We start from the raw sequence: 46,455 nt of genomic DNA on the forward strand, positions 1-46,455 counted from the left end.
AGACATTTGGTTATCGTTTAAAATTATCACCATTTTAGTTTTTCTAAAACCAACATCATTTAAAGCTTCTAATGCCATTCCACCTGTTAAAGCTCCATCTCCGATTACAGAAACTACAGTGTACTTTTCTTTCTTTAAATCCCTAGCTCTTGCCATTCCAAGTCCAGCTGATATTGAAGTACTACTATGACCTGTGTCAAAATAATCATACTTGCTTTCATTTCTCTTTGGAAATCCACTTAGACCATCAAACTGTCTAAGATTTTTAAACTCACCTTTTCTACCAGTTAAAATCTTATACACATAACTTTGGTGTCCTACATCCCATACTATTTTATCTTTTTCAAAATCAAAAGATTTCATAAGACTTAAAGTAAGCTCTACAACACCTAAGTTAGATGATAAATGTCCCCCTGTTTTGGAAACACTTTCTATTAAAAATCGCCTTATTTCTTTGCTTAATCTCTCTGTATCACTATCACTCAAATTATTTAAATCTTTTGGAAAATTTAAACTATCTAATAATGATTTCATAATAACCATTCCCTTTTTTAATTTAGTCTATTTAAAAGATTATAAGTTAATTCTTTTAATAAACTAGCGTCTACACTTAAGTTATCTAAAATTTTTATACATTCATCAGTTAACATTTTACAAAGCTCTTCACATTTTTCTAATCCATAAACAGTTATAAAATTAGTTTTGTTTAATTCTTTATCTCTATTAGTTGCTTTGCCTAATGTTTCTTCTGTTCCTACTATATCTAATATATCATCTTTTATTTGAAAAGCTAAGCCTAATTTTTTACCATATTCATTTAAAGCTTCTATATCACCACTTGGAACTTTTGCTAAAATACCACCAGCTACTATTGATACTCTTATAAGTTCCCCTGTCTTTTTTTCGTGCATATATTCTAATTCTTCTTTTGATATTTCGCTTCCTTCACTTAATACATCAACAACTTGACCGCCTATCATTCCTTCTGCGCCTGCTGCTTTTGAAATTTCATAAGAAGCTTTTAAAGCACTTTCTCCTAATTCTAATGAACTTTTCATAAGTAAAGTCATAGCTTCATTTAATAATGCATCACCTGCTAAAACTGCAATATTTTCACCGAAAATCTTATGATTTGTTGGTTTACCTCTTCTTAAATCATCATCATCCATGCATGGAAGATCATCATGTATTAAAGAATAAGTATGTATCATTTCAATTGCAGCTGCCATTGGCATTATTTTTTCTATATTATCTTTATATAAAGAATAAGTTAATATAAGTAATGTTGGACGTATTCTTTTTCCACCTATATTTACACTATATCCTGCTGATTCATAAACAGCTTTATTATAAGAACTTCTATTTGTAAAATAATTTTTTAAATAATTATCTATTGCATTTTTTAAATTATCTATCTCCATCTTGACTTTCAAACTCCACTTCTTTCTCTTCCTTAATTACAGATATTTTTCCTTCATATGAATTTAAAGTTTTATAAAGTTTATTTACTAATTTTACTCCATCTTCATAAGATTTCATACCCTCTTCAAGGTTTAAATTATCATCTTCTAAAGTACTCAAAATATCTTGAAGTTTACCAAGCATATCTTCATAGCTTTCTTTCTTTGCCATATAATACTCTCCTTACTTAATAGGTATAAAATTCCCTTTAATTTTTCCATCACTTAAAGAAATACTTATTTCTTTTTTTTCATCTAATTGTGATATTTCTTTAATGATCTTATTATTTTCATCCTCTATTATAGCATATCCTTTATTAAGTACCTTTATAGGATTATTAGCGCTTAATAAATTATTTAATGATTCTATCTTTTGCTTTTCTCTTTTTATTTTTATATCTATTGCAAAATATAATCTATCTTTTAATTTATCAATTTCTAAATATGAGTTTACTATTTTTGACATTGGAGAATGTAATTTTAAAATTCTCTCATTTGACTCTAATCTACTTTTGCAATCTTTTAATTTCTTTTGTATTTCATAATCTAATGATTTTGATATTTCATAAATTCTTGTGTTTATATCACTTAATAGCGGAACTGCTATTTCAGCTGCTTGTGACGGTGTTGCTGCTCTTACATCAGAAACAAAATCTGAAATTGTAAAATCGACTTCATGACCTACTGCTGAAATAATAGGAAGCTTAGAATTAAATATAACTTTTGCAAGTTCTTCTTCATTAAAGTTCCATAATTCTTCTATAGAACCTCCACCTCTTCCAACTATTATTAGATCTATATTTTTCTTCTTATTAAAATATTCAATTCCTGCAATTATTTCTTTATATGCACCGTCACCTTGAACCTTAGCTGGATATAATATTATGTCTACTAATGAGTTTCTTCTTTTAGTTACATTTATTATATCTCTTATTACTGCACCTGTTGATGAGGTTATAACACCTATTCTTTTAGCGTACATAGGGATATTTTTTTTATACTTTTCATCAAAATATCCAGACTTTGATAATTTTTCTTTAAGAGCTTCGAATTTTATAAATAACTCTCCTTGCCCTTCTTTTTTTATCTCATCACAATAAAGTTGAAAACTCCCTGTAGCTGTATAAATAGATGCTCTTCCCTTTACCATAACTTCCATACCATCTTCTAAGGCAATATTTAAAAGACTTGCTTTACTTTTAAACATAACACAATTTACTTTACGATTGTTATCTTTTAAAGAAAAATAAATATGCCCACTGCTATGGAACTTTAAATTAGAAATCTCCCCTTTTACAGAGAGATTATTTAAAATAAAGTCATTATCAATTACTTTTTTTATATAGTTTGTTAGATCTGAAACAGTTAAAGTTTTAATCTTCATATTCCTTTAAAGCCTCACATGAATTTTTTATTAAAAGAGTAGTAGTTAAAGCTCCAACTCCACCTGGTACTGGTGTTACGAAAGAAGCTTTATCTATTACCTTGTCAAAATTAACATCGCCTGTTATTTTACCTTCAAAAGATGAAGTACCTACGTCAATAACTATTGCATTTTCTTTTATGTATTCTTCATCTATAAACTTAGGTTTACCAATTGCTACAACTAATATGTCTGCTTTACTACATACTTCTTTTAAATTTTTTGTTTTAGAATGACATATAGTAACTGTTGCATTTTCATTTAATAAAAGTTGTGCTACTGGCTTTCCTACTATATTACTTCTTCCAAGAACAACTACTTCCTTACCAGTTATATCAATATTAAGACTCTTAATTAAAGTTACAACTGAATTAGGTGTACATGGTAAAAATCCTTTTTCCCCCATATACAATTTACCTTGACTTTCAAATGTAAGACAATCTATATCCTTTTTAACAGATATCTCTTTTATTATCTTTTTTTCGTTTAAATGCTTAGGTAATGGTAATTGAAGCATTATGCCTTGAATATTAACATCTTCATTTAATTTATGAATCTCATTTATAACATATTCATCAGTAACATCTTCTTCTAATATAATCTTTAAAAAATCTATACCTAAAGAATTAGCCACCTTTTCTTGACTTGACATATAATAAATTGATCCCCCATCATTTCCAACTAATATAGATGCAATCTTTGGAATCCTAAGTTTATTATTTTTTCTTTCTTCAACAAAAGTTTTTATTTCTTCTTTTATCTTTAATGCTACTTCTTTTCCGTTTATAATTTGCCCCATTTTTATTTTCGCCCCTTATATTTTATTTTTTTAAGATATTATCTAAAACTCCATTTATAAATGAAACGCTTTTTTCATCTGAATATTTCTTTGTTATTTCTAATGCTTCATTTATTGCAACTCTGTTTGGAATTTCTTCATCATGTAATAATTCATATACAGCTAATCTTAATATACATAAATTAACCTTTGATATTCTATCTATTTTCCAATTACATAAATTCTTTGATATAGCCTCATCTATGTTATGTTTATTATTTTCTACCCCTATTAATATTCTCTTTATGTATGTTATATCTAATTCTTTTATATCACTTTCATAATTGTCTATAAAGTTTTCTAATGTTTCCTCATAATTATCAGTGTTTAATGTCATCCCAAATAATAATTCCATTGCTTTTTCTCTTGATAGTTTTCTATTCATCTGATCCTCCACGTACTTTAAATTCTTCTTAATTCTTGTCATTTTTGTTGAAATTTATTCTCTAAATAATATCTAGCATGGAAACACCCTCTGAAATTCAGAGGGTGAAATTTAGATACTACTTAGATTCAACTTCTTCTTTTTTCGGCATATAAATGTTTTGAACATACACATTTACTGCTTCTACTACTAATCCAGTCATAGCTTCAACCGTTCTTTTTACATTATCTTGAACTTGTGAAACTACCTCCATTATTTTTACACCATACTCGACGCTTAAATTTATATCTATAGTTGCTTTATCATCAAGCAAAGTAACCTTTGTTGACTTCCCTAATGACTTTTTACCCTTTAAAATGCTTGATAAGTTATTTGAGCCCCCTATTTGGTAATCACTAACGCCGTCAATTTCTTGTGCGGCAATGCCTGCAATAACGCTTACTACTTCGTCTGATATTTTTACGATACCAACGTTATCTTCTTTATTCAAACTTTCCATGCTTTTCACCCTCCTAGGTTTTGTAATAACAAAACATGTTAATCTTACGTTTATTATAACAAATATGATTTAACATTACAATTAAACTTATATTATTTTTCAAAGCTATAATTATGTTATTTTTGAACTTGTATTACTACATCTTTTATCTTTGATACATTTTGTACTATTTCTTGAATGGCAATGCTATCTTTCTCTTCAAGAGTGTTTGCTGACTTTACTATTACTGTTGCTTTCTTGTCATCAATCATACATAATGCATCTTCATATCCTTTATTTTTTATGTTTAATTCAACTCTTCCTTCATTATCTTTTCTTAAAATTCTTTCTGTCAATTCCTTATTTGCATCTTCCTTCTTTTCCTTAGATGTATTTTCATCTGCTACTAACGCTTTTAAGCTTTGAATTGTTGCACTTTCTTGTTGTTCTCTTTCACTTCTAGATTGAAAGAAGTATTCATTTTGACTTAATGTAGCTTTATCATCATCTGCTTTAGCTACTTCTCCTTTTTCCTCACTTACCCCTACATTTTCTGTTGATAATACTGCACTTAAATCAGTCGGATCGTTTAGTCCTCCCTTATTTAACTTTGCTGCTAACACCCCTACACATAATATTAATGCTAACAAAGTAAAGATTATACCTAATTGTTTCCTTTTCATAATATTTTCCTCCCATCCTTTTTATCTTTTAAATTATATGCTACTTCTTCATCGGATATACATTAACCTTATCCAAAGTTAAGTTATATAATTTTGAAATTGCTTGCTCAATGTTATATTTTGTTTTACTATTTTCTGCACCTTCTGCAACAACAACAGCACCTGTTATTTTTGGTTTATATGTTCTTAAAATAAATGGTTCATTTCCACCGTCTTTACTTGTCATAACAACTGTTGCACCATCATTTTTTTGATTATTAGTTCTCTTTCCTCCTTCAGTATCCGTTTCTTCCGTAGTTGATACTTGAGCATTAGTATCATATGCTGGAATTTTTTCTTCTCCACTTTCAAATGAAATCATTACGTCAACTTCTCCTACCCCCTCCATCTTTTTTAATATATTTTTTAATTCCACCTTTTGATTTTCTTCATATGTTTTTTGATCACCTGAAATAGTCGTTGAAGTGCTTACTTCATTTTCTTTTGGACTTTCTTTTTTGTCTTCTTTATAAATAATGTCATTACTCTTATTTATATATTTATTCTTTGGTAATAATACATTCATGGTCACAAATATAAATGCTAATACTAAGCAAATAGAAATAAGATTGCTTAATTTTTTTTCGCCTAGTATTTTCTTTAGATTATTAGAAAATTTTTTTTTATCCATAAACTCATCTCCTATTCCTCTATTTTATATACTTCTATTTTCTCTTTAGGAATATCTAGCTGTTCACTTATAAATGTCACTATTTCTTTATACTGGCTATTTTGATTCTCTTCATAATATTTATCACTTTTATTAATTATCACCTTTTTAATTTTACTTACTGACTTTTCGCTTATACCTATTTTTATTTTTTTTATATCAAAAATCATGTTATTAAAATTAACTATACATTCAACATCACTTTTAAAGTTTTTATTTGGATATTCAGATTTAAGTAAACTTTCACAATTCTTATTAAAATTTTCTTCAAAAGCTTGTTTTCTTAAATCTCCATCCTTTAACTTATCCTCATCACTACTTTTAATTTCATTTTTATAATTAGAGAATACGTCTTCATAATTACTTATAGACTCATATATACTGTCTTCTCCATTTGAAATAATTTTCACTATTGGATTTAATATTATGGTTATTAAAACTAACCCTAATATAAACTTTAGATATTTTTTCATACCATTATTAGGGCTTATAAGTTCTATTGCCGTTATAAATATAAGTGCAGTAACTAAGGTTGTTACGAGTTCCTTTAACAAATGCATGTCTTATCCTCCCACTATAAACAGCCCTGAGGATGCAACAAGAGCTATTAAAATAAAAAACATTAAACTTACGCTTAAAACACATGATATAATTAACGTCATTGAATTTCCTGCTGCCGCCACTGAATTAGTTATTCTAGAATCACTTATTGGTTCTATTAACGCTGCAGCTAATTTATATATCACTGTCATAAGTACTAATTTTATTATTGGGTATAAAAGCATTAATACTATAATTAATAGTCCTACTGAACTTATTGCATTTTTAATTATTAATGAATATCCTGCAATAGAAGCAATAGCATCAGAAAATGTCTTTCCTACTATAGGTATGAAATTATCAACCGCAAATTTAGTAGTTTTTAACGTAACTGCATCTATTGTTTTTGATGTAATTCCTCTTACTGTTAAAACACCAATAAAAACAGTTATTATTATTCCTTGCATCCATAAAGTACACTGTTTTAAAAGTTTACAAAGATTCGTAATCTTATGATCATTAGATAAATTATTTGCAAACTCTAATACAAACCCCATTAATATAAGTGGAATTATAATATTAGAATAAATTCTCGGTATAAACACTACAGCTGCTAAAATAATAGGGTCTAATGTTGCTGCCTGAGTTAATCCTCCTACCATAGCTATCATTGTTATAAGCACCGGTAATAATGCAGCCATAAAATCAGAGATATTTAATATAACTTCTTTTGCAACACCTATAGATATAATAAAACTCTTTGAAAGAATCATTATTATCAACGCATAACATGCATAAAAAGCTATTTCCGATACATTGTCATTTGAAAATGCATCTTGTAAATTTTTAATTAGTGAACAGATTATAACTATTGTAACTATTGATATTATAAGTTTTAATACACTTCTAACTTCCTTAAATAATATACTCGTTAATGCCTTGCTCAAGGATTTTATATTAAAATCACCTTCACCATTTTTAATGTATTCCTTGATATATTGAATGGGATCTAGATCATTCATGAGCTCTACATTATTTTTCATTTTATTTATATACTCATATAAATTATTTATTTGTTTTTGTGTACTATCATCTAAACTATCTATTGTGATTTCATCCATTATAGATTCACTTTTATTATCATGAGAATTACTGCTTGTACTTAAGTTATTTTGTTCAAAAGCATATACTGATTTTTCTGGTATAAAGATACAATTTAATACAGAAATAACAATAATACTTATCAAAAAAAATATTGTACATCTTTTTATTATCTTCATATCTATTTCACCTACATTATCTGTAGTATAGAATTTAATACAGCCATAAGAATTGGAATTGCTAATACTAAAATCATTATTTTTCCTGAAAACTCTACTTTAGTTGCTATACTTGAAGCTCCAGCATCTTTACATAATTCACTTGTAAATGAAGCTAAATAAGCAATTGCTAAAATTTTTAGGATAACTCCAATATAAAATGTATCTATATTAGCTCTATCTGCTACAGTTTTTAAAAATGTAATTATTTCTTGTACTTGACCTATCATAAAAAATAATATTAAAGTACCAACTGTTAAAGAAATAAATGTAGTCATTTCAGATTTGCTATTTTTAAAAATTAAAGTTAGAAACAAACCAACAAAGGCTAAGGCTATAACTTTTACTATTAACATAAAATCACCTACATTACGAACATAGTTTTTACTGTGTTAAACAAGTCTCCAATAAGAGAAACTATCATTAATAAGAGTATTACAGTACCTGCAATATTAGTTATAGCTGCAACATCACCTTTTCCACTACTTGTTAATACCTTATCGAGTATCACAAGTAATATTCCTGCCCCTCCAATTTTAAAAAGAATGCTTATATCGTGCATAATAAATTCACCACCTAAATTAAAAATATTGTAATCATAGCACCAATGCATATCCCTAAATATCTATATACTTTTATATTTTTTTTAGATTCCTCTTCTGCCTCTTTTAAATTGCTCCTTATATTTTCTATTACTAAATTAAAAATTTTTTCTTGGCCATAAAGTCCAGATTCTCCTAAAGACTTTATGAAATCTATTAAAAAATTTTTATCACTATCTGATAAATAAAACTCTTCTTCTAAAAAAATATATTCACTACTAAAAGCACTATATACACTTTCTGCTTCACCTTCACATAACTTTTCATTTACATTACCTATTAGAGTATTTAATGGTTTAATTGTCTTTTTCTGAATATTACTTAATGCTTCTGGCAAAGGTGTACTTCCATATAAAATTTCATTTTGCAATATTATTAAATTTTTTAAAATTTCCTTAAGTTGAATGTATCTTTTTCTAAAAGTTTCACCATATAAAAAGCCAATATAAGAAATAGTTAAAAATAGCATAAAGATAAGTACTAATTTAAGCATATTTTTTCTTCTCCTCTTAATTTATAAACTTTTTCTATAGTGCCTACCCCTTGTCTTGAACTTAAAATAATAGCTCTTTCAAGTATTTGATTATCAATAAGTTCCTTAAATACTTTACGTTTATAAATATCCTCAATTGTAAATCCATGAATACTTGTAATTATATTTACTCCAGAATTAAATGCCATAATTAATGCTTCAATATCTCCTTTAGTGCCAATTTCATCACAAATTAATACCTCTGGTGATAAACTTCTTATTGACATAATCATTCCTTCTTTTTTCAAACAATTATCTAAAATATCTGTTCTAATTCCTAAATCACTTTGAGGAACTCCAAAGTAACAAGCTCCAATTTCACTTCTTTCATCAATTACAGAAACCTTTTTACCATTTAAACCTAATAATTTCATTCCATTTGATATGTTTCTAGATATATCTCTTAAAATTGTTGTCTTTCCACATTTAGGTGGAGAAATAATTATTGTATTATAAATCCTATCTCCACTAACTATATATTTCATAATTTTATTTGAACATCCTATAACTTCTCTGCAAAATCTAACATTTATAGATGATATATTTCTAATAGTTTTTACTTCACCATTGCACATAACACATTCGCCAGCAATACCTATTCTATGTCCACCTTTAATTGTTATAAAACCTTGTTTTATATCTTCTTCATAAGCATATAGTGAATAATTAGATATTTTTTGTATTATTGATTTCATCTCTTCCTTTGATGGATTATATGCTACAATTGATTCTCCTTTATTAGAATAAACTATAATGGGTTTATCTATTTTTATCCTTATTTCATAAAGTTGTTCTAGTTTACATTTATCTTTAAGTACATTAAATATATTACTTGGAAATATATTTAAGAAATCACTATCATCTTTCATCTCACTTCCTCCTCTAATGTTTTTCTTAGTTATTAATATTTATATAAAAATTAAAATATTACTGTTAAATAAAAAAAGATATGTAAAATTAAATTACATACCTTTAAAATCATATGAAAAATTGTGTTTAAAATACTATATGCATCGTATTATATATACATAAACTTTAAATTTAGATATATATTTCTTTATAAAAAAATTGCCAAGGCGACTTTTGTAACGCAGATTCTTTTAGCCATGTACCCTTTCCAAACACAATGATGTAATAATGGTGTGGCATAAGATTTTTATAATTTCCTAAAAAATAAAAAAAGCCATAGTAAAACTATGGACATTAAATATTTAGCCTTTAATATTCTTATTGCAATATGGACATGGAATTTCATTATTATTTTTTAAAGTTGATTGTTCTGCAAAAACTGTATTGCCACAATGGCAACAAGTAGCTTCTACATATTCATCTTCTAATTCATTTAGTTCATCTATTGATACTTCTTCAAAAAGTTCCTCTTGAAGACCACTTAAGTCATCATCCATAAATCTAATGTTTTCTTCTATAGTTTCTTGATTTACAGTTAATTCTTCAATTTTACTATCCATAGTTTCTAAAATTGATACTATTGATGAAAAATAGTTTTTATATTCTTCACTTTCAATATTAGATAAATTTAACTTTAACTCATTAATTTGATTCCTTAGTTTTTCCATGTTTCCCACTTCCTTTTATAAATAAAGTTGCTAAGAAATAACTTAGCAACTTTATTTAGTATTAAAACCTTAAATACATACAGAGCTTAAACTCTTTCCATGTATTCTCCTGTTCTAGTATCTATTCTTATAACATCGCCATCGTTAACAAACATTGGAACATTAACTATTGCTCCTGTTTCAACTGTAGCTGGCTTTAATGAGTTTGTAGCTGTATTACCTTTAACACCTGGTTCAGTATATGTTATTTGTAATTCAACAAAATTTGGTGCTTCTACTGAGAAAGCACTTCCTTTAAAGAATTTTATAACTGCAAACATATTTTCTTTTAAGAATTTTATTGCATCTTCAACCTTTTCAGCATTTAAAGGAATTTGTTCAAAAGTTTCTTGATCCATGAAGTAATATAATTCTCCATCTGAATAAAGATATTGCATTTCTTTTCTTTCTATTACAGCTTCTTGTAATTTTTCAGTTGGATTAAATGTTCTATCTACAACTCCTCCTGAAATTACGTTTCTAAGCTTAGTTCTTACGAAGGCAGCTCCTTTACCTGGTTTTACATGTAAAAAATCTGTAACTGTAAACACTTGTCCATCGAACTCAAAAGTTACACCTTTTCTTAAGTCTCCTGCTGATATCATTAAATATCCCTCCAAAATTTATAAAATAATTACAATCTAAATTAATATTTATATACTAAAGTTCAATTGTTGTAAACTTCGACATAACAATGATATTTTATCAAAAGAAAGAAATAATTGCAATTATTTCTCTCTACTTTAAATAAAAAAAGTCTACAAAATAATCATAAATAGCATAAAAATATTTTAAATCACATCTTTATATTGTTTTTACTTAATTCTATTATCAATGAACCACTGTCTTTATTATGCTCAATTTTATAATTCTTTATAGCATAATTTCTTAACTTAGATAAGCTTTCTAAAATCTCCTCTTTTTCACCTTCTATTTTTAAAGATACAATCCAATTGCCATCTTGTTGCTTTGCTCCTTCTAAAAGTTCAATATTATCAAAATCTTTAAACTCAGAGCTTATATTAGATATATTTTTATAGTCGTTTATAGTTACACTTTCTTTATATGACTCTTCTTTTTTTATAGTTAAATTAAATTTGTTTGTAGTATATAAAATCATACTTTGAAAACAAGACATAATAATTAGAATTATAGCTAATACTTTATTTCCTTTCATTGTTCAATTCTACTCCTAATATATAATTAGTATTGTCATTATTTATATTTTTTATATTAATATCACTATCTATTTTTTCTATTGCATCCATTGCATTTATTTTAAATTGTCCACCATCTTTATCTACGCATGCGCTTTCAATCTCATCTAAAAATATATTATTAATCCAACTTACTATATCATCACAATCAACACTACTTTCTTCAACTTCAATTTTATTATTATCAGCATTATTTATTAAATTTGATTTATTTTCTCTAAAAATATATATATTTTTAAATGTCATTGGTAACAGAATAAGGTTTACTATTATAAATAAAAATTTTATTCTTTTTATGCTTTCTACTTCTTTTTGAATTTTCAAATCATAAAATTTTTTTGGAATGAAGTTCTCGTTTCTTATATATTTTTTCATATAATACATCCTCGCAATTAACATTCATTATTTTTATTTCTTTATTGGCATTATCAAAGGTAATTATATCTTTATTTTTTATGTTTTTATCTATATAAAAAATACTTTCTTTATTTTCGCATAAACTCTCAAAATTATTTATTCTATTAATTAAATTATCAAGTTCATTTTCAACAAAGGCACGATTAAACTTTCCATTTACCAATTCAATGTAATAGTAAAATCCATAAAAATAAACTATACAATTAGAATTTAATGCATTTTTCCCTAATAAATTTACAATTATATCTTTAATAATAAATTGAACTGGAATAACCTTTATGTTGCTGGACCCTTTAGATAATATTTCTAATCTCTTTCCACCTTTTATAGAATAAATTGATACTAATCCATTTTTCTTATCATAATCATAATGGTATAATATATCCTCATTCTTGTGGAATTCTTTATTTAACTTAAATTCAACATATTCATATATGTGTGATTTTTTTATATTTTCAGTAAAGTGTCTTGAATATAATTCTTCTTCAATTATTATGAATTCTCTATTTTTACTCATTAATTTTTCAATTTCTTCAAACTGTTCAAATAAGTATTCTTTATCCTTATATATAAAGGCATGTTTTTTCATAATTAAAACTGATTTTTTCATAATCCACTTCCTTAATACTTTAAATCTTTTTTAAATTATTAACTTTTTTTATTTTTCACTATTCATATCTATATTTCTATATATTGGAATTAAAAATATTTTATTTCCATCAAATATATATTTTAATTCTCTACATATGTTCTTTTCTGTTAATAAATAAAATTTATCTTTTTCTATTTTGTACTTTAGTTCATTAGTATCATTTTTTATATTAAAATTTTCAATAAAGATTTCTTCATTCTTCATTTTGTTTAATTCTTTATTAAAGTTTAGTAATGCTTTCTCTTCATTTTGTAATAAGCTATATCTGTCTCCATCATTATTGTATAGATATGACATCTCATTATTATTTTTCATAACTATAAAACTACAGCTACTTATAAGCATAACTATTGAAAATGCTAAAAGTGTACTTATAATAATATTTCCTTTACTTTTTATATACATCTAATAAATTCCCTTCCACTTTTATCAATTATCTTTAAATAGATTAATTTATCTTTTTGTATCACCTTAAAATCTTTAACTTCTTTAAGTAATATATTAGGGGATATTCTTCCTGGGTACTTTGCACCTAATGATTCTTTATCACTTCTAATATTCTTACTTATCAAAACATTATCTTTGTCCCTATAAAGGATTAAATATGTTTCACCAAATTCTATATCTCTTATTATGTCTTTTTGCAATATTGAATCTAGATTTATATAAAAGTTTTGCATTTTATTATATACTCTACTGATTTCTTGATTTTGTATATATACTTTATAACTATCAAAAATTAAGTTAGTTGATATAAGAAATATTATTGTTGTAAAAAAAATATACACCATTGATTCTATAATGGTAAATCCATTTGAATTTTTACTTATCATTCTTTTATTTCTAAACATACTCCATCCACCACATTTTTATAAAACTTTCTTCTATATCAACTTGAATATTGTCTTTATTAATAAGTCCTTTAATTAAAATTTCAAGTTTATAATCATCTTCTTTAAGTTTAGAGATTTTAATATCATTTCCTTTTGTTAAATCCAAAATTTCTGTATTAGTTAACTCTTCAAAAAAGTTTTCATCAAAACTTAATGTTAACGGTTCTTTATTTAGTGTGTCTTTTAGTTTATTCATTTTAGTATTATATTTTAATTCATTGGTAATATTATATATTGCTCTATTTAGCTCTTCTCTTAACATTCTTTCTTTTAATATACGATTATTATGAATATAAGTACTTATTGAGAAGATTATAATTAAACTCAACATAAATAATGCTGCAATAGCTTCTATTAAAATACTTCCTTTACTTTTCAATCTTATTTCCTTTCTAAAAATTTATATACTTTTAAAAGCCACTAATATTAATAGGATCAATCCCTGTTGCTATAGTAACCTTATATATATTATTTTTATTATCTTGAAACACTATAGTTTTTCCTTGCTTTATGTGACCATTGGATCTTACTTGTATACAATCATTTTTACTAATGATTCTTATCTTTCTTGGTAAAACAACTTGTTTTACTGTTGTTAGGCCATCTTTTCCAAATAAAATTCTATTTCGTATATTATCTATTTGAATTTCACCACTTTTCTTATTCTTCTTACAATAAGCTTTACTATAAGATAATAAATTTTCTACATCATAAAGAGCTGATTTGCTTTCTATATCATTTGAAATGGTAGAATGTATATCTTTTACTGATAAAGTTAAAGAAAATATTATTAAAATTATTGATAAACTTGCTACGACTTCTATTAAGGTAAATCCCTTTTTCTTCATTTAATCGCTCCTATTTTTAAGCTATCAAATAAAGGAAGAATAAAAATCATAAAAAATACTGTAATAACTATTGATATAAATATTATAAGAAATGGTTGTAATAAACTTAAGTATTTATTAATTGTTCTAATTAAAGATTCTTCTAACGTTAAACTTAGTTCTTTTAAAGCTTCTCCTATAGATCCACTTTCTTCCCTTACCTTTATTACAGCAATTGTATATTTAGAAAATATATTTGTGTCAGTTATTGCTTCACTTAATGTACTTCCTTTTAATATATCTTCATTAATTTTATTAAGTTTGTCACTTATATAATTAAAATTCATACTATCTGAACAATACCTGAGTCCATACGAAATATTCATTCCACTATTAACAATAATAGATAATATAAATACAATTACATACTCTAAAAACTTGTTAAAAATCTTGAAATTACTTAATAAACTTACATATCTTTTGTCTATTAATCTCCTTATACTTATGAATGGTATAAAAACTCCCCAGCATAGAAAAGATATAAAATTTAAAAGTGGATTTTCTTTTATATAATTACTTAATTCATATATTTTTTCACAACTAAAAGGTGGTTTTATTCCTATTGATAAATAAATACTATGAAAATTAGGTATAACTACTAAAGTTAAAAATACCATTAGTGCTAATATGCTTATCATTAATATCATTGGATATGTTAATGAACTTATAATATATTTATTTATAAAAGCTCTTTTTCCATAGTAATTTTTTAGCGTTTTTAAAGCTTCATATAGCTTTCCTGAATTTTCTCCTATAGATATTATTCCTATAAAAAACTTAGGATATAATTCTCTTTTTTCATCGAAAGCGTTAGATAATGTCATTCCATTTTCTATGTTTTTAACAATATCACTAATACTTCTTTTGTACTCTTTAGTTAATGTAACTTCTTTTATTAAATTTAAAGATTCATTTATTTTTATTCCATCTTTATATAATTGTGCTAAGCTTCCAGATATTAAACTTAATTCATTGTAGTTTATTTTCTTGTACCTTTTGTTAAGAAAACAATTTATTTTCTTAAAGATACTCATTTAATCCTTCTCCTTTCATAAATCTTACATAATCTTCATAGGATATTTGTCCTCTCTTTAATAACTTTTCTAAATCATCTTTCATTCCAATATTAGATAAACAGTACTTGTCTTTATAAATATCGACTTCATCATATTCCTTATCTAAAAAATATACAGCACTTATAAGTTTTCTTGATTCATATCCAGAATAATTACATTTTGAACAACCAGTTTTTTTATATAATTTAATTCCTTTATAATCATTTTTAATATCTTCCTTTTTACAATTTTCACATAGTATTTTTATTAATCTTTGAGATATTATTCCCACAATTGAATCTCTAAGTAAGTAAGGTTTTACCCCCATATCCTCAAGTCTAAAAAAGACTTCTCTTGGTGTTGATGTATGAATAGTGGTGTACACTTTATGCCCTGTTATCGATGCTCTTACAGACATAGATGCTGTCTCTTCATCTCTAACCTCTCCAACCATAATAACGTCTGGATCTTGCCTTAATATGTTTTTTAAACCATTTGAAAAATTTATATCTAATTTCTTATTTAAGCTCATTTGATTGATATTTGGAATGATTGCTTCCACTGGGTCTTCTAGAGTTGTTATATTAATATCTTCTTTATTGATTTCTTTCAATATAGTATACAGAGTTGTCGATTTCCCGCTTCCAGTTGGTCCATTAACTAAAACTAGACCTTTCTTTAATGACATAATCTTTCTTATTAATTCTATTTTTTCTTTTGAAAAATATAGATCTTCTAATTTATAATTAAAATTTTCGCTATATAGTATTCTTATAACTATTTTTTCACCATAAACTACAGGAATAGATGAAACTCTTAAATCATAATTATTATTGTTATAATTTATAAGTATTTTTCCATCTTGTAGTTTTCTCCTTTCTGATATATCCATATTAGCTTTAAGTTTTATTTTTGAAGCTAAAGTTAGGTATTCAGATAAAAGCATTTTGTGAACTAAAATTAATCCACCATTAATTCTATATCTTATATCTACTTCTTTTTCGCATGGTTCAAAATGTATATCACTAGCATTCCTTAAAATAGCATTATAAATCAAAGTATTTTCTATATCTTCATCTTCTACTTTAAATATAATATCTCTTAAATAGTCATAATTTTGTTTACTTATTTCTTTTAAGACAATTTTATTATTATAAATAAACCTTAAGTATTCTTCTGCTTCATCTTTTATTTCATGTCCCAATACAATAGTTGTACTTTTTTCTTGTTTTATAGGAATAACTTTATATTTGTCAGATATCTTTTTACTTATCCTTCTTGAAATGCTCACATCTACATCTCTAATTTTATATTCAATTATATTTATACCTCCCTTCATCATTATTAAGTACTATACCCTCTTAATGTAAATATATTCAAAAAATAGTAAAAACGCTAAAATCAAAGAGGTTACTCTCTAATTTCAGCGTTTTAATTTATTCATTAAATTTTATAAAATCATAATCATTAGCTTTATCTGATACTAAGCTTATTGTCTTATCCTCAGAGCAACTGTATACAGCTTTCTTTTTTGAACTATTATCTTTACCTATAAATAAAATCTCTCCATTTTCACCAATGCTTAATCCCTTACCTACTTCTACTATTGAAGGAAAGTCAAATACTACTCTTTGCACCTTATTTCCATTCACTTTATAAAGGGACTCCTTATCATTATAAGCTTTTCCAACAAAATATATTTCATCATTCTTAATTATAACATCCTGTAATAACTCAATTTTATCAGTTAATAATACTACTTCATTATTAGATTTATTAAGCATCATCAGCTCTTTATTATTATCAAAATCTATTTGTAAAAAGATAATATTTTCTTTTGAAGATTTTATAAATCCTAGATATCCTTCATCTATTTTATAAATAAGATTTTCTTTATTGTTATCTAAATCATATGTGAAAACTCCATTTATACCATCACTACTGATTCCATAATAGAGAATGATATTTTCATCATACCAGTCATATAAAACACCTGACACAGATACTTTAGAATTAATTTTCATTTCTTTGTTTTTATCTGTTTCAAATACTTTTAAATGTAAACCTTCATCTTCTATAAAGTATGATATATATTTTCCATTAGGGGATATTTTTATGTCTGTAAATTCTCTATCTTTTACTTCATTTTTTTCTCCGTTATGTACAATATAATATTTTTTATCTTCACTGTATATATAATTAGAACTTGATTTGTCATAAGCTACTACTGCTTTATTTGGTTCGTATAATTTATATTCATCTTCTTTGTAATTATATAAGTTATACTTATCTTCTTCATATTTTAATATTGTACCTTGGTTAATTTGTAATTCCTCTGCTACGCTAATAGGTTCAGCATTCTTAGATGAACATCCTAGCATCAGCAGAGGTAGAACAATCAATACTAAAATACTCATTTTTTTCTTTTTTAACACGTTCATTTTTATCCCCTCAATTAATTTATCACTATAAAATAATATTTCCTTTACAAATAAATTCTGCTGGCCCACTCATATATACTCCATCTTCTAGAACTTCTATTATAAGATTTCCACCTGGAGCTTTTACAAATATCTTTTCTCCACTTACATAGCCTAATTCCTTTGCAACTACAGCTGAAGCGCAGCATCCAGTACCACAAGCAAGCGTTGCTCCAGCACCTCTTTCCCATGTATTTACACGTATATGATTTTTATCATTAACCTTTACAAAATTAACATTAGTTCCTTCTTTAAATAAAGAGAATTTTTCTATCTTTTCTCCCTTTTCAACCTCATATTCCTGATTCTTTTCAAAAATAACAGTATGGGGGACACCCATTAGTAAAGTTGTCAGATTATATTTTTCTTTATCTATAACAACTTCTTTATCAATTAATTCTTCTAAATTATTTAATGGTATATCTTTTCCATCAAAGGATGGTTTTCCCATATACACTTTTACATATTCTACTTTATCATCTCTTAGTATTAATTCTATTTCCTTAATGCCATCTCCTGTTTCAACTGGAAACTTAATACTATCTATGATTTTATTTTCATAAATATACTTTCCAAAACATCTTATTGCATTTCCACACATATTTGCTCTAGAACCATCAGAATTTATAATAACCATTTTAGCTGTTGAATTTTTTGATTTTCTAACAATAATTAAACCATCAGCTCCAATTCCAAAATGTCTATTACAAACTTTTTGTGCTAAATCACATTCATCTTTAATTTCATAATTAAAGTCTTCAATAAAAATAAAATCATTTCCTGCTCCATGCATTTTATAAAATTCCATTTTAGTATCTCCCCCAATCTATTTTCATTTTACTTAAATAAATATTAACAATTTAACTTAATGCCCCAATAGAATTTGAACTTGCCTTATACTAAATTATTAATAATATCTTAAAATATAACGTTAAATTTTTTAATTTTTATGAATAAAATATAATTGCTTTGCTATGTAATATCAATATTTGATAATAAAGCAATTATAATGTTATACTATCTTAAAGGCATTATTTTTTTGCCTAGTCGCACTAAGAAAGGACGAATTACAATGGCACTAGACGGTATCTACTTATATAGTTTAGTTAATGATTTAAAAAAATCAATATTAGATTCTAAAATAGATAAAATAAATCAACCTGAAAAAGATGAAATAATCTTAACATTAAGAAAAGAACGTAAAAATTTAAAGCTTTTAATATCAGCATCTCCAAGATTTGCTAGAATTCATTTAACTAATTCAACTAAAAGCAATCCTATAAAAGCACCAATGTACTTAATGGTGTTACGTAAATACTTATTAGGTGGTAGAATTACTAAATTGACTCAAAAAAATAATGATAGAGTTTTAGTAATTGATATAGAAAATCGTGATGAATTAGGCTTCAATAGCATTTATTCACTTATAATTGAAATTATGGGCCGACATTCTAATATCACATTAGTTAGAAATAGAGATAATAAGGTTATGGAATCAATAAAGCACATAACCCCAGATATTAATACTTTTAGAGTTCTCTATCCTGGTGTTAATTATGTTTATCCACCAGAATCTAATAAATTAAATCCTTTACTATTTGAATATGAAGATTTTAATAATTTTATATCTACTAATTCAATAATTTTTGATGAGAACTTCTTTTCAAAAACTTTTACAGGTATTAGTAAATTATTGTCTTCAGATTTATATTATAACATTATAAAATCCAATTCATCACCCATTAGAGAAGAAATTTATGAAATTTTTAAGAATTTTATATTAAATCTTGATAAAAATCTTTCTTATAATATTTACACTAATGATAGTGGAGTTTATAAGGACTTTTATTTCTTAAAATTATCTTCTTTAGAATATAATTTTTCTACTATAGAATATAATAATCCTAATATACTTATGGATGATTTCTTTTATAAAAAAGATAAGCAAGATAGACTTCATAATAAATCTATAGATTTACAAAAATTAGTTGTTACAAACATAGATAGATGTAAAAAGAAATCAAAAATTTTACATGAAACTTTAAAAGAATGTGATGAAAAAGAAAAATTGAGAATTAAAGGTGATTTACTAACGTCTTATATATATAGTATAAAAAAAGGTGCTACTAAAGCTTCTCTATTAAATTATTATAGTGAAAAAGAGGAGTATCTAGAAATAAGATTAGATCCTTTTAAGACTCCTTCAGAAAATGTTCAGGCTTATTATAAGAAATATAATAAACTAAAAGTTTCAGAAGAATACGCTAAATCTCAGCTTGATAAAAGTCTCAAAGAAGAAGAGTATTTAAATTCAGTTCTTACTAATATTCAAAATGTAGAAAGCTACGATGAAATAGGCGATATAAAAAATGAACTTGTTGAAACTGGTTATATAAGATTTAAAAAATCTGATAAAAACAATAAAAAGAAGAAAACCTCTAAACCACACCACTTTAAATCTAGTGATGGTATAGATATCTATGTTGGTAAAAATAACTTGCAAAATGATTATTTAAGTTTAAAGTTTGCTAATAAAAATTATCTTTGGTTACATACAAAAGATATTCCTGGTTCTCATGTTATTATTGCTGAATATGAAATACCAGATAAAACTTTAGAAGAAGCTGCAATAATAGCTGCTTATTATAGTAAAGCTAAAAATTCTTCAAAAGTTCCAGTTGACTATACAAAAGTTAAGGAACTTAAAAAACCAAATGGAGCAAAACCTGGAATGGTAATCTACCATACAAATAAAACATTGATAGTAGATCCAAAAGATTTTGATAATCTAAATTTAGAATTATAAATTAAGTTATTCATGGATTGAATTCTTATAATCATATAATTTTCTGGATACTATTTAAAGAGCAAAAGGTATGTGTAATACTTTTTTTAATTAAAGGTAGCTTAATTAATGTTTTGATTAAAAGTCTTCAAAAATTCTACAATTTCATAAACAAAAAAACGATAACCAAAAATTAACTTTGAGTTATCGTTTTTTTACTTATGCTGTATTTTAGCAAAGTGTTGATATAATCTTTATTTAAAGTATATGTTTAATCCATCAATTCATTTATTAATGTATCTCCTGGATTTTTAATTTTTATATTATCAAAATATTGATAATAATAACATCTGATTGTTCCATTATATAACTTTCTATTTTTAGTAGATTTTATTCCTAACAATTTTTCAAATCCTTCAATAGATGTTAAAATATTAAAGTCCCACTCATTAAGTTTTCTCTTCATTTGGCCCATATAATTATAAAGAGGCTCTAATGTTTCTCTTTCACCAATTCTTTCACCATATGGTGGATTTGATATTATGAACCCATGCTTTTTAGAACTTGAAAAGCTCATGAAATCTCTCTTTTGGAATTTTATATACTTAGAAACTCCTGCTTTTTCAGCATTATCCATAGCAACTTTTAAAACTCTATAATCTATATCATATCCTATTAAATTTATTTCTTTATCTTTAACTGCTTTTTTAGCTCCATCTTTAACCATGGCAAATGTGTTTCTTATATCATCAGACCACTCTTCTGCCACGAAGTTTCTATTACATCCTGGTGCTATATTCAATGCTATCATAGCAGCTTCTATAAGTATAGTTCCTGATCCACAAAATGGATCTACAAGTTCAAAGTTATCATTCCATCTTGAAAGTAAAAGCATTGATGCTGCTAATGTTTCTTTTAATGGTGCTATTCCTGCTAGTTCTCTATATCCTCTTTTGTGTAATCCAGGACCAGTAGTATCTATTGTTAATGTTACTTTGTCTTTTAAAATAGCAACTTCTATTTTATATGTAGAACCACTTTCACTAAAAGTTTCAATTCCATAATGTTCACTCATACTGCTAACTACAGCTTTTTTTACTATAGATTGGCAATCAGGTACACTATGTAGTGTTGATTTTACAGATTTCCCTACAACATGCATAATTCCATCTTTAGGTATTATCTCATGCCATTTCACATTCTTAGTTCCTTGAAAAAGTTCCTCAAAAGATTTTGCTTCAAACTCAGCCATTTTAATTAATACTCTATCAGCAGTTCTTAAATGGACATTGGCTATAGCTATATCCATTTCATCTCCTTCAAATGTTACTTTCCCATTTTCAATTTCTAGATCTTCATAACCAAGCGCTCTCAATTCTTTTGCTGTTATGCTTTCTATACCAAAAGTACTTGTTGCAATTAAATTATACATATTTTGCTCCTTTTATAAAATTCATCTATTATACTAATTAATAGAATCATATATTTTTACAGAATCTTCTCCATCAATTTCATTTAACATAACTTTTATAACTTCATTTTTAGATGTAGGTATATTTTTACCAACATAATCTGCTCTTATAGGTAATTCCTTATGACCTCTATCTATTAAAACAGCTAATTGTATTCCTTCTGGCCTATCTAAGTCCATAACTGCATCAATAGCTGCTCTAACTGTTCTGCATGTATATAATACATCATCAACTAATATTACTTTTTTATCCTTTATAGTTGTTTCTATATCAATACTCTTAACTTTTGGATCTTTTTCAACTATAGTAAGATCATCTCTATATAAAGTTATATCAACATATCCAACATCTACTTTCCTACCTTCAATGCCTTCAATTTGCTCTGCTATTCTTTCTGCTAATGGATATCCCCTTCTTTTTATACCAATAAGGACTATATCTTCTACACCTTTATTTCTTTCAATTATTTCATGAGAAATTCTAATTAATGTTCTTTTTATCGCTTTATCATCTAATAAAGTTGATTTTAATTCCATAATTTCTTCCCCCTATTAATACTATATTTTATCTTAATTTTTGTAATACTTCTTCAAAATATTGTGGTAATTCTGTTGAAAATTCCATGTATTCATTTTTAGTTGGATGTATAAATCCTAATTTTTTAGCATGTAACATTTGTCCCTTTAATTTAAATCTTTGTTTTTTAAATCCATAAAGAGGGTCTCCAACTAAAGGATGATTAAGTGATGCCATATGTACTCTTATTTGATGTGTTCTACCTGTTTCAAGTTTACATTTTATAAGTGTATATCCTAAATCATATCTTTCTAAAACTTCATAATGAGTTACCGCTCTTCTTCCCTCTTGAGTTATTGCAATTTTTAGCCTATTTTTCTTGTCTCTTCCTAAAGGCTTATCTATGATTCCAGAATCATTCTTAAATCTGCCTTCTACTAAGGCATAATACTCTCTATTCATTGAATGATCTTTTAATTGAGAAGCCAATTTATTATGAGATTCATCATTTTTAGCTATTACTAATACACCTGAAGTATCTTTATCTATTCTATGTACTATTCCTGGTCTTATAACTCCATTTATACTAGATAAGTCAGTACAATGAAATAATAATGCATTTACCAGCGTTCCATTGTAATTACCTGGTGCTGGATGAACAACCATTCCTTGTTCTTTATTAACTACTATTATATCCTTATCTTCATATAATATATCTAAATCTATATTTTCAGATTCAACTTTTAAAGTTTCAGCTTCTGGTATTGTTATTGATATTTCATCCCAAGCTTTTAATTTATAATTGCTTTTAATTAATTCACTATTTACCTTAATGTTTTCTTTTTCAATAAGGCCTTGAACAAAAGAACGAGATTTTCCATTTAACATTTCGCTTAAATATTTATCTATTCTAGTTCCCTCATTCTCTTTGCTTACTGTTAAAATATTTTCTTCCATAAAAATAATAGCCTTTCTGTAAATATTCTCTCAATATTATAATATAATCCTATATATTACTCAACAAATATATATATAAATCACTAAATGTACTATAATGATTGTCGATTTTTTACCCATACAATAAAAATTTTTCATTGTAATATATTATCCCTTATCATTTAAATACTTTTTCCTTTTTATCATTAAATTATGTTTTAATCAAATAAATAAAAATACCTTTAAACTGTAATTATGCATAACAATTTAAAGGTAAATAAACTTACATAATATAAATTTTACTCCTTAGCAAAAAAGCTTTTTATTTCACTTAAATCCTCAGTAAGTGAATTTTTATCGTAATCAATCAAATCATCATCTGAAATTTCTACTTCTACTTCTTGATCAACAATATCTTTTTCTTTCATGTCTCCATCATCAATAGGTTCTGAAACATTATAATTTTTTATAAAATCTTTTTCTAAATCATCAAAAGTTTCAAGTTGAGTATTCATGAAATTTCTGTATTTTGCTCTAAATTTAATAAATTCTTGTTTAACTCTTTCATATTCATCATTAATGCCAATAACATCATTATGAGATTTATCAAGAACTTTTTGAGCAGTTTCATTTGCATTTTTAAGTACTAATTCGGCTTCTTTTTGTGCACTACTCTTAGCTTGTTCTGCTGCATTTTGTGCTAAAACTAATGTATTTTGAATTGTTGTTTCAATTTGTGAATAATGGTCAACTTTTTCTTGCATATTTGTTAACTTTTCTTTTAAATTAGAATTTTCTTTATATAGCTCTTCATAATTTTCTACTATTTCATCTAAAAATTCATCAACTTCTTCTACGTTATATCCTCTTAATCCTTTTTTAAATTCTTTATTTGTTATATCCATTGGTGTTAACTTCATAAACTCACCTCAACTATGTATATTTTTTTATAATCAGTTTATATTTTCCGCTTTTACTGCTTCCAATAACTTCTCCTACAATGAATTTTCCAATTCCTCTTATAACAATTCTCTCATCACTTTTAACTTCATAACTTTTATCTTTAATCTTATTATACTCAATTAAAACTTGACCTTGATCTATTAACATTTGAGCTTTTGCCCTAGATAACTTCGATATTTTTGAAACAATCCCATCAATTCTTAAAGATGAAACTAAAATAACATCCTCTTTAAATCTTATTTCAGGAAAGTCTCCCTCATTTTGTATTTCAGTAATACGGCAGGGAGTCTTTCCAATTTTATCAACATTAGATAATAGAAAATTTAATACGTCTTCATGTATAGGCAAATAACATACATTATCTTCAACTATTAAATCTCCAATTTTATTTCTTTCTATTCCTAGTGATAAGATTCCACCTAAAAAATCCTTATGCTCTAAATTGGAAAACTTAGATTTTCCTTCAACCTTAAGTAACCTTATAGGAAAAGGACTATCATAAATATTATTAAATGAAATCATTTTTCTTTCTGAATCCTTAAAAATACCTTCACAAGTAACTTTAAATTTGCTAGTTTCACAATTTTTCTTAAACCATTTCCATACCTTTGGTGAATAAAAACAATTCCCAAAAACAGGTATATCTTTATCTACTGCTAGCATATATTTTTCATATAAGTTTAATGCTTCAATTTTATCATCTTCCGAGAAATAATTAATTATTTTTTCTTTCATAATTAATAAATTATAGATAATATAACAGCCTTAATTATATCTAATGCAAAGATTGCAAAGATAGGTGAAAAATCTATCATCATATTTGGCATAAACTTATATTGAAGCTTTCTAAATGGTTCTAGTACCGGATAAGTGAAGCTACTTATTATATTAAGAAATTCATTTTGCTTTCCTGGAGAAATCCAAGAAGATATACATTCTATTAGTATAGCTAATTCTATTATTCTAAAAAGTATACTAATAAAATTCCCAATAATAAATGCCATGTCTCCTCCTATTTTGACCAATTAAATAAAGCTTTTGAACTTAATTCATTCTTTAACTCATTAGTTACTTCTACATTTGATGGAGAAAGGATATAAACACCTTTTTCTATTTGTTGAAGTTCCCCGCCTAAAGCATAACAAGAACCACTTATAAAATCTAATAATCTTTGTGCTATTTTTAATTCTAACAAAGTGGTATTTACTAAAACTATTCTTCTATTTTTTAAAGCATCACAAATTTCTGTTGCTTCTTCGTAATCAACCGGCTTTGTTATTGTCACTTTTGTTGTTGGCGATGTATGAATATTTACAACCTTGCTATTTTTTTTATTTGTAATAACAGGTTCTATCATGTCTTCTACATCATCATCTTCTGAATCTTCATAATTTTCATCATATTCATCATATTCATCATATTCTTCGTCCCCTAATCCTAAAAATGACTTCATTTTTGTTAATACATTACTCATTATTTTTCTCCTCCTGTATTATAATTTCTTTCTCCAAATATCCCCTGTCCAATTCTCACCAAGGTAGAACCTTCTTCTATTGCCTCATTAAAATCATGAGTCATTCCCATAGAAAGTACTTCCATTTTTATATTCTTATATTCCCTTACCTTTAAATAATCGAATATTTCCTTCGTTTCCTTAAAGTATTTTCTATTATTTTTTTCATCACCTTTAGGAATAATAACCATAATGCCTTTAACTAATACATGATTACAATTTTCAATAGCTTCTATTATGTCTGGTAGTTCTTCTTTTAATATTCCACTCTTACTTTCTTCTCTACCAATATTTATTTGAATTAATACATTTGCCACTGTATCATTTTTTTCAAAAACTTTTTCAATTTCATTTAAAAGTTTTATACTAGACAAAGAATGTATTAAGTGAACTTTATTCACTAAATATTTTACTTTATTAGTTTGAAGTTTACCTATTAAATGCCATCTTATATCCTTTGGAAGATTTTCTTCCTTATTAACAAGTTCTTGTACTTTATTTTCACCAAAATCTCTAATTCCTGCTTCGTATGCTTCTTTTAAATCCTCTATAGGTTTGGTTTTAGAAACAGCCAGGAGCTCTACATTTTTAGGAATTTCTAATTTTAGCTTTTCTATATTTTCCTTAATGCTCATAGTCTACTCCTTTTACTTATTATTCTCTATCTTTAATATTATTCTCTATAAAAATTAAATTTCCTTTAATAAAGTATATTAAAATTAAAATTTTTTAATTTTTTTTAATTATTTTCGTATCTTTTCATAAATTCAATCTCATTAGCAGCTCTACTTGGGAGCAATGTTATTTTATCTTTTTCTTCTATTTCTACATAAAGATTTCTAATTATAAGTTCTTTTACGTGACTTCCATCTTCTAACAATGCAGTCTTTAGCTTTTCTGGATCTCCAATTGCATATATACTAAATGGAGCTGACTCCATAGTATTATCATCAAATCCTATAAAAGCCCAATTACATATTACCCCTGTACATGGGACTACCCTATGATTATTAACACTAATAGCTTCTGCTCCTGCTTTTCGCAGCTCATTTAAAACTAATGCCATATCATTATCATGAAATATTTTATCCGTCACTTCAAACTGTGAGTCTTGTTCTAAATTAATGCTTGCATCATTTATTTTTAATACTATTCCAGGACCTTCAACTTGACTTGAGCCTACAAATAATTCATAATCTAAAATTTGAGCTTTCATATCTTCAAGAATTTTATCGTTCTTTTCATCTTCTTTCATATAGTCATTAATTTTATCTTTAATTTCACTATTATTTTCTTTTAGATTTCCTATTTCTTTATACAAATTAGCTCTTTCTTCTATAGCATCTTTATATTGTTTAGCATTTAACTCTACAAATGACTGTATTTCTCCAAGATTAATATTTGTTGAAATTAAAATTCCTAAAATTAAAGTTGTAAGAAAAATAAGGAATGTCTGCTTACTTTTATTCACAATCTCACCTACTTTAGCGCGATTTTAATTTTTCCAATAGGAGTCTTCTTATTATTGCAAAGTTATTAAAAATTCTTCCACCAAATACTATTACCGCCGCTATGTATATAGGAATTCCAAGTTTATCTCCAAGATATGCTAAACCTGCTGCAAGCAATGCATTACCAAAAAATCCTGATATAAATATATCTGTTTGAAAATTCTTAGATAAATTTGCTCTTACTGCACCAAAGACTGAATCTAAACATGCAAGTATTGCAACCGACATATATGGTGAAAAACTTTCAGAAATATTAACATCAAATACAAAACCTAATATGACTCCTATTAATAGACCAATTATTGCAATCAACTTTTTTCCTCCTTATAATTCTATTCTTTAACTGCTTTTATAAACTCATTCTTTATAGATTGAGTTGTTTTTAAAATCAATATATCATCACTTGTTTTAACTTCACAATTATAATTAGGAAGTGCTCCATAATCTAAAGACCCTGGAAAGGATATACCTACATTTAATCTTCCTTTATCTCCAATAACATTTATAGTTATTTTATCATTAGGATATATTCTGCCTGATGAACCTATAGATATACCATTACCGGCTATTTTTATTCCTGTTTGTGGTGTTATTCGTATATCATTTATAGAAATTGCCTCTGCTCCTGAATACCAAAGTAAATTTACAATATGAACAAGTTCTTCTTCACCTAAACTTACCCCACTTACTCCAGTGTTAGATTCAAATATTGATGTTTTAGGAGTTATTGTAATTACTACTCCTGGTCCTTTAACGTCAATTATACCCAAATTCATTCTTGAAGTATCTAACTTATTTTTAATTTCTTTTCCTAAATCGCCTTCTTTAGCAGCTGATTCTTCTAGTACCTTAAGTTCTTCTGATAATTCACTATTTGACTTTTGTAATTCCTCTTTTTCTTTTCTTAAGTTTTCTAGTTCTGCAATAATATTATTTTTATCATAATTGCTTATTTCCGTTGGACCGTTTTTATTTGATAACATCTTAAATTGATATGCCAATAAAAAACCTAAAAGTGCGCATACCAGTGCTACAAAAATTTGTGATTTAGATATCTTCATTTTTACCTACCTTTCCTATTCATGATAATATACAGGTGCACCTTCAAAACTAACATCTATGTATCCTTTAGTCATTGATACTTCTGGACTTGACACAATATGGATTACTTTATTCATTTTATCTAATAAATTTTCATCATTTCCTAGTCTTCCTTCTACTTCCCCTATATATACTTTAATATTAGTTAAATCCTGGAGATCAATAGATTTAATATTATATTCTGTTGGATTGTTTCTCACTATATCATAGAAAGTAGTTAATATTTCACTAATTCTATCATCATCTAAGACTTTTTCTCCAACTTCCCCTTCTTTATATTCAATACCTTTTATTTCTACTAAATTTCTTCCTTTTAAGTCATCAGTTCTTTCAAGTAAAACTAATCTATTACTTAAAATTAATTTATTTTTACCTTCATCTATATAGTAAATTCCCTCTTTTTCCACTATATTTATATTTATTTGTTTAGGAAATTTTTTTGTTACTGTCACAGACTCAACATAAGGATTTTTTTTAGCTTCATTTGTCAAATCAGACTTACTTACAAAAAAAATATTTTCTCCAAGTACCTTTTCACATCTCTCTTTTACATCTTCACCAGTTATTATTGGATTATTTGTAACTGCTACCTTTTTTACTATAAAAATATTTGATTTAGTAATAAATATTATTATTCCCATAATTAAAAAAAGAAGCGTTATTATTATTTTCTTTATGAATCTTTTACGCTTAGACTTTATAATATATTTATTTGTTTTTTTTACCATGCCCATCCCTATTTCTCTACTTAATAATATATATTTAAAATTTATCTTAAAATAAAATTTTTTAATAAATTTCTTATATAATAATACCACTTTGTTTGAAAATTTTCATCAACTTTTTAATAGATTTTACATAATAAGAAAAACTTAATAAAATAAGAGTCATAATTTTAAAATAATTATGACTCTTATTTTTATTTAAGGCTATGTTTTAGGAGTGTGTTGATATATGTATAAGTAAAGGTGAGTTTAGTAATTAAACCTATAAATACTAATTAAATATTCTCAAAGTCCAATTACAATTCCACTTCACCTATTGCATATATCAACATATAATTTTAAAGAATAACCTAATTTACTTATCCTTTTTTCCTTCTGTCTGACGCGATATATTTAAGAGGACTCCCATAGCTGCCATATTTATTACGAGGGACGTTCCTCCATAACTTATAAACGGCAATGGTACTCCTGTAACAGGCATTGAACCAGTTACAACTGCAATATTTATTAACGATTGTACTGCGACAACAGATGTTATACCAATTGCTAATAAAGTTCCATAAGTATCTTTTGCGCTCATAGCAACTTTTATACCTCTCCATATAAAAACTACAAAAAGCATTATTATACACAAACAACCAATAAGACCTAATTCTTCTCCTATTATTGCAAATATAAAATCATTATGTGGTTCTGGCATATATAATGTTTTTTGTCTTGATTGCCCTAACCCAAGACCTGTAATGCCTCCTGCACCTAATGCATAAAAAGATTGAATTAATTGATATCCATTTCCTGTTGGATCTTTCCATGGATCTATAAAGTTTAACATTCTTGCTCTTCTATAGCCTTCTCCTAAAGTAAATATAGTCGCTGCCGCTACCATGAGTGGAGCAACTATTCCAAATAGATGTTTTATTCTTCCACCAGCTGAAAAAAGAACAATAAATGTAACTATCATTATTACGGATGCTATACTTAAGTTTTTCTCTGCTAATACTAAAGCCGCATATATTCCTGAAACAAATAAATATGGTACTATACCAGTTGAAAAATTCTTTATTCCATCACCTTTCATTTCTATACTCTTAGCTAAAAATAGAACTACCACATATTTAGCTAGTTCAGATGGTTGAAATGATAATGGACCTATCTGAATCCATCTTTGAGCTCCATTTACTCCTGGAAATAAAAACACAACTAGCAATAGGGGTATACACCCTATCATAAGCCATAATGTATATCTTTTGATTTTATGGTAATCAATTGACATCGTTGTCCCTAAAACTATCATTCCTAAAACAGCCCAAACAAGTTGCCTTTTTAAAAAGTACATACTATCATTGTTTTTAAACATAGCATAATAAGAACTTGCAGAGTATACCATAACAACTCCAACTGCCAATAGTAAAACTACACTATAGAATATCCCATAATCTATTTGACCTATATTCTTTTTTTTGAGTTTACTAACTCTCATACACAAATCCTCCAAACTTAATTACTAAGTTAATTAAAATAATGTTATCGTATTAAGCTTTGTTTTAAGGCAGTGTTGATATTATACTAAAATATCAGCATTCATTTAAAACATAACCTTTCAATTATTTACTTTCAATTAATTAAAGTGCAATAAAGCCTATGATGCATAGTGTTAATGTTATTATTGAAAAGACTGTAACTAATTTAACCTCACTCCATCCACATTGTTCAAAATGATGATGGATAGGAGCCATTTTAAATACTCTTTTACCTGTCGTCTTAAAAGATGTTACTTGTATTATAACAGACAATGTTTCTATTACATATATTCCACCAACTATTATTATGAATAATGGCATTTTTAGTATTAAAGCTATTGTTCCTATTGCACCTCCAAGAGCTAATGATCCAGTATCCCCCATAAATATTTTTGCTGGGAAAGCATTAAACTTAAGAAATCCTAATAACGCACCTGCAAGAGCAATTGAAAACACTCCAACTTGATAATGTCCTGTTTTAAAACCTACTATTGCAAAGAAAGTTAAAACTATAACGGTTACTGATGACGCAAGACCATCTATTCCATCTGTAAGATTTACTGCATTAGTTGTTGCTGCATAATATACAACTACTAATGGTATATAGAAAATTCCTAAATTCAATTTAGAATTCATAAATGGAATTATAATATCTGTTCCTATATTAGTATATCCATAATAAGCTAACGCAATAGAAAATAGTAATAATAAAATCATCTTTTGATAAGCTCTTAGCCCTAAATTATCTTTATGAATTATTTTTAATATATCATCTAAAAACCCAATTACACCAAATGCAATCAATGAGTATAATATTATCATACCTTCATCAGTTGGTTTATATCCTATAATAAGCATTGTTACGCTCACTGAGATAAAGAATATAAGACCTCCCATAGTTGGAGTACCTGATTTTTTCAGATGGCTTTTAGGACCATCACTTCTTATGTTTTGACCAAATTTTAATTTATGCAGCATAGGTATAAATATCGGTCCTAAAACCATTGAAAACGCAAATCCCATTAATAATGCTGATAAAACTGTTGGATTTAATAATTCTTTTATTGTATCCCCCATCTTATACTGCCTTTTTTGGCAGTTCACCTCCTTTGTTATACTATAAAGCTTCTATATTTTTTACTATATCTTCAAATTTTGCTGATCTTGATGCTTTAACTAAAATAACATCTCCATCTTTTATTAAATTACATAAATAATTTTGTAATTCCTCTTTACAGTTAAAAGTCACTGCATCTTTTCCAAAACCACTTTTATAATCTTCTCTAAACTCACCTGTTGTTAAAACAATATCTGCTTTTCCTATTGCATCTTGACCTACCATTTCATGAGATGACTTAGCATGATCTCCAAGCTCTCCCATATCTCCTAACACAGCAATTTTTCTACTTCCACTATATGTTTTCAAAACACTTAAAGCAGATTTCATTGAATCTGGACTAGCATTATAGCAGTCATTTATTATTGTAAAATTATTTTTCTTTATAAACTCTAATCTCATAGAAGTAGCTTCAAAGTTATTTAGTCCTAGTTCCATTTCTTCAAATGTAATACCAAAGTTTTCTGATATTCTTATTCCTAAAAGCGCATTTAATATGTTATGTTCTCCCACCATATTTAATTTAAATCTATGACGCTCTCCATTACTATTAACTGCATCAAAAGAAGTACTTTCTTCAGTTAACTCTATGTTTTCTGCATATAAATCATATTCTTTATCATATCCAATTTTTTCAATTTTAAATTTATTATCTTCATTTACTTTTTGAAGCATATCATTTTCATAGTTTATTACTAAAGTATTATTTTCTTTAAAAAAGTCTGTTATGCTAAATTTTTCTTTAAGAATATTTTCCCTTGTCTTTAAATATTCTATATGAGATACTCCTACATTAGTAATTATAGCCATATCAGGTCTTGCAATATTAGTTAATCTATGAATTTCATTAAAGTTACTTGTTCCCATTTCAAGAACTGCAATATCATAACTTGAATCTAATTCAAAAATCATAAGTGGTAACCCTATTTCATTATTAAAGTTTCCTTTTGTCTTAAATACAGAATATTTTCCACTTAAAAAGGCTGCTACTAAATCTTTAGTAGATGTTTTACCTGTAGATCCTGTTATACCTACTACCTTTATCCCTAATTTTTCTCTATAGTATTTTGCTAAAGCTCCTAATGCTGATTTTGTATCATTTACTTTAATAATTGTTCCTTTGTCATTTAACTCTTCTAACTTAAAATTCACTTCATCTATTATTGCAACAGTTGATCCACCTTTTATTGCTTCAACCACATAATTATTTCCATTAAAATTATTACCCTTTAATGCTATAAATAAACTATTTTTATCAATTTTTCTTGTATCAGTTGAAATTTTTTCAAAATTTCCTTCATTATTTTTTATTAGCAATTCACCATTAATTGCTTTTAGTACTTCATTTAGAGTTAAATCCATAATACAATCTCACCTCTTATTATTTATCATCTAATATTTGTTTAACAACTTCTCTTTCATCAAAATGTATTGTTTTATCTTTTAAAATTTGATATGTTTCATGTCCCTTACCAGCTATTACTATCACATCATTTTCTTTAGCTATATCCATTGCTTTTTTTATAGCATCTTTTCTATTTTCTATAACTTCATAATTCTCTTTTTCTATTCCTACTAGTATATCCTCTATTATTCTCATAGGCTCTTCGCTTCTTGGGTTATCTGAAGTTACTATAGCTATATCTGCTATCTCAGTTCCTATTTTACCCATTTGAGGACGTTTTACCTTATCTCTATCCCCTCCACATCCAAAGATAGCAATTAATCTTCCTTGCGTAAATCCTCTTGCAGTTTCTAAGATGTTTTGTAATCCATCTGGAGTATGAGCGTAATCTATTATTATGTCATAAGGTAAATTATAATTAGTAGCTGTTCTTTCACATCTACCTGGAACTATAACTTTGTTAATTCCATCTTTTATAGATTCCATTGGTATATTTAACTTATAACATGCTCCTATAGCACCTAAAGCATTATATATATTGTATTCTCCTGGTATTGATAATATAAATTCTTCATCTTTTTCTAAATTAACTTTAAATCTTATGTTCTTACTTCCCAATTTTTCATCAAAGGCTTTAAAATTAGAGTCTTCCTTTATAGAATAATCATATATATTTTTTGCTTTTAGTTTATTTAAATCTTTTATTACTTGTTTTCCATAATTATCATCATTATTAATTATTCTTATATTGCTTCTCTTAAATAATTTAAATTTAGAATTATAGTAATTTTCAAAAGTCTTATGAAAATCTAAATGATCCCTTGTTAAATTCGTAAAAATTCCAACCTCAAAATCAACTCCATATACTCTATCTAATTCAAGAGAATGAGAAGATACTTCCATAACGCAATATTCTACACCCTTATTGACCATATTATTAAATAATTCTTGTAATTCTAATGATTCTGGTGTAGTTCTTTCCGTATGAAGCTTTTCATTTCCAATGTAATTAGCTATAGTTCCTATAAGCCCTACCTTTTTACCATTGGATTCTAGAATTGATTTTATCATAAATGCAGTTGTTGTTTTGCCATTAGTACCTGTTATACCAATAATCTTCATTTTTTTACTTGGATTATCGTAATAATTTATTCCAATAAGAGCCAAAGCTTTTCTAGTGTCTTTTACCTTAATAACAGATATATTCTTATTTAATATTTCTATATCATCTTGTATTATAATAACAGACGCGCCATTTTCAATTGCTTTTTGAATATATTTATGTCCATCTGTAGCATATCCTTTTATACAAATAAAAATATCGGACTTATTAACCTTTCTACTATCATAATTAATTGAAGATATTTCCTTGTCTAAACTTCCTTGTACAAGTTTATAGTCTATTCCCTTTAAAATATCTTTAAGGTTCATTTTTAACCATCTCCTTAAATAATATGCTTATTATGTTATTTAAATACTCTATAAAAGATTATTTTACAATAATTTAGCATGTGAGCAAAACCCACATGCTAAATTTTAACTTAAGTATTCTAATTAGTCTTTATAATCTGAATTTAAAGTTAATTTAACCGATGTGCCCTTGGTTATAACTTCTCCCGGATTAACATTTTGTTCTATTACCATACCTCCACCTTGGAAGATTGGTGTTATTCCAATACTAGTTAATAATTGATTAGCATCATCTTTAGAATATCCTCTTACATCAGGCATCACAACATTTTTATTATAAGACCCACTGTTACCTGTGTAAAGATTTATTTCAGATTCTTCCTTTACTGCATATCCTGGATATGGCTTCATATCTATAACAGTATCACCTGATTCATCTATAGAAAAATTTAACTTAGATTCTTTTAACACTTTCTTTGCTTCATCAACTTTCATTCCTCTAACCTCTGGAATAATAATATCTCTAGATATTTGACTTAAATTTTCATCAGAAAACTTACTATCTAAATAATTAAATATATCAGAGAATAGCATTTTAGCTGCTGGTGTACATACTTGACCTGCATAATATGAACCATTGCTTGGTTCATCTACTGTTACCATTACAGTTATCTTAGGATCATCTACTGGTGCCATACCAACAAAAGATGATATATATTGTCCTGAACCATAAGTACCATTTTCCGGATTCACCTTTTGAGCTGTTCCTGTTTTACCACCAATATGATACCCTTCCATAAAGGTTCCTGCACCAGATCCACCAGTTACAACTCTTTCAAGATAACTTCTAAGTTCTGCTGTTTTTTCCTTAGTTGCTACATCCGTTACTTTAGAATTAAATGATTCATCAACTATTTTAACTCCATTTTCACCACTATGAGTAATTTCCTTCATAACATGTGGTTGTATTAATTGACCACCATTTGCAACAGCATTAAAAGCTGTCATATATTGAACTGAATTTACAGTATTAGTTTGCCCGAAAGCTATAGTTGCTAAGTCTGTTTCTGAGATTTTATCAACCTTTTTAACAATGCCTCTTGTTTCTCCTGGTAAATCAATACCGCTTACTTTTCCAAATCCAAACTTTTCAATGTATTCACATAACTTTTCTTTTCCTATCATTTCTCCAAGCTTCATAAATCCAACATTACATGAATTTTGAATTATATCTGGAAACTTTTGAGCTCCATGGCCTTGTGTTCTCCAACACTTTATATATCTATTTCCAAAATGTAAGCCACCACCACATGTAAAATCAGTATTTGCATTTGCAATATTTTCTTCTAATGCAGTAATTGCTGTTATAACTTTAAAAATTGAGCCTGGTTCAAACATATCATTTACAAGTCTATTTCTCCACATCTTTTGTAATTTTTCTGATTCATTTGCACCTTCAAAATCTTCTGTGCCTTCATATGGAACATTAGGATTAAAATCAGGTTTATTAACCATAGCTAAAACCTCTCCACTTTTAGGATCCATAACTAATATAGATACTGCTTTAGCTTTATTATCTTCATATGTTTGCTGTGCTGCTTTTTCAGCAAAGAATTGAATATTCTCATCAATTGTTAAAGTTATATCCTTTCCATCTACTGGAGGTGTGAATTGTGATATTGTATAAGGTAATTCTCCACTATTTCTATCTAATTCTGAAATTTTCATTCCAGGTACTCCGGACAAATAACTATTATATTGTACTTCTACTCCAGTTAACCCTTGACCATCAATATTAGTGCTTCCGAGAACATGTGATAAAAAATTATTATTCGGATAATATCTTTTAGTATCTGGTGATACCAAAACACCACTAATGTTTAAATCCCTTACCTTATCAGCAGCATCTTTTTCAATTCTTCTTATAAGCGTTGCTGAACCAGCATCTGCTCCACTTGGAAGCTTAGTTTCTAATTTTTCTTTTACCTTTTCTGAATCTAAATCTAGAGCGTTTGCAATAACAGGAGCAATATCAGCAGTTGTTAAGGCTTCCTGTCCTGGTTTTACATTAATTCCAACACTACTAAGCTTTTCTCGTCTTTTTTCAGTTAAATCTTGCCTTAAAAAAGATCTTATAGAATTTAAATCAAAGTCAACTCTATACACATTAGCAGATACAGCTAATTCTTTGCCATTTCTGTCTAATATTCTTCCTCTTCTTGCATCTATTTTTACTTCGCTTGTCCATTGTTCTTCCGCTCTTGCTGCATATTCTTGCCTTTTAGCTATCATTATGTAAGATAGTCTAATACTTAGCACTAAAAACACACAACTCAATCCTGCAATAATTACAGTCATTCTTTTGCGCATTTTTGCTCTATCTTTATAATTTAGTTTTTTCACTACTTATAACTCCTCCATATAATTTCTATTAGATTAAGTGTCTCTTTTTTAAACTGTAATGTAATTAAAAATCCCCTTATAATTAGTCTAAAAAATACTTATCTAAGAATATGAAGCTATTAAGCACTTAAACTTTACTACTTATTTTAAATTAATAAAAAGTTACTATCTGAATTTGCTTATAAACTTAGATATAAAGCTCTGTTTTTTGTTAACCTCAGTATCAGTATTTGTTTCTAAATTTGCAAAATAATTTTCAGAAAAATCTATCTTTACTATGTCATCTTTAGTAGGTAACATCATTGATAACTGCTTTTCTGAAGTTTCTTGTATATTTTGTAAAGATCCAAATTTTAAAAGTTTAACTCTTAATGCTTCATTTGTTTCCTCAGCATTATTAATTTCACTATTTATTTTCCCTAAATTCTTTTGCATATTATAAACCTTAGCATCTCCTGCAATAGTCATAAGTCCTAATGAAACTATCAATATAGATATTATAAGAGTACTTTTTCTTGCTTCTATTTTTTCATTTTTTATCTTAATGCTCTTGTTCTTTTTAACTTTTCGTAAATTTTGTTTACTTTTCTTGGGTCTACTTACTATTCTTTTTCTCGATGGTTTTACTGCTGTACTACCTTTAATATAATCATATTCTTTTCCTTCCAATTTATTCACATCCCCGCTTAATTTATAACATAATAAAAATTAAATTTTATAACTTTTCAATTATTCTAAGTTTCGCACTCCTACTTCTTGGATTTTCTTCAACCTCTTCTTTAGTAGGTTCTATTCCTTTTCTAGATACTAACTTTACACTAGGTTTTTTACCGCAAATACACATTGGAAATTCCTTTGGACATGTGCATGGGTCATTAAGTTCTCTAAATTTAAGCTTAACTATTCTATCTTCTAAAGAATGGAAAGTTATTATTGCCATTCTTCCACCTGGATTTAATCTATTTACACCATCTTCAATAGTTTGGTTAAGTATTTTAAGTTCTGAATTTACTTCTATTCTTATAGCTTGAAAAGTTCTCTTTGCTGGGTGTGGACCTTCTCTTCTCGCTTTTGCTGGAATAGCTGCTTTAATTATGTCAACTAGCTCAATAGTAGTTTTTATAGGATTTTCGCTTCTTCTATTTACTATGCAGTTTGAAATTCTTTTTGCAAATCTTTCTTCACCATAATTTTTTATTATTTTGTATAATTCATCTTCGCTATATTCATTTACGATTTCATAAGCTGAAAAATCATTATCTCTATTCATTCTCATATCTAAAGGAGCATCTTTCATATAGCTAAAGCCTCTTTCTCCTTCGTCTAATTGGTAAGAAGATACTCCAAGATCCATCAATATTCCATCCACTTTAGGTATATCTAAATTTTGAAGAATATTATCTATGTCATAAAAATTACTATGAACATATTTTACATTTTCAAACCTTTTCAATCTTTCTTTTGCTGCTTTTAAAGCATCCCTGTCTTGATCTATTCCTATTAATACCCCGTCCTTTGATAAACGCTCTAATATATGAGATGAATGTCCTGCTCCACCTAGTGTACAGTCAACATAAATTCCATTCTCCTTTATATCTAATGCATCTAAGCATTCGTTTAGTAAAACTGAAATATGTTTAAATTCCATATTAAAAACTCCTTATATTCCTAAATCATTCATTTTTTCTGCAATCAGATCATAATCTATATCTGATTCATTGTAATTAATCCACTTTTCCCTGCTCCAAATCTCAACTCTAGATAATACCCCTATACTTACTATGTCCTTTTCTATGCCTGCATATTCTTTTAAATTTTGTGGAATTAATCCTCTTCCTTGCTTATCTAATTCTACTATACATGCACCAGAAAAAAAGAATCTTACAAATGCTCTTGCATCTCTATTTGTCAAAGGTAAGGTTTTAAGCTTATTCTCCAAAATTCCCCATTCATTAATTGTATAAGCATAAATACATCCATCAAGACCTTTGGTTATTACAAACTTATCTCCTAAGTCTTCTCTTAGCTTTGCTGGAACAATCATTCTGTTTTTAGAATCTAATGAATGTTGATATTCTCCAATAAACATTAATTTACCCTCACCTTAATAATTTACAGCAATTTAAGCTCTATTTCAATCCACTTTAAACCACTTTAAACCACTTTATAATATTTATTCTATATAAATATTATATTTCCTTCCATATACTTAGTTTTTTTGAAATTTAATTAAATTTTTTAAACAAATAATAAAATTTTTATCTTTTTTTTCCATTTCTAAAATCATAGAGTAAATTTCCAAATATAAGAAATATAAAAATTAATATTAACCAAATTGGACCTTCAATTGGAGATTCTAATGAATTTGTAGCAGCTTTGTATAAAAAATAAAAATATATGACATAACCATTAAATAAAACTATATTAATATATTTTTCCTTTTTATTTTTTTCTATCGTAAATTTTACAATTAACTTAACTGTATATATACTTTTCCAAACAATTATTGCTGTAATTAAAAACACTAATACTAAATTCATAAAATTTCTCCTGATTTAATTCTTCTTAATATATACTTATTTAAATTTAGTTAAAAGTATCTTAAATAAATAAAAAAAATTAAAATAAAATTTTAATTTACAGTACTATTACTTTAATGTATATATTTTCAAATATATTTTTGATATAATTTTATTTATAAAAATTTTTGCTTATTTTTGCGGAGGGCTTATTCTTGAAAAAAAACATTGAATTAAAAACTATAAACACAAGAAGAATTTATAATTTAGATGATTATAAATATGGTTTAAAGAAAGGGATTCCAATTGCACTTGGATATCTATCTGTTTCTATTACCTTTGGAATGATGGCTGTACGGGGAGGCCTTAGTCCATGGATTGCAATATTAATATCAATGACTAACTTAACATCAGCAGGTCAATTTGCTGGTATTAACCTAATATTTATTTCTGCTTCTTATTTGGAAATAGCTTTAACTATATTTGTTATAAATATTAGGTATATGCTTATGTCATTATCTCTATCTCAAAAAATGCAATATAAAATACCTTTGTTTAAACGTTTTATAATATCCTTTGGTGTAACAGATGAAACATTTACACTTGCATCACTTGAAAAAGATGAATTAAGTTCTGAATTTATGTTAGGATTAATGACTCTTCCATATTTAGGTTGGGCATTAGGAACTTTTATAGGTGCTGTAACTACTAAAATATTACCTGCTTCTTTACAAGATTCTTTAGGTATAGCCTTATACGCTATGTTTATTGCTTTAATAATACCACAAATTAAAAAGTCCAAGCCTATATTAGTAGTGGTTATTATTGCTGTTACAATTAGTTGTATCTTTAGATATATTCCTTGTTTAAATAGAGTTTCTTCTGGATTTGTTGTTATTGTTGCATCAATAGTCTCTTCTGCAATTGGTGCTTATCTTTTTCCTATAAAGGAGGTTTTATAAATGTATATAATTGTTTGTGTAATAATTATGGCTGTAGTTACTTACATACCTAGAGTAATTCCATTAACTATATTTAACAAAAAAATAAACTCAATATTTATTAAATCTCTCTTGAATTATATTCCATATGCTGTTTTAGGTGCTATGACATTTCCTAGTATATTTTATAGTACAGAAAACATGTTATATTCAACTGTAGGAACTTTAGCTGCTATAGTTTTAGCATATTTTGAAAAAGATTTGCTTATTGTTGCAGTTTCTTCAGTCTTAGTTATTTATTGTTTAAATATCTTTGTATAGAAGAACAAAATAGTTGTACCATATTTTATTAGTTGAAAGTGGAAATAAAAAATTCCACAATTTCCTACATAAAAAAAGTATAGTTAATATTTTTTAATATTAACTATACTTTTTTAAATTATTTTTTCATAGCTTCTAAAGCTGCTATATTTAATAAGCTCCAAGGTTTATTAAAATGTGGTTGGAAGAAGAAATCTGTCATTGCGAGTTCTTCAACAGTCATATTATTTTGAATAACTACTGAAAGTGTATTCATAAATTGTGTTAAATCTAAATTAGATATTATTTGGCCACCAAGAACTCTTCTTGTTTCTTTATCAAAAACTAATTTTAAGCATGCTTCTTCAAAAGTTGGCATAAATTCTGGTCTATAATTATCTTTAACTACTACTGATTCTACATTAAATGAAGTTGTACTTTTTGCAACTTCTTCTGTTAGTCCAGTTGAAGCTATACACTTTTCGTATATCTTAATACCTGATGTCCCTTGAGTACCCATATACTTTAATGTTGGATTTTCTATATTCATTGCAACTAATGTTCCCATTCTAACAGCATTTGTTGCAAGTGGAATATATCTTGTATCACCTGCTGGATTATATTTTACTACACAACAATCTCCAGCTGCAAAAACATCTTCTTTGCTTGTTCTCATATACTCATCTATTATGATTGCACCATTAGGTAATGTTTCTAATTTTCCTTTTACTAATGCTGCGCTAGGTGCAAAGCCAATACATAATATAACTAAATCCCCTTCATAAGTTCCACTATCAGTTACTACATGTGTTACTTTACCATTTTCACCTTTAAAACATTTTACCTTTTCACCTAAAACTATATTTACATTATGATTTTTAAATTCTGTTTCTGCTATATCAGTAAATTCTTCATCTAAATATTTAGCCATTATCCTTTTTTCTGCATCAATTAAAGTAACATTTTTATTTTTCATTTGAAAAGCTTCTGCAAGTTCAACACCAATATATCCTGCCCCTATTATAACTACATTTTTTGCATCTTTACATTTTGCTTCAATAACTTTTGCATGATTATAATTTTTGCATAAAATAATATTTTCTAATTCTCCACCTTCGAATTTAGGTACTATTGGCCAAGATCCTAAAGTAAGAACTAATTTATCATAATTATCTTCAAAAATTTCTTCTGAATCTAAATTTTTAACTTTAATTTTTTTATTATCAAAATCTATATCTAAAACATCATGTTTCATATTAGTTAAAATTCCAAGAGATTTTAAATTTTCTGGTGAATTATAGAAAAGCTTTTCTGTTTCAGTAACAATCCCTCCTATACTTAAAGCAATACCACATGATAAAAACGATATGTTATCATTTCTTTCATAAACTGTTATTTCACTTTCTGGATAGCGTTCCTTTAAATTAACAATGGTAGCTGTTCCTGCATGAGTACATCCTATTACAACAATTTTCATAATATATTTCCCCTTTAAATTATAAATATTCTTTATTAAAAAATAATAATTATCTTTTAATACATAATACACCTTATGTTTAAAAAGGTAAATACCATTTAAATATTTTTAATTAATTTTACCCTTTTACTACAAGGTATATACTTATAATTTAGCATCTATTTTCTTTCTTTGTACCATCAAATAATAATGATAATAAAATGCTTGTAAGTAATATTATCATTATTATTAGTACTGAATTTACAACTGATATCTCAATTCCAAATTGAATTATTATAAGCTTTATTCCTGTAAACATTAATATAAATCCAACTCCATATTTCATAAATCTAAACATGCTATTCATTTTAGCTAGTACATAATACATACTTCTTAATCCAAGTATTGCAAATATATTAGATGTATACACTATAAATGTGTCTGTAGTTATTGAGAATATTGCTGGTATTGAATCCAAAGCAAATATTACATCTGAAAATTCTATAACTAATAAAGCAACAAATAATGGAGTTGCATAAAGAATTTTATTTTTTCTTTCAAAAAACTTCTTATTATTAATTGTATTACTTACGGGCATAACCTTCCTTAATAATTTAACAGCAAAATTATCATGAAATTGTATATTATCTTCTTTAGAAAACAACATTTTAAATCCACTGAATAATAATACCACTCCAAAAATATAAAGAATCCAATGGAATTTATTTACTATAGTAACACCAAGTAAAATAAATATAAGACGTAGTACCATAGCTCCAATAACTCCATATAATAAAACTCTTTCTTGATATTCTTCTCTTATTCCAAAGCTTGAAAATATCATTAAGAATAAGAATAAATTATCCAAGCTTAAAGACATTTCTATTATGTAGCCTCCAAAATATTCAATTGCAGCACTTTCTCCCTTAAAATGAAAAATAAATAGATTAAATATTATAGATAAAATTATCCAAAAACTTAAATTACGTAATGATTTTTTTGTTTCCATAAAATAACTCCTTATTAACATTCTTAAAGTATATATATTATTTTTCTTCTAAATATATCCTTACATAATAAAAGTTTAATTTTAAAAATATAATTTTTTAAAGAAAAAAGGAACCTTAATCAAAGGTTCCTCTTAGTATTAAAAAATATGTTATACATTGAATCTGAAGTTAACTACATCTCCATCTTCCATTATGTACTCTTTTCCTTCAAGTCTGAACTTACCTTTTTCTTTTGCTGCTGCTTCTGATCCACATTCAACTAGATCATCATATCCAACAACTTCAGCTCTGATAAATCCTCTTTCAATATCAGTATGGATTTTACCAGCAGCTTGTGGAGCTTTAGTCCCTCTTTTAATAGTCCAAGCTCTAACTTCTTGAACTCCAGCTGTTAAGAAACTCATAAGTCCTAATAATTTATAACTTGCTTCAATTAACTTATCAAGACCAGATTCTTCCAATCCATATTCTCTTAACATTTCATTTTTTTCGTCATCTTCTAATCCAGATAATTCTTCTTCTATTTTAGCACTTACAACTATTACTTCTGAATTTTCAGATGCTGCATATTCTTTTACTGTTTTCACATATTTATTTTCGAAGTTTCCTTCCATAACATCATCTTCGGAAATATTACAAGCATATAAAACAGGCTTTGAAGTAATTAAGAATAATCCTTTTACAAAAGCTTGCTCTTCATCTGTAAATTCTAAAGTTCTTGCTGGTTTATTAGATTCTAATTGTTCTTTAATTTTTTCCATAATTCCATATTCAAACTTAGCAGTTTTATCACCAGATCTTACAAGTTTTATACCTTTTTCCATTCTTCTTTCTAAAACTTCTAAATCTGAAAAAATTAATTCTAAGTTTATAGTTTCAATATCTCTTATTGGATCAACAGTACCTTCAACATGAACAACATTTTCATCATCAAAACATCTTACAACGTGAACTATTGATTCAACTTCTCTAATATTGGCTAAAAATTTATTTCCTAAACCTTCACCTTTTGAAGCTCCTTTAACTAATCCTGCTATATCATAGAATTCTATTGCTGTATATATTTTTTTCTTTGTGTTATACATCTTTTCTAAGACATCTAATCTCTTATCTGGAACACTAACTACTCCCACATTTGGTTCAATGGTACAGAATGGGTAATTAGCTGATTCTGCTCCAGCTTTTGTTATCGCATTAAATAATGTACTTTTACCTACATTCGGCAATCCTACAATTCCTAACTTCATTTATGTACAGTCCTTTCTAACATTTAATACACCTTTAAAAATTATACTCTAGAACGTCTTTCTTTTCAACTAAATATGTTTGATGTTATAGTATGAAGCTTGTAGGCAGAGATTTTTGCTTTAACACACCTAAAATAAATAGTTACTTAAATAAAAATCTATATTTAATAGAAATTACCATGATTAATAGTTTGATAAAATACAAACAATATTTTATATGAACATATTCTAAATCTGTAGAAATTTATTATTCTATATAATATTTAGAAAACGTTATGTAAAATAAGCTATATTTTAAGCCACTATTGGTGTTTTAGTATATATGCTAAATAAAATTGGAGTTTGTTTTATACTACAACATCAATGTTATTTTTAAATATAGCTAAAATAAATAATTTTAAGATAGAAGGTGGAAATTTGAAAAAATATTATAAAAAATCAATTTTAGCTTTATTAGTTTCAGTGTTAACTATAAATTCTCTTGCTACACCTATTAATGCCAAATCCAAAAAGCCCAAGGAAGATGAAATGGAGCAATTTATAGAATTTGAAGAAAATAAAGTTAAAGATATATTTTCATTGTTTTCCGATCAAGGAGAACTAAATTGGTATTATGTAGGTAAAGGTAAAGATAATGTAGCTGAAGGGCCAAAAGAGTCAGTAGATTTCCTAAAAGAAAATGATGCTTGTTATCTAGGAGATACATCTAAAAAAGTAATATATCTTACTTTTGATGAAGGATATGAAAATGGTAATACAGGTAAAATATTAGATACATTAAAAAAATTAAATGTACCTGCTGCCTTTTTTGTTGTTAAACCTTATATTGATACTGAGCCTGACTTAATTAAAAGAATGGTTGATGAGGGACATTTAGTGTGTAATCATTCATCTCATCATCCTTCAATGGCATCAATTCATGATAAAGCTAAATTTGAATCAGAATTTACTGAAGTAGAGGAAGCTTATAAAAAGGTTGTAGGGAAAGATATGCCAAAATATTTTAGACCACCAATGGGTAAATATTCAAAAGATTCTTTAAAAATGACAAAAGACTTAGGATATAAATCTGTATTTTGGAGTTTTGCTTATAAAGATTGGTTAGTAAAAAATCAACCTGCTGAAAGTTTTGCAATAAATAAGATAACTAACGGTGCTCATCCCGGATGTATAATGCTTCTTCATGCTGTATCTGATACTAATGCTAAAATATTAGATACTGTTATAAAAAAATTACAAGATGATGGATATGAATTTAAATCCTTAAATGAACTTCCAACAGAATAAAGATATTTAGACTATTCTTAAACAATGCTTTTAAATATATAAAAAGGAACTATACATAATTTTTATTCATTATGCATAGTCCCTTTTCTATTTAAGACTATAATTTTTAAAGATGTTTATATATGCATAAGC

General features: G+C 26.5%; 56 protein-coding genes (1 of these 56 running past the window's edge). 4 read left to right on the forward strand and 52 right to left on the reverse strand.

The window, feature by feature from the left end; genetic code table 11:
• From dxs to dapF, 28 genes are all read right to left on the reverse strand, one after another.
• On the reverse strand, window positions 1–534 hold the beginning of the coding sequence (gene dxs, locus NG918_RS10060; RefSeq protein WP_252213390.1) for a 1-deoxy-D-xylulose-5-phosphate synthase. The gene continues 1,326 nt to the left of window position 1, outside the view; only the first 534 of its 1,860 coding nucleotides appear in the window; its start codon is at window positions 532–534; the stop codon falls past the left edge of the window.
• A gap of 17 nt (window positions 535–551) precedes the next feature.
• Complete coding sequence (locus NG918_RS10065) at window positions 552–1,421, reverse strand: polyprenyl synthetase family protein (RefSeq protein ID WP_252213387.1); 870 nt, start codon at window positions 1,419–1,421, stop codon at window positions 552–554.
• Window positions 1,408–1,632 carry an exodeoxyribonuclease VII small subunit gene (xseB, locus tag NG918_RS10070; RefSeq protein WP_252213384.1) on the reverse strand — a complete coding sequence of 75 codons (225 nt, stop codon included), beginning with the start codon at window positions 1,630–1,632 and terminating at the stop codon, window positions 1,408–1,410. The genes NG918_RS10065 and xseB overlap by 14 nt, the downstream gene beginning before the upstream one ends.
• Window positions 1,633–1,644: 12 nt before the next feature.
• On the reverse strand, window positions 1,645–2,844 hold the full coding sequence (gene xseA / locus NG918_RS10075) for an exodeoxyribonuclease VII large subunit (RefSeq protein WP_252225994.1): 1,200 nt from the start codon (window positions 2,842–2,844) through the stop codon (window positions 1,645–1,647).
• Window positions 2,834–3,682, reverse strand: coding sequence for a bifunctional methylenetetrahydrofolate dehydrogenase/methenyltetrahydrofolate cyclohydrolase (locus NG918_RS10080; protein ID WP_252225996.1), 849 nt, complete (start codon window positions 3,680–3,682; stop codon window positions 2,834–2,836). Before NG918_RS10080 ends, xseA begins: the two co-directional genes overlap by 11 nt.
• A 22-nt stretch (window positions 3,683–3,704) precedes the next feature.
• Window positions 3,705–4,106, reverse strand: a complete 402-nt coding sequence (nusB, locus tag NG918_RS10085; protein WP_252226005.1) for a transcription antitermination factor NusB — start codon at window positions 4,104–4,106, stop codon at window positions 3,705–3,707.
• A gap of 118 nt (window positions 4,107–4,224) precedes the next feature.
• Window positions 4,225–4,605, reverse strand: coding sequence for an Asp23/Gls24 family envelope stress response protein (locus NG918_RS10090; RefSeq protein WP_252213372.1), 381 nt, complete (start codon window positions 4,603–4,605; stop codon window positions 4,225–4,227).
• A gap of 116 nt (window positions 4,606–4,721) precedes the next feature.
• Window positions 4,722–5,267: a SpoIIIAH-like family protein gene (locus NG918_RS10095; protein ID WP_252213369.1), complete on the reverse strand. Its 546-nt coding sequence runs from the start codon at window positions 5,265–5,267 to the stop codon at window positions 4,722–4,724.
• Window positions 5,268–5,307: 40 nt separating this feature from the next.
• Entirely contained in the window at window positions 5,308–5,937 is a 630-nt protein-coding gene (spoIIIAG, locus tag NG918_RS10100; protein WP_252226007.1) for a stage III sporulation protein AG, read from the reverse strand.
• An 11-nt stretch (window positions 5,938–5,948) separates the two neighbouring features.
• Complete coding sequence (spoIIIAF, locus tag NG918_RS10105; protein ID WP_252226009.1) at window positions 5,949–6,536, reverse strand: stage III sporulation protein AF; 588 nt, start codon at window positions 6,534–6,536, stop codon at window positions 5,949–5,951.
• Window positions 6,537–6,539: 3 nt separating this feature from the next.
• Complete coding sequence (spoIIIAE, locus tag NG918_RS10110) at window positions 6,540–7,796, reverse strand: stage III sporulation protein AE (protein ID WP_252226011.1); 1,257 nt, start codon at window positions 7,794–7,796, stop codon at window positions 6,540–6,542.
• An 11-nt stretch (window positions 7,797–7,807) separates the two neighbouring features.
• Window positions 7,808–8,191 carry a stage III sporulation protein AD gene (gene spoIIIAD / locus NG918_RS10115; RefSeq protein WP_252226013.1) on the reverse strand — a complete coding sequence of 128 codons (384 nt, stop codon included), beginning with the start codon at window positions 8,189–8,191 and terminating at the stop codon, window positions 7,808–7,810.
• Window positions 8,192–8,199: 8 nt separating this feature from the next.
• Window positions 8,200–8,397 (reverse strand): stage III sporulation protein AC, encoded by a 198-nt coding sequence (spoIIIAC, locus tag NG918_RS10120; RefSeq protein WP_003374374.1) that lies wholly within the window; start codon window positions 8,395–8,397, stop codon window positions 8,200–8,202.
• Window positions 8,398–8,411: 14 nt separating this feature from the next.
• On the reverse strand, window positions 8,412–8,930 hold the full coding sequence (spoIIIAB, locus tag NG918_RS10125; protein ID WP_252213354.1) for a stage III sporulation protein SpoIIIAB: 519 nt from the start codon (window positions 8,928–8,930) through the stop codon (window positions 8,412–8,414).
• Complete coding sequence (gene spoIIIAA / locus NG918_RS10130; RefSeq protein ID WP_252226015.1) at window positions 8,918–9,838, reverse strand: stage III sporulation protein AA; 921 nt, start codon at window positions 9,836–9,838, stop codon at window positions 8,918–8,920. Before spoIIIAA ends, spoIIIAB begins: the two co-directional genes overlap by 13 nt.
• A gap of 342 nt (window positions 9,839–10,180) precedes the next feature.
• Window positions 10,181–10,546 carry a CD1247 N-terminal domain-containing protein gene (locus NG918_RS10135; protein ID WP_252213349.1) on the reverse strand — a complete coding sequence of 122 codons (366 nt, stop codon included), beginning with the start codon at window positions 10,544–10,546 and terminating at the stop codon, window positions 10,181–10,183.
• 86 nt (window positions 10,547–10,632) lie between these two features.
• Window positions 10,633–11,190, reverse strand: a complete 558-nt coding sequence (efp, locus tag NG918_RS10140; RefSeq protein ID WP_252213346.1) for an elongation factor P — start codon at window positions 11,188–11,190, stop codon at window positions 10,633–10,635.
• Between the two features lie 191 nt (window positions 11,191–11,381).
• Entirely contained in the window at window positions 11,382–11,762 is a 381-nt protein-coding gene (locus NG918_RS10145) for a hypothetical protein (protein ID WP_252213343.1), read from the reverse strand.
• Entirely contained in the window at window positions 11,749–12,177 is a 429-nt protein-coding gene (locus NG918_RS10150) for a hypothetical protein (protein ID WP_252226018.1), read from the reverse strand. The genes NG918_RS10145 and NG918_RS10150 overlap by 14 nt, the downstream gene beginning before the upstream one ends.
• Window positions 12,128–12,829 carry a hypothetical protein gene (locus tag NG918_RS10155; RefSeq protein ID WP_252226020.1) on the reverse strand — a complete coding sequence of 234 codons (702 nt, stop codon included), beginning with the start codon at window positions 12,827–12,829 and terminating at the stop codon, window positions 12,128–12,130. Before NG918_RS10155 ends, NG918_RS10150 begins: the two co-directional genes overlap by 50 nt.
• Before the next feature lie 48 nt (window positions 12,830–12,877).
• Window positions 12,878–13,276, reverse strand: a complete 399-nt coding sequence (locus tag NG918_RS10160) for a hypothetical protein (RefSeq protein ID WP_252213334.1) — start codon at window positions 13,274–13,276, stop codon at window positions 12,878–12,880.
• Window positions 13,267–13,722, reverse strand: a complete 456-nt coding sequence (locus tag NG918_RS10165; protein ID WP_252213331.1) for a competence type IV pilus minor pilin ComGF — start codon at window positions 13,720–13,722, stop codon at window positions 13,267–13,269. Before NG918_RS10165 ends, NG918_RS10160 begins: the two co-directional genes overlap by 10 nt.
• Window positions 13,715–14,143 carry a hypothetical protein gene (locus tag NG918_RS10170; protein ID WP_252226023.1) on the reverse strand — a complete coding sequence of 143 codons (429 nt, stop codon included), beginning with the start codon at window positions 14,141–14,143 and terminating at the stop codon, window positions 13,715–13,717. The genes NG918_RS10165 and NG918_RS10170 overlap by 8 nt, the downstream gene beginning before the upstream one ends.
• Before the next feature lie 31 nt (window positions 14,144–14,174).
• Window positions 14,175–14,612, reverse strand: coding sequence for a prepilin-type N-terminal cleavage/methylation domain-containing protein (locus NG918_RS10175; RefSeq protein ID WP_252226025.1), 438 nt, complete (start codon window positions 14,610–14,612; stop codon window positions 14,175–14,177).
• Window positions 14,609–15,685, reverse strand: a complete 1,077-nt coding sequence (locus NG918_RS10180) for a type II secretion system F family protein (RefSeq protein WP_252213322.1) — start codon at window positions 15,683–15,685, stop codon at window positions 14,609–14,611. Before NG918_RS10180 ends, NG918_RS10175 begins: the two co-directional genes overlap by 4 nt.
• A complete protein-coding gene (locus NG918_RS10185) occupies window positions 15,672–17,048 on the reverse strand; it encodes a GspE/PulE family protein (RefSeq protein ID WP_252226027.1) in 1,377 nt (458 codons plus the stop codon). Before NG918_RS10185 ends, NG918_RS10180 begins: the two co-directional genes overlap by 14 nt.
• Window positions 17,049–17,142: 94 nt before the next feature.
• Window positions 17,143–18,147: a hypothetical protein gene (locus tag NG918_RS10190; protein ID WP_252226029.1), complete on the reverse strand. Its 1,005-nt coding sequence runs from the start codon at window positions 18,145–18,147 to the stop codon at window positions 17,143–17,145.
• A 25-nt stretch (window positions 18,148–18,172) separates the two neighbouring features.
• Window positions 18,173–18,994, reverse strand: coding sequence for a diaminopimelate epimerase (dapF, locus tag NG918_RS10195; RefSeq protein ID WP_252226031.1), 822 nt, complete (start codon window positions 18,992–18,994; stop codon window positions 18,173–18,175).
• A 264-nt stretch (window positions 18,995–19,258) separates the two neighbouring features.
• Between dapF and NG918_RS10200 the strand changes: the two genes are divergently transcribed.
• On the forward strand, window positions 19,259–20,992 hold the full coding sequence (locus NG918_RS10200) for an Rqc2 family fibronectin-binding protein (RefSeq protein ID WP_252226033.1): 1,734 nt from the start codon (window positions 19,259–19,261) through the stop codon (window positions 20,990–20,992).
• Between the two features lie 250 nt (window positions 20,993–21,242).
• On the opposite strand, the gene NG918_RS10205 is transcribed toward NG918_RS10200, so the two are convergent.
• From NG918_RS10205 to NG918_RS10305, 21 genes are all read right to left on the reverse strand, one after another.
• Window positions 21,243–22,403: a THUMP domain-containing class I SAM-dependent RNA methyltransferase gene (locus NG918_RS10205; protein ID WP_252213307.1), complete on the reverse strand. Its 1,161-nt coding sequence runs from the start codon at window positions 22,401–22,403 to the stop codon at window positions 21,243–21,245.
• Between the two features lie 33 nt (window positions 22,404–22,436).
• The gene (gene pyrR, locus NG918_RS10210; protein ID WP_252213304.1) at window positions 22,437–22,979 is read right to left on the reverse strand and encodes a bifunctional pyr operon transcriptional regulator/uracil phosphoribosyltransferase PyrR; all 543 of its coding nucleotides are present in this window, start codon (window positions 22,977–22,979) and stop codon (window positions 22,437–22,439) included.
• A 28-nt stretch (window positions 22,980–23,007) separates the two neighbouring features.
• Window positions 23,008–23,916, reverse strand: a complete 909-nt coding sequence (locus NG918_RS10215; protein ID WP_252226036.1) for an RluA family pseudouridine synthase — start codon at window positions 23,914–23,916, stop codon at window positions 23,008–23,010.
• 278 nt (window positions 23,917–24,194) lie between these two features.
• Window positions 24,195–24,815, reverse strand: a complete 621-nt coding sequence (locus NG918_RS10220) for a DivIVA domain-containing protein (RefSeq protein ID WP_252213298.1) — start codon at window positions 24,813–24,815, stop codon at window positions 24,195–24,197.
• A 13-nt stretch (window positions 24,816–24,828) separates the two neighbouring features.
• A complete protein-coding gene (locus NG918_RS10225) occupies window positions 24,829–25,593 on the reverse strand; it encodes a YlmH family RNA-binding protein (protein WP_252226039.1) in 765 nt (254 codons plus the stop codon).
• Between the two features lie 2 nt (window positions 25,594–25,595).
• A complete protein-coding gene (locus NG918_RS10230; RefSeq protein ID WP_252213292.1) occupies window positions 25,596–25,862 on the reverse strand; it encodes a YggT family protein in 267 nt (88 codons plus the stop codon).
• Between the two features lie 8 nt (window positions 25,863–25,870).
• Window positions 25,871–26,332: a cell division protein SepF gene (locus NG918_RS10235; RefSeq protein WP_252213289.1), complete on the reverse strand. Its 462-nt coding sequence runs from the start codon at window positions 26,330–26,332 to the stop codon at window positions 25,871–25,873.
• The gene (locus tag NG918_RS10240; RefSeq protein WP_252213286.1) at window positions 26,332–27,006 is read right to left on the reverse strand and encodes a YggS family pyridoxal phosphate-dependent enzyme; all 675 of its coding nucleotides are present in this window, start codon (window positions 27,004–27,006) and stop codon (window positions 26,332–26,334) included. Before NG918_RS10240 ends, NG918_RS10235 begins: the two co-directional genes overlap by 1 nt.
• Before the next feature lie 104 nt (window positions 27,007–27,110).
• The gene (locus NG918_RS10245) at window positions 27,111–27,842 is read right to left on the reverse strand and encodes a DUF881 domain-containing protein (protein WP_252213283.1); all 732 of its coding nucleotides are present in this window, start codon (window positions 27,840–27,842) and stop codon (window positions 27,111–27,113) included.
• 13 nt (window positions 27,843–27,855) lie between these two features.
• Entirely contained in the window at window positions 27,856–28,194 is a 339-nt protein-coding gene (locus tag NG918_RS10250) for a small basic family protein (RefSeq protein WP_003371191.1), read from the reverse strand.
• Between the two features lie 20 nt (window positions 28,195–28,214).
• Window positions 28,215–28,943, reverse strand: a complete 729-nt coding sequence (locus tag NG918_RS10255; RefSeq protein WP_252213280.1) for a DUF881 domain-containing protein — start codon at window positions 28,941–28,943, stop codon at window positions 28,215–28,217.
• Window positions 28,944–28,958: 15 nt separating this feature from the next.
• Window positions 28,959–29,624, reverse strand: coding sequence for a cell division protein FtsQ/DivIB (locus NG918_RS10260; protein ID WP_252213277.1), 666 nt, complete (start codon window positions 29,622–29,624; stop codon window positions 28,959–28,961).
• A gap of 439 nt (window positions 29,625–30,063) precedes the next feature.
• Window positions 30,064–31,188, reverse strand: a complete 1,125-nt coding sequence (spoVE, locus tag NG918_RS10265) for a stage V sporulation protein E (protein ID WP_252226042.1) — start codon at window positions 31,186–31,188, stop codon at window positions 30,064–30,066.
• 142 nt (window positions 31,189–31,330) lie between these two features.
• On the reverse strand, window positions 31,331–32,305 hold the full coding sequence (gene mraY / locus NG918_RS10270) for a phospho-N-acetylmuramoyl-pentapeptide-transferase (protein WP_252226044.1): 975 nt from the start codon (window positions 32,303–32,305) through the stop codon (window positions 31,331–31,333).
• Between the two features lie 40 nt (window positions 32,306–32,345).
• Window positions 32,346–33,707 carry a UDP-N-acetylmuramoyl-tripeptide--D-alanyl-D-alanine ligase gene (locus NG918_RS10275; RefSeq protein ID WP_252226046.1) on the reverse strand — a complete coding sequence of 454 codons (1,362 nt, stop codon included), beginning with the start codon at window positions 33,705–33,707 and terminating at the stop codon, window positions 32,346–32,348.
• A 19-nt stretch (window positions 33,708–33,726) separates the two neighbouring features.
• The gene (locus tag NG918_RS10280; protein WP_252213265.1) at window positions 33,727–35,181 is read right to left on the reverse strand and encodes a UDP-N-acetylmuramoyl-L-alanyl-D-glutamate--2,6-diaminopimelate ligase; all 1,455 of its coding nucleotides are present in this window, start codon (window positions 35,179–35,181) and stop codon (window positions 33,727–33,729) included.
• Between the two features lie 123 nt (window positions 35,182–35,304).
• Window positions 35,305–37,563 carry a stage V sporulation protein D gene (locus NG918_RS10285; protein ID WP_252213262.1) on the reverse strand — a complete coding sequence of 753 codons (2,259 nt, stop codon included), beginning with the start codon at window positions 37,561–37,563 and terminating at the stop codon, window positions 35,305–35,307.
• A 165-nt stretch (window positions 37,564–37,728) separates the two neighbouring features.
• A complete protein-coding gene (locus NG918_RS10290) occupies window positions 37,729–38,241 on the reverse strand; it encodes a cell division protein FtsL (RefSeq protein ID WP_252226048.1) in 513 nt (170 codons plus the stop codon).
• A 37-nt stretch (window positions 38,242–38,278) separates the two neighbouring features.
• Window positions 38,279–39,211, reverse strand: a complete 933-nt coding sequence (rsmH, locus tag NG918_RS10295; protein ID WP_252226051.1) for a 16S rRNA (cytosine(1402)-N(4))-methyltransferase RsmH — start codon at window positions 39,209–39,211, stop codon at window positions 38,279–38,281.
• 12 nt (window positions 39,212–39,223) lie between these two features.
• Window positions 39,224–39,652, reverse strand: a complete 429-nt coding sequence (mraZ, locus tag NG918_RS10300; RefSeq protein WP_252213253.1) for a division/cell wall cluster transcriptional repressor MraZ — start codon at window positions 39,650–39,652, stop codon at window positions 39,224–39,226.
• 169 nt (window positions 39,653–39,821) lie between these two features.
• On the reverse strand, window positions 39,822–40,103 hold the full coding sequence (locus NG918_RS10305; RefSeq protein WP_252213250.1) for a hypothetical protein: 282 nt from the start codon (window positions 40,101–40,103) through the stop codon (window positions 39,822–39,824).
• 194 nt (window positions 40,104–40,297) lie between these two features.
• Here NG918_RS10305 and NG918_RS10310 point away from each other — a divergent pair, with 194 nt between their 5' ends.
• Window positions 40,298–41,044: an AzlC family ABC transporter permease gene (locus NG918_RS10310; protein WP_252213247.1), complete on the forward strand. Its 747-nt coding sequence runs from the start codon at window positions 40,298–40,300 to the stop codon at window positions 41,042–41,044.
• Entirely contained in the window at window positions 41,045–41,344 is a 300-nt protein-coding gene (locus tag NG918_RS10315) for an AzlD domain-containing protein (RefSeq protein ID WP_252213244.1), read from the forward strand.
• A 118-nt stretch (window positions 41,345–41,462) separates the two neighbouring features.
• Here the strand turns inward: NG918_RS10315 and NG918_RS10320 are convergent, their stop codons facing one another.
• The 3 genes from NG918_RS10320 to ychF all read right to left on the reverse strand — a co-directional run bounded on the left by NG918_RS10320 (window position 41,463) and on the right by ychF (window position 45,036).
• Complete coding sequence (locus NG918_RS10320) at window positions 41,463–42,800, reverse strand: FAD-dependent oxidoreductase (protein ID WP_252226054.1); 1,338 nt, start codon at window positions 42,798–42,800, stop codon at window positions 41,463–41,465.
• A 151-nt stretch (window positions 42,801–42,951) separates the two neighbouring features.
• Window positions 42,952–43,788: a TerC/Alx family metal homeostasis membrane protein gene (locus NG918_RS10325; protein WP_252213238.1), complete on the reverse strand. Its 837-nt coding sequence runs from the start codon at window positions 43,786–43,788 to the stop codon at window positions 42,952–42,954.
• A gap of 150 nt (window positions 43,789–43,938) precedes the next feature.
• A complete protein-coding gene (ychF, locus tag NG918_RS10330; protein ID WP_252213234.1) occupies window positions 43,939–45,036 on the reverse strand; it encodes a redox-regulated ATPase YchF in 1,098 nt (365 codons plus the stop codon).
• 363 nt (window positions 45,037–45,399) lie between these two features.
• On the opposite strand from ychF, the gene pdaA reads away from it, so the two are divergent.
• Complete coding sequence (pdaA, locus tag NG918_RS10335) at window positions 45,400–46,323, forward strand: delta-lactam-biosynthetic de-N-acetylase (protein WP_252226140.1); 924 nt, start codon at window positions 45,400–45,402, stop codon at window positions 46,321–46,323.
• The last annotated feature ends 132 nt before the right edge of the window (window positions 46,324–46,455 follow it).

Source organism: Clostridium sp. ZBS2 (genome assembly GCF_023845855.1).
In the GTDB taxonomy this organism is placed as follows: Bacteria; Bacillota; Clostridia; order Clostridiales; family Clostridiaceae; genus Clostridium; species Clostridium aquiflavi.

Coding starts and splice junctions, on each gene's coding strand:
- NG918_RS10065 (WP_252213387.1), bottom strand. CDS start 1,421: ATGGAGATAGATAATTTAAAAAATGCAATAGATAATTATTTAAAAAAT.
- xseB (WP_252213384.1), bottom strand. CDS start 1,632: ATGGCAAAGAAAGAAAGCTATGAAGATATGCTTGGTAAACTTCAAGAT.
- xseA (WP_252225994.1), bottom strand. CDS start 2,844: ATGAAGATTAAAACTTTAACTGTTTCAGATCTAACAAACTATATAAAA.
- NG918_RS10080 (WP_252225996.1), bottom strand. CDS start 3,682: ATGGGGCAAATTATAAACGGAAAAGAAGTAGCATTAAAGATAAAAGAA.
- nusB (WP_252226005.1), bottom strand. CDS start 4,106: ATGAATAGAAAACTATCAAGAGAAAAAGCAATGGAATTATTATTTGGG.
- NG918_RS10090 (WP_252213372.1), bottom strand. CDS start 4,605: ATGGAAAGTTTGAATAAAGAAGATAACGTTGGTATCGTAAAAATATCA.
- NG918_RS10095 (WP_252213369.1), bottom strand. CDS start 5,267: ATGAAAAGGAAACAATTAGGTATAATCTTTACTTTGTTAGCATTAATA.
- spoIIIAG (WP_252226007.1), bottom strand. CDS start 5,937: ATGGATAAAAAAAAATTTTCTAATAATCTAAAGAAAATACTAGGCGAA.
- spoIIIAF (WP_252226009.1), bottom strand. CDS start 6,536: ATGCATTTGTTAAAGGAACTCGTAACAACCTTAGTTACTGCACTTATA.
- spoIIIAE (WP_252226011.1), bottom strand. CDS start 7,796: ATGAAGATAATAAAAAGATGTACAATATTTTTTTTGATAAGTATTATT.
- spoIIIAD (WP_252226013.1), bottom strand. CDS start 8,191: ATGTTAATAGTAAAAGTTATAGCCTTAGCCTTTGTTGGTTTGTTTCTA.
- spoIIIAC (WP_003374374.1), bottom strand. CDS start 8,397: ATGCACGATATAAGCATTCTTTTTAAAATTGGAGGGGCAGGAATATTA.
- spoIIIAB (WP_252213354.1), bottom strand. CDS start 8,930: ATGCTTAAATTAGTACTTATCTTTATGCTATTTTTAACTATTTCTTAT.
- spoIIIAA (WP_252226015.1), bottom strand. CDS start 9,838: ATGAAAGATGATAGTGATTTCTTAAATATATTTCCAAGTAATATATTT.
- NG918_RS10135 (WP_252213349.1), bottom strand. CDS start 10,546: ATGGAAAAACTAAGGAATCAAATTAATGAGTTAAAGTTAAATTTATCT.
- efp (WP_252213346.1), bottom strand. CDS start 11,190: ATGATATCAGCAGGAGACTTAAGAAAAGGTGTAACTTTTGAGTTCGAT.
- NG918_RS10145 (WP_252213343.1), bottom strand. CDS start 11,762: ATGAAAGGAAATAAAGTATTAGCTATAATTCTAATTATTATGTCTTGT.
- NG918_RS10150 (WP_252226018.1), bottom strand. CDS start 12,177: ATGAAAAAATATATAAGAAACGAGAACTTCATTCCAAAAAAATTTTAT.
- NG918_RS10155 (WP_252226020.1), bottom strand. CDS start 12,829: ATGAAAAAATCAGTTTTAATTATGAAAAAACATGCCTTTATATATAAG.
- NG918_RS10160 (WP_252213334.1), bottom strand. CDS start 13,276: ATGTATATAAAAAGTAAAGGAAATATTATTATAAGTACACTTTTAGCA.
- NG918_RS10165 (WP_252213331.1), bottom strand. CDS start 13,722: ATGTTTAGAAATAAAAGAATGATAAGTAAAAATTCAAATGGATTTACC.
- NG918_RS10175 (WP_252226025.1), bottom strand. CDS start 14,612: ATGAAGAAAAAGGGATTTACCTTAATAGAAGTCGTAGCAAGTTTATCA.
- NG918_RS10180 (WP_252213322.1), bottom strand. CDS start 15,685: ATGAGTATCTTTAAGAAAATAAATTGTTTTCTTAACAAAAGGTACAAG.
- NG918_RS10185 (WP_252226027.1), bottom strand. CDS start 17,048: ATGATGAAGGGAGGTATAAATATAATTGAATATAAAATTAGAGATGTA.
- NG918_RS10190 (WP_252226029.1), bottom strand. CDS start 18,147: ATGAACGTGTTAAAAAAGAAAAAAATGAGTATTTTAGTATTGATTGTT.
- dapF (WP_252226031.1), bottom strand. CDS start 18,994: ATGGAATTTTATAAAATGCATGGAGCAGGAAATGATTTTATTTTTATT.
- NG918_RS10200 (WP_252226033.1), top strand. CDS start 19,259: ATGGCACTAGACGGTATCTACTTATATAGTTTAGTTAATGATTTAAAA.
- NG918_RS10205 (WP_252213307.1), bottom strand. CDS start 22,403: ATGTATAATTTAATTGCAACAAGTACTTTTGGTATAGAAAGCATAACA.
- pyrR (WP_252213304.1), bottom strand. CDS start 22,979: ATGGAATTAAAATCAACTTTATTAGATGATAAAGCGATAAAAAGAACA.
- NG918_RS10215 (WP_252226036.1), bottom strand. CDS start 23,916: ATGGAAGAAAATATTTTAACAGTAAGCAAAGAGAATGAGGGAACTAGA.
- NG918_RS10220 (WP_252213298.1), bottom strand. CDS start 24,815: ATGAAGTTAACACCAATGGATATAACAAATAAAGAATTTAAAAAAGGA.
- NG918_RS10225 (WP_252226039.1), bottom strand. CDS start 25,593: ATGAAAGAAAAAATAATTAATTATTTCTCGGAAGATGATAAAATTGAA.
- NG918_RS10230 (WP_252213292.1), bottom strand. CDS start 25,862: ATGGCATTTATTATTGGGAATTTTATTAGTATACTTTTTAGAATAATA.
- NG918_RS10235 (WP_252213289.1), bottom strand. CDS start 26,332: ATGAGTAATGTATTAACAAAAATGAAGTCATTTTTAGGATTAGGGGAC.
- NG918_RS10240 (WP_252213286.1), bottom strand. CDS start 27,006: ATGAGCATTAAGGAAAATATAGAAAAGCTAAAATTAGAAATTCCTAAA.
- NG918_RS10255 (WP_252213280.1), bottom strand. CDS start 28,943: ATGAAGATATCTAAATCACAAATTTTTGTAGCACTGGTATGCGCACTT.
- NG918_RS10260 (WP_252213277.1), bottom strand. CDS start 29,624: ATGGGAATAATAATATTTATTACTAAATCAAATATTTTTATAGTAAAA.
- spoVE (WP_252226042.1), bottom strand. CDS start 31,188: ATGAGAGTTAGTAAACTCAAAAAAAAGAATATAGGTCAAATAGATTAT.
- mraY (WP_252226044.1), bottom strand. CDS start 32,305: ATGGGGGATACAATAAAAGAATTATTAAATCCAACAGTTTTATCAGCA.
- NG918_RS10275 (WP_252226046.1), bottom strand. CDS start 33,707: ATGGATTTAACTCTAAATGAAGTACTAAAAGCAATTAATGGTGAATTG.
- NG918_RS10280 (WP_252213265.1), bottom strand. CDS start 35,181: ATGAACCTTAAAGATATTTTAAAGGGAATAGACTATAAACTTGTACAA.
- rsmH (WP_252226051.1), bottom strand. CDS start 39,211: ATGGAATTTAAACATATTTCAGTTTTACTAAACGAATGCTTAGATGCA.
- mraZ (WP_252213253.1), bottom strand. CDS start 39,652: ATGTTTATTGGAGAATATCAACATTCATTAGATTCTAAAAACAGAATG.
- NG918_RS10305 (WP_252213250.1), bottom strand. CDS start 40,103: ATGAATTTAGTATTAGTGTTTTTAATTACAGCAATAATTGTTTGGAAA.
- NG918_RS10315 (WP_252213244.1), top strand. CDS start 41,045: ATGTATATAATTGTTTGTGTAATAATTATGGCTGTAGTTACTTACATA.
- NG918_RS10320 (WP_252226054.1), bottom strand. CDS start 42,800: ATGAAAATTGTTGTAATAGGATGTACTCATGCAGGAACAGCTACCATT.
- NG918_RS10325 (WP_252213238.1), bottom strand. CDS start 43,788: ATGGAAACAAAAAAATCATTACGTAATTTAAGTTTTTGGATAATTTTA.
- ychF (WP_252213234.1), bottom strand. CDS start 45,036: ATGAAGTTAGGAATTGTAGGATTGCCGAATGTAGGTAAAAGTACATTA.
- pdaA (WP_252226140.1), top strand. CDS start 45,400: ATGTTATTTTTAAATATAGCTAAAATAAATAATTTTAAGATAGAAGGT.